General features: G+C 35.5%; 51 protein-coding genes and 3 pseudogenes (2 of these 54 cut by a window edge). 24 read left to right on the forward strand and 30 right to left on the reverse strand.

Annotation, left to right across the window (positions count from 1 at the left end):
* Positions 1-44, forward strand: the 3' end of a protein-coding gene (locus tag H6G44_RS02275) for a serine/threonine-protein kinase (RefSeq protein WP_190386779.1). It extends 2,062 nt beyond the left edge of the window; the window shows 44 of its 2,106 coding nt (coding positions 2,063-2,106); the start codon falls outside the window, past its left edge; its stop codon occupies positions 42-44.
* Between the two features lie 289 nt (positions 45-333).
* Here the strand turns inward: H6G44_RS02275 and H6G44_RS02280 are convergent, their stop codons facing one another.
* The 8 genes and pseudogenes from H6G44_RS02280 to H6G44_RS02315 form a co-directional block, all read right to left on the reverse strand.
* Positions 334-807, reverse strand: a complete 474-nt coding sequence (locus H6G44_RS02280) for a type II toxin-antitoxin system YhaV family toxin (RefSeq protein WP_190386780.1) — start codon at positions 805-807, stop codon at positions 334-336.
* Positions 804-1,121, reverse strand: coding sequence for a type II toxin-antitoxin system PrlF family antitoxin (locus tag H6G44_RS02285; protein ID WP_242034453.1), 318 nt, complete (start codon positions 1,119-1,121; stop codon positions 804-806). Before H6G44_RS02285 ends, H6G44_RS02280 begins: the two co-directional genes overlap by 4 nt.
* A 139-nt stretch (positions 1,122-1,260) precedes the next feature.
* Positions 1,261-1,389 (reverse strand): hypothetical protein, encoded by a 129-nt coding sequence (locus H6G44_RS20470; protein WP_276513826.1) that lies wholly within the window; start codon positions 1,387-1,389, stop codon positions 1,261-1,263.
* A gap of 334 nt (positions 1,390-1,723) precedes the next feature.
* Positions 1,724-1,975 carry a hypothetical protein gene (locus H6G44_RS02295; RefSeq protein WP_190386781.1) on the reverse strand — a complete coding sequence of 84 codons (252 nt, stop codon included), beginning with the start codon at positions 1,973-1,975 and terminating at the stop codon, positions 1,724-1,726.
* Between the two features lie 469 nt (positions 1,976-2,444).
* Positions 2,445-5,021: a leucine--tRNA ligase gene (gene leuS, locus H6G44_RS02300; protein ID WP_190386782.1), complete on the reverse strand. Its 2,577-nt coding sequence runs from the start codon at positions 5,019-5,021 to the stop codon at positions 2,445-2,447.
* A 203-nt stretch (positions 5,022-5,224) separates the two neighbouring features.
* Positions 5,225-5,506: pseudogene (locus tag H6G44_RS02305) on the reverse strand (DUF4351 domain-containing protein); the annotation flags it as partial.
* 7 nt (positions 5,507-5,513) lie between these two features.
* Entirely contained in the window at positions 5,514-6,608 is a 1,095-nt protein-coding gene (locus H6G44_RS02310; RefSeq protein ID WP_190386783.1) for a hypothetical protein, read from the reverse strand.
* A gap of 136 nt (positions 6,609-6,744) precedes the next feature.
* Positions 6,745-7,875: a TRAP transporter substrate-binding protein gene (locus H6G44_RS02315; RefSeq protein ID WP_190386784.1), complete on the reverse strand. Its 1,131-nt coding sequence runs from the start codon at positions 7,873-7,875 to the stop codon at positions 6,745-6,747.
* A gap of 166 nt (positions 7,876-8,041) precedes the next feature.
* On the opposite strand from H6G44_RS02315, the gene H6G44_RS02320 reads away from it, so the two are divergent.
* Genes H6G44_RS02320 through H6G44_RS02330 form a run of 3 tightly spaced genes read left to right on the forward strand, consistent with a single transcriptional unit; the run spans position 8,042 to position 10,867 of the window.
* Entirely contained in the window at positions 8,042-8,848 is an 807-nt protein-coding gene (locus H6G44_RS02320; RefSeq protein WP_190386785.1) for a Uma2 family endonuclease, read from the forward strand.
* Between the two features lie 43 nt (positions 8,849-8,891).
* A complete protein-coding gene (locus H6G44_RS02325; protein ID WP_190386786.1) occupies positions 8,892-9,515 on the forward strand; it encodes a TRAP transporter small permease subunit in 624 nt (207 codons plus the stop codon).
* Between the two features lie 8 nt (positions 9,516-9,523).
* Complete coding sequence (locus H6G44_RS02330) at positions 9,524-10,867, forward strand: TRAP transporter large permease (RefSeq protein ID WP_190386787.1); 1,344 nt, start codon at positions 9,524-9,526, stop codon at positions 10,865-10,867.
* 189 nt (positions 10,868-11,056) lie between these two features.
* On the opposite strand, the gene H6G44_RS02335 is transcribed toward H6G44_RS02330, so the two are convergent.
* Positions 11,057-11,473, reverse strand: coding sequence for a putative toxin-antitoxin system toxin component, PIN family (locus tag H6G44_RS02335; protein ID WP_039199251.1), 417 nt, complete (start codon positions 11,471-11,473; stop codon positions 11,057-11,059).
* Positions 11,466-11,684 carry a hypothetical protein gene (locus H6G44_RS02340; protein WP_190386788.1) on the reverse strand — a complete coding sequence of 73 codons (219 nt, stop codon included), beginning with the start codon at positions 11,682-11,684 and terminating at the stop codon, positions 11,466-11,468. The genes H6G44_RS02335 and H6G44_RS02340 overlap by 8 nt, the downstream gene beginning before the upstream one ends.
* A gap of 325 nt (positions 11,685-12,009) precedes the next feature.
* On the opposite strand from H6G44_RS02340, the gene H6G44_RS02345 reads away from it, so the two are divergent.
* Together H6G44_RS02345 and aspS are read left to right on the forward strand one after the other, a co-directional pair.
* Positions 12,010-12,357 (forward strand): pentapeptide repeat-containing protein, encoded by a 348-nt coding sequence (locus H6G44_RS02345; protein WP_190386789.1) that lies wholly within the window; start codon positions 12,010-12,012, stop codon positions 12,355-12,357.
* 261 nt (positions 12,358-12,618) lie between these two features.
* Positions 12,619-14,406, forward strand: coding sequence for an aspartate--tRNA ligase (gene aspS, locus H6G44_RS02350; protein ID WP_190386790.1), 1,788 nt, complete (start codon positions 12,619-12,621; stop codon positions 14,404-14,406).
* 113 nt (positions 14,407-14,519) lie between these two features.
* Here the strand turns inward: aspS and H6G44_RS20475 are convergent, their stop codons facing one another.
* Both H6G44_RS20475 and H6G44_RS02355 read right to left on the reverse strand, forming a co-directional pair.
* A complete protein-coding gene (locus tag H6G44_RS20475) occupies positions 14,520-14,645 on the reverse strand; it encodes a hypothetical protein (protein ID WP_276513827.1) in 126 nt (41 codons plus the stop codon).
* Positions 14,646-14,819: 174 nt separating this feature from the next.
* A complete protein-coding gene (locus tag H6G44_RS02355) occupies positions 14,820-17,009 on the reverse strand; it encodes a calcium-binding protein (protein ID WP_190595355.1) in 2,190 nt (729 codons plus the stop codon).
* Between the two features lie 329 nt (positions 17,010-17,338).
* Here H6G44_RS02355 and H6G44_RS02360 point away from each other — a divergent pair.
* The 9 genes and pseudogenes from H6G44_RS02360 to H6G44_RS02395 form a co-directional block, all read left to right on the forward strand.
* Positions 17,339-17,509 (forward strand): annotated as a pseudogene (locus H6G44_RS02360) (amino acid--tRNA ligase-related protein); the annotation flags it as partial.
* Positions 17,510-17,970: 461 nt separating this feature from the next.
* Positions 17,971-18,171, forward strand: a pseudogene (locus H6G44_RS20595) (winged helix-turn-helix domain-containing protein); the annotation flags it as partial.
* A gap of 33 nt (positions 18,172-18,204) precedes the next feature.
* Complete coding sequence (locus H6G44_RS20600; RefSeq protein ID WP_338078960.1) at positions 18,205-18,822, forward strand: restriction endonuclease; 618 nt, start codon at positions 18,205-18,207, stop codon at positions 18,820-18,822.
* 25 nt (positions 18,823-18,847) lie between these two features.
* Positions 18,848-20,020 carry a DNA cytosine methyltransferase gene (locus H6G44_RS02370; RefSeq protein ID WP_190385575.1) on the forward strand — a complete coding sequence of 391 codons (1,173 nt, stop codon included), beginning with the start codon at positions 18,848-18,850 and terminating at the stop codon, positions 20,018-20,020.
* A gap of 7 nt (positions 20,021-20,027) precedes the next feature.
* Complete coding sequence (locus H6G44_RS02375) at positions 20,028-20,687, forward strand: restriction endonuclease (RefSeq protein WP_190385574.1); 660 nt, start codon at positions 20,028-20,030, stop codon at positions 20,685-20,687.
* 261 nt (positions 20,688-20,948) lie between these two features.
* Complete coding sequence (gene mnmG, locus H6G44_RS02380; protein WP_190385573.1) at positions 20,949-22,859, forward strand: tRNA uridine-5-carboxymethylaminomethyl(34) synthesis enzyme MnmG; 1,911 nt, start codon at positions 20,949-20,951, stop codon at positions 22,857-22,859.
* Between the two features lie 240 nt (positions 22,860-23,099).
* Complete coding sequence (locus H6G44_RS02385) at positions 23,100-24,326, forward strand: hypothetical protein (RefSeq protein ID WP_190385572.1); 1,227 nt, start codon at positions 23,100-23,102, stop codon at positions 24,324-24,326.
* A 55-nt stretch (positions 24,327-24,381) separates the two neighbouring features.
* A complete protein-coding gene (locus tag H6G44_RS02390; protein ID WP_190385571.1) occupies positions 24,382-26,052 on the forward strand; it encodes an alpha/beta hydrolase in 1,671 nt (556 codons plus the stop codon).
* Between the two features lie 429 nt (positions 26,053-26,481).
* Complete coding sequence (locus H6G44_RS02395; RefSeq protein ID WP_190385570.1) at positions 26,482-27,129, forward strand: DUF2281 domain-containing protein; 648 nt, start codon at positions 26,482-26,484, stop codon at positions 27,127-27,129.
* A 93-nt stretch (positions 27,130-27,222) separates the two neighbouring features.
* Here H6G44_RS02395 and H6G44_RS02400 read toward each other — a convergent pair whose 3' ends face one another.
* From H6G44_RS02400 to H6G44_RS02420, 5 genes are all read right to left on the reverse strand, one after another.
* Positions 27,223-28,230 carry a GUN4 domain-containing protein gene (locus H6G44_RS02400; protein WP_190385569.1) on the reverse strand — a complete coding sequence of 336 codons (1,008 nt, stop codon included), beginning with the start codon at positions 28,228-28,230 and terminating at the stop codon, positions 27,223-27,225.
* A gap of 135 nt (positions 28,231-28,365) precedes the next feature.
* A complete protein-coding gene (gene murD / locus H6G44_RS02405) occupies positions 28,366-29,730 on the reverse strand; it encodes a UDP-N-acetylmuramoyl-L-alanine--D-glutamate ligase (protein ID WP_190385568.1) in 1,365 nt (454 codons plus the stop codon).
* Positions 29,731-29,810: 80 nt separating this feature from the next.
* Positions 29,811-31,961, reverse strand: a complete 2,151-nt coding sequence (gene glyS, locus H6G44_RS02410) for a glycine--tRNA ligase subunit beta (protein WP_190385567.1) — start codon at positions 31,959-31,961, stop codon at positions 29,811-29,813.
* A 188-nt stretch (positions 31,962-32,149) separates the two neighbouring features.
* Positions 32,150-32,848, reverse strand: coding sequence for an MAE_28990/MAE_18760 family HEPN-like nuclease (locus H6G44_RS02415; protein WP_242031655.1), 699 nt, complete (start codon positions 32,846-32,848; stop codon positions 32,150-32,152).
* Positions 32,849-32,854: 6 nt separating this feature from the next.
* Positions 32,855-33,952 (reverse strand): DUF262 domain-containing protein, encoded by a 1,098-nt coding sequence (locus H6G44_RS02420; protein WP_190385566.1) that lies wholly within the window; start codon positions 33,950-33,952, stop codon positions 32,855-32,857.
* Between the two features lie 305 nt (positions 33,953-34,257).
* Here H6G44_RS02420 and H6G44_RS02425 point away from each other — a divergent pair, with 305 nt between their 5' ends.
* The 6 genes from H6G44_RS02425 (at position 34,258) to nth (ending at position 44,485) form a co-directional block, all read left to right on the forward strand.
* A complete protein-coding gene (locus tag H6G44_RS02425) occupies positions 34,258-37,458 on the forward strand; it encodes a hypothetical protein (RefSeq protein ID WP_190385565.1) in 3,201 nt (1,066 codons plus the stop codon).
* A gap of 55 nt (positions 37,459-37,513) precedes the next feature.
* Positions 37,514-41,365 (forward strand): helicase, encoded by a 3,852-nt coding sequence (locus H6G44_RS02430; protein WP_190385564.1) that lies wholly within the window; start codon positions 37,514-37,516, stop codon positions 41,363-41,365.
* Positions 41,366-41,456: 91 nt separating this feature from the next.
* Positions 41,457-42,104: a Uma2 family endonuclease gene (locus H6G44_RS02435; RefSeq protein WP_190385563.1), complete on the forward strand. Its 648-nt coding sequence runs from the start codon at positions 41,457-41,459 to the stop codon at positions 42,102-42,104.
* Between the two features lie 55 nt (positions 42,105-42,159).
* Entirely contained in the window at positions 42,160-42,531 is a 372-nt protein-coding gene (locus H6G44_RS02440; RefSeq protein ID WP_199291725.1) for a calcium-binding protein, read from the forward strand.
* Between the two features lie 86 nt (positions 42,532-42,617).
* Positions 42,618-43,718, forward strand: a complete 1,101-nt coding sequence (gene rseP / locus H6G44_RS02445) for an RIP metalloprotease RseP (RefSeq protein ID WP_190385562.1) — start codon at positions 42,618-42,620, stop codon at positions 43,716-43,718.
* 107 nt (positions 43,719-43,825) lie between these two features.
* Positions 43,826-44,485 (forward strand): endonuclease III, encoded by a 660-nt coding sequence (gene nth, locus H6G44_RS02450; RefSeq protein ID WP_190385561.1) that lies wholly within the window; start codon positions 43,826-43,828, stop codon positions 44,483-44,485.
* Between the two features lie 46 nt (positions 44,486-44,531).
* On the opposite strand, the gene H6G44_RS02455 is transcribed toward nth, so the two are convergent.
* The 11 genes from H6G44_RS02455 to serS all read right to left on the reverse strand — a co-directional run bounded on the left by H6G44_RS02455 (position 44,532) and on the right by serS (position 53,049).
* Entirely contained in the window at positions 44,532-44,978 is a 447-nt protein-coding gene (locus tag H6G44_RS02455; protein WP_190385560.1) for a DUF29 domain-containing protein, read from the reverse strand.
* Positions 44,979-45,197: 219 nt separating this feature from the next.
* The gene (gene vapC / locus H6G44_RS02460) at positions 45,198-45,599 is read right to left on the reverse strand and encodes a type II toxin-antitoxin system tRNA(fMet)-specific endonuclease VapC (protein WP_190385559.1); all 402 of its coding nucleotides are present in this window, start codon (positions 45,597-45,599) and stop codon (positions 45,198-45,200) included.
* Positions 45,600-45,827, reverse strand: a complete 228-nt coding sequence (locus tag H6G44_RS02465; protein WP_190385558.1) for an antitoxin — start codon at positions 45,825-45,827, stop codon at positions 45,600-45,602. It abuts the gene before it with no gap.
* A gap of 22 nt (positions 45,828-45,849) precedes the next feature.
* The gene (locus tag H6G44_RS02470; RefSeq protein ID WP_190385557.1) at positions 45,850-46,233 is read right to left on the reverse strand and encodes a type II toxin-antitoxin system VapC family toxin; all 384 of its coding nucleotides are present in this window, start codon (positions 46,231-46,233) and stop codon (positions 45,850-45,852) included.
* Positions 46,226-46,468 (reverse strand): hypothetical protein, encoded by a 243-nt coding sequence (locus H6G44_RS02475; RefSeq protein WP_028083300.1) that lies wholly within the window; start codon positions 46,466-46,468, stop codon positions 46,226-46,228. The genes H6G44_RS02470 and H6G44_RS02475 overlap by 8 nt, the downstream gene beginning before the upstream one ends.
* Before the next feature lie 357 nt (positions 46,469-46,825).
* Entirely contained in the window at positions 46,826-46,993 is a 168-nt protein-coding gene (locus H6G44_RS02480; protein WP_168651017.1) for a hypothetical protein, read from the reverse strand.
* A 3-nt stretch (positions 46,994-46,996) separates the two neighbouring features.
* Positions 46,997-47,470 (reverse strand): type II toxin-antitoxin system VapC family toxin, encoded by a 474-nt coding sequence (locus tag H6G44_RS02485; protein ID WP_137906929.1) that lies wholly within the window; start codon positions 47,468-47,470, stop codon positions 46,997-46,999.
* A 319-nt stretch (positions 47,471-47,789) separates the two neighbouring features.
* Positions 47,790-49,352, reverse strand: a complete 1,563-nt coding sequence (locus H6G44_RS02490) for a DUF262 domain-containing protein (protein WP_190385556.1) — start codon at positions 49,350-49,352, stop codon at positions 47,790-47,792.
* On the reverse strand, positions 49,349-50,407 hold the full coding sequence (locus H6G44_RS02495) for a hypothetical protein (protein ID WP_190385555.1): 1,059 nt from the start codon (positions 50,405-50,407) through the stop codon (positions 49,349-49,351). The genes H6G44_RS02490 and H6G44_RS02495 overlap by 4 nt, the downstream gene beginning before the upstream one ends.
* Positions 50,408-50,432: 25 nt before the next feature.
* Positions 50,433-51,665 (reverse strand): DUF3696 domain-containing protein, encoded by a 1,233-nt coding sequence (locus tag H6G44_RS02500; RefSeq protein WP_190385554.1) that lies wholly within the window; start codon positions 51,663-51,665, stop codon positions 50,433-50,435.
* Positions 51,666-51,768: 103 nt separating this feature from the next.
* A complete protein-coding gene (serS, locus tag H6G44_RS02505; RefSeq protein WP_190385553.1) occupies positions 51,769-53,049 on the reverse strand; it encodes a serine--tRNA ligase in 1,281 nt (426 codons plus the stop codon).
* 342 nt (positions 53,050-53,391) lie between these two features.
* On the opposite strand from serS, the gene H6G44_RS02510 reads away from it, so the two are divergent.
* Positions 53,392-53,973 carry a Uma2 family endonuclease gene (locus H6G44_RS02510; RefSeq protein ID WP_375379339.1) on the forward strand — a complete coding sequence of 194 codons (582 nt, stop codon included), beginning with the start codon at positions 53,392-53,394 and terminating at the stop codon, positions 53,971-53,973.
* Between the two features lie 27 nt (positions 53,974-54,000).
* Here the strand turns inward: H6G44_RS02510 and H6G44_RS02515 are convergent, their stop codons facing one another.
* On the reverse strand, positions 54,001-54,570 hold the full coding sequence (locus H6G44_RS02515; protein ID WP_190385551.1) for a DUF3611 family protein: 570 nt from the start codon (positions 54,568-54,570) through the stop codon (positions 54,001-54,003).
* 110 nt (positions 54,571-54,680) lie between these two features.
* Here H6G44_RS02515 and H6G44_RS02520 point away from each other — a divergent pair, with 110 nt between their 5' ends.
* On the forward strand, positions 54,681-55,214 hold the full coding sequence (locus tag H6G44_RS02520; RefSeq protein WP_190385550.1) for a cofactor assembly of complex C subunit B: 534 nt from the start codon (positions 54,681-54,683) through the stop codon (positions 55,212-55,214).
* Positions 55,215-55,671: 457 nt separating this feature from the next.
* Here the strand turns inward: H6G44_RS02520 and H6G44_RS02525 are convergent, their stop codons facing one another.
* Positions 55,672-56,004 carry a DUF3155 domain-containing protein gene (locus tag H6G44_RS02525; RefSeq protein ID WP_190385549.1) on the reverse strand — a complete coding sequence of 111 codons (333 nt, stop codon included), beginning with the start codon at positions 56,002-56,004 and terminating at the stop codon, positions 55,672-55,674.
* A 353-nt stretch (positions 56,005-56,357) separates the two neighbouring features.
* Here H6G44_RS02525 and H6G44_RS02530 point away from each other — a divergent pair, with 353 nt between their 5' ends.
* Positions 56,358-57,671 carry the 5' portion of a GAF domain-containing sensor histidine kinase gene (locus H6G44_RS02530; protein ID WP_190385548.1) on the forward strand. 54 nt of this gene lie beyond the right edge of the window, so only the first 1,314 of its 1,368 coding nucleotides appear in the window; the start codon lies at positions 56,358-56,360; its stop codon lies beyond the right edge, outside the window.

The raw sequence follows: 57,671 nt of genomic DNA on the forward strand, positions 1-57,671 counted from the left end.
ATTTTAGTAGTGAAAGTCTTATATATAAATCTAAAGTTCAATAGTTTGTGGGATTATGGATATTACTGGAACGATTTACAGCAGTACGAGAAGAATTTGTATTTTTGCGAAGCTTCACTTTCATTAATTGAACCGAGTTTTATTGATATCCAATGATTTATATACATACTTCCGATAGTACCAGATTTTTATAAAAAAGTCACTTATAAAATTGTTTTGGTTGACGTATGTTACCCAACATTAACCAACAATAATACATAAGTTGGGTTGCATTTCATTTAACCCAACCTACAAACTAAAAATATAAATAATATTGTTAATTCAAGTTATAAATTAGCCGTTATCAAAATCTTCTGAAACAGATTCTAGATTGTCTGAAGCCTTTAAAAGATCATCCCAACTATCTGGAGGATTACCACTTGCAAGCATTTTAGTAAAAATGTTGTATGGATCTGTTTTTGCTCCCTCTTTCCGAAGGGAATTTTCATCATTTATCCAAGAATAAATAATAACTTTTTCCGTACTGCTATAACGAAAAAATAAGCGAAATCTTCTATTAAATTTAGCTCGAAACCAATGCTTTTTATCTGTTCCTAATGTTTTACCTTGCCTAAATTCTGGTGCGATCGGATCTTCAGGTATACGTTTATAAATAAACTCATTAATATTGTTGAGGAACTTTGTAGCTGGGTGCTGCTGATATTCTTCAGGATTTTTTTCTTTAAGTTCCTCAACCTGAATAATCAATTTGTTATATTTTTCACCAAAGGCAGGATGAATTTTTAATGTCCACCCATTAACATTCATACAAATATGAAATCCTCTGGAAACTCTTCATCAAGATCAATTTCCATACCTTCAGTAAGTAATGAGACACGACGATAAGTATCTTCTGTAAGTGGTTCAATAGTGCTAGGATTTTTCTGGATATCTCTAGCAATGAAATCTAAGAACGCCTTTACAAAAGAATGCTTTTCCATATTTGGAGACAATATTCTATTCATTCCTAGTGTTTCTCCCTTTTTATGATAAACAACTATGTACTTTCTGGAACGTTTTACCGCAGTACGATAAGAATTTGCATTGTTGCGAAGCTTCACTTTCATTAATTGAACGGACAATGATTTATATACTCACTCCTTATAGTACCAGATTTTTCTAAAAAAGTCACTTATAAAATTGTAGGCTGGGTTGACGAGAGGAAACCAAACATCAACTAACAATAATAAATGTGTTGGTTTGCATTTCATTTAACCTAACCTACAAACTTTTACCACCACCATTTTGACTACCAAGGGGAAAAATACGCGGAGTAAATTCCTTCTCAAAACTAATATCTACATTTTTTAAAGCCCGAAAATCAGGTACTTGGATTCTTTGTATGTGCATAAATAAATATAGTGTTTTAACTTTACGAGTGGATTATACCTATAATACTCTATTCTCAGTCTAAAATTACTTATCTTCTTCTTTCTTCCTTCGTGTCCTTCGTGTCTTCGTGGTTTAATCACTCCGTAGGTTGGGTTGACGTATGTTATCCAACATCAACCTACAATAAATGTGTTAGGTTGGGTTAAATGAAACCCAACCTACAAACTCAATCAATTATTTTAAAAATCCTCCTTCAATAATATTTCTTTTTATAATCTTCTTTTTCACTAAGTTTAAAAATTCCCTTGTTTGTGCTTTTGGGTATTTATGTTTGCAGTCTGTTACCAATAGTTCAATACTTTTGTTGTTGTTGCTGTAATAACAAATCTGCTTGCTGTTGTTGTAATAGCAAATCTGCTTGCTGTTGTTGTTGTTGCTGTTGTTGTTGCTGTAATAACAAATCTGCTTGCTGTTGTTGTTGTTGCTGTTGTTGTTGTTGTAATAACAAATCTGCTTGCTGTTGCTGCTGCTGTTGTTGTAATAACAAATCTGCTTGCTGTTGTTGTTGTTGCTGTTGTTGTTGCTGTAATATGTTGTTGTTCATACCCTGAGATACAAAAATCATGAACCACATAAACCCTAGAGATAAGTACAAGAAAAAAGTTCCATCTTCCATTGAATTTAACTGAAATCTTCTAATAAGAAATTATAACACTGACTAATCCTTTCTCGGTATACATTTATAGCAAAGTCAGTTAACTTTTTCTCCTAGTAATACTCTAATTCTGTAATATACAGCACTTTTCACAATAGTTAAGTACAAAAATCTACGACATAATTATTACATCAAGCTGGAAAATAGGATATAACCTGTACAGATAGACGTGCAAAATGCTGTATTTCTGTAACAAGCGAATTACCAATTGTTTGTATATTTTCCATTTTTAAACTCTACTTCATGATATTGTTGATACCTTTTATACGTAAGTTGGGTTGACGCAAGGAAACCCAACATCAACCAACAATAATACATAAGTTGGGTTGCATTTCATTTAACCCAACCTACAAACCAATTAACCCAAAACGAAATTCACCAACTTACCAGGAACAACAATCACCTTTTTAACTTCCTTCCCTTCCAGATAACGCTGTGCCACCTCCGACTCCCGCGCATACTTCTCCAACTCCGCTTTATCAGCTTTTGCAGGAACTTGAATAGAACCGCGAGTTTTACCCATAATTTGAATTACCAAAGTAATTTCATCAACTATCAAAGCCCCAGGATCAAAAATTGGCCAAGGTTGGGTATGGACAGAATTTTTATTCCCCAATAATTGCCATAATTCATCACCAATATGGGGGGCAAAAGGTGCTAACATAATCACCAAAGTTTGAATACCTTCCGCATAAATTGACGAATTATTGCAATCAGCATCAGTCAACGCATTACTTAACTTCATCAATTCCGAAATTGCAGTATTAAATTGATAATCATCCTGCACATCTTCGGTAATTGCTTGAATAGCAATATGAATGAAGCGACGTAAATCTTTTTCGGCTTTTGTCAGTTGTCCGTTGTCATTTGTCAGTTGTTTTTTACTTGTAGCGTAATCTGTAACCAACCGCCAAACGCGATTTAAAAAGCGGAATTGTCCCTCAACATCTGCCTCATCCCATTCTAAATCTTTTTCAGGAGGTGCTTTAAATAAAATGAACATTCGCGCCGTATCTATGCCATATTTATTAATCACATCTTCCGGCGCAACACCATTTCCTTTTGATTTGGACATGGTAGCATATAGCTTTTGTAAAGGTTCGCCAGTTTGCGGATCTACAGGATTATTAACATCAACCAAATGAGAAGGAATCCATTTATCTTTACCACCTTTTTTCGGGTTCATGTAAGTTAAACCCTGTACCATTCCCTGAGTTAATAACTTTTGAAATGGTTCATCAAAATTAAATAACCCTCTATCTCTTAATACTTTTGTGAAGAAACGCGAATACAATAAATGTAAAATTGCGTGTTCAATTCCTCCTACATATTGATCTACAGGCATCCAATCATTTACTTTAGCAGAATCAAAAATCTTTTCTTCATTTTTGGCATCAGAATAACGCAAGAAATACCAAGAAGAATCAATAAAAGTATCCATTGTATCGGTTTCCCGTTTCGCAGGAGTACCGCAACTTGGACAAGGCACATTTACCCAACTTTCTAATTGTGCTAAAGGTGAACCACCACGGCCACTTAATTCAATATCTTCTGGTAATTGTACAGGTAAATCTTTTTCTGGTACAGGCACAATTCCACATTCAGGACAGTGAATAACAGGGATAGGTGCGCCCCAATAACGTTGTCGAGAAATCAACCAATCTCTGAGGCGATATTGTATTCTTAATTTACCGAAATTGTGTTTTTCGGCAAATTCAATAATGGCTTTTTTTGCATCTATAGAATTTATCCCATTAAAGTCACCAGAATTAACTAAAATTCCCGCTTCTGTATATGCTGATTTTAAAGTTTCCTCTGCACCAACTTCGGGAACAATTACCACTTTAATAGCTAAATTTTGTTCTTTAGCAAACTTGAAATCCCGGACATCATGGGCTGGTACACCCATTACCGCACCTGTACCATATTCATAGAGTACATAATCTGCAATCCAAATCGGTACTTCTTCCCCAGTAAAGGGGTTAATAACTTGACCACCAGTGGGAATACCCCGTTTAGGTTTGTCTTCCGCAGTCCGTTCTAACTCGCTTTGGTTGCTGACTTCCTTAATAAAGGCTGCTACTGCTGCTTTTTGGTCTGAAGTTGTCACCACTTGAGTTAAGGGGTGTTCTGGGGCTAAAACGACGTAACTCACGCCATAAACAGTGTCGGGACGGGTGGTATAAACAGCGATTTTTTCATCTAAGCCGACAATCGGAAATTCTAAATAAGCACCGGTGGATTTTCCTATCCAGTTGGCTTGCATTAATTTAACTCGTTCTGGCCAACCTGTGAGTTTATCTAAATCATTTAATAATTCTTCTGCGTAGTCGGTAATTTTGAAAAACCATTGACGCAATAATTTACGTTCTACTATTGCTCCACTACGCCAAGAACGTCCTTCATTATCAACTTGTTCATTTGCTAATACAGTTTGATCAATAGGGTCCCAATTCACTGCAGCTTCTCTTTGATAAGCTAAACCAGCTTGTAAAAATTGTAAAAATATCCATTGTGTCCATCTGTAATAATCAGGAGAACAGGTAGCAACTTCACATTCCCAATCTAAGGATAAACCCAGACGTTGTAATTGTTGCCGCATTTGGGCAATATTTTGATATGTCCATTTTGCAGGAGGTACACCTCTATCAATGGCGGCGTTTTCTGCGGGTAGTCCGAAAGCATCCCAGCCCATTGGATGTAATACTCGATACCCTTGCATCCGTTTGAGGCGAGCAATTACGTCTGTAATTGTGTAATTACGAACGTGACCCATGTGTAAGCTACCGGAGGGGTAGGGGAACATAGAAAGCGCGTAGAATTTGGGCTTGTTTTGGTCTTGAGGGGTTTTATCTAAGCCAAGTTCTAACCATGTTTTTTGCCATTTTTCCTCAATTGCGGCTGGTTGGTATGATGTTTTTTGGGGGGACTCCACAGCTAAAACTCCTAATGCTTTTATCTAGTTTCGCTATTGTGGCATAATTGTAGATATTAGACATATAGGGGTTATTGGTTGAGTGAGATACAAGAACCCCACCCCCAACCCCAACCCCGCTCTTCGAGAGGTGGCTATGATGTAACTTATTAAAGTGGATACCGCTATATTGTTGATAGTAGAGAAAAATTAGTAAGTTGAAGCTAATTAATTGAATTATGTTCTAGCCAAGTTTCTAAATCTGTAACTGAAGTAAAATCTAGCAAAGCTTCTCCTAATTCTTCAAGTTTTTCAATAGATAATTCCTGGATTTTTTGAATTAATAATGAATCAATTTCCCCAACTCGGCGATTTAAGAGACGGATAATTAGACGTTGTTCTCCTTCTTGTTTGGCTAGTTCTCTGTCTTGTTGGTAAAGTGGTGCTAATCGCATAATCAACTCCTGATCTTCTGTTTGTGAACTTTGATTGATTTTTAAATTGTTTAAATTTTTACTGCACAACTTCCTGAATATCAACTCCTTTAACAAAGGTTGGTATTTCAGGAGAAATCGGTGCTTCCTGAGCAATTTTACAAGCTAAAGACATCATATTCCCAACAGAGTGCAAACAATATTCAAGCGCATCTGGAGCGGAGTTATCATCTTGTTTAGAAGCTTCAATCCACTGAGATACAGTTTGAAACGGGGAGCCTTTCGAGCGAACTTGCTTTACTGAGAGTGGATTAGACGGAATTGGGAAATAGATTGAGGGCAGATTTCCTAAGCTGTTATCAGGCAAAAACCGTCTGAAAACAAACTCTCTTCGTGTTGCTTGTCCTAATGGTACATAATGAACAACTAAGTCTCGATAAGCAGATAATTTAGCTAACCAACCGCCATCGCTTTCATTAGTTATTTCACATAGCTCAGAGGCTAGGGAGTTATCTGTAATATTGACTTTAAGTATCTGTTTTCTCAAAGAATTCATTAATCGAATTCTATCGTTTGTGTTGAGAGAGCTTTTGAGTACAAAGTTTGCAACAAACTCTGCCAAATAATCCCGGAGAGTACATAACTCTCGAAGAAGATCATGAGTTTCTAAATAAATGGAAAATGAATTTAACGTTTCAATTTTGCCAGGAGAAAACTGTTGCTGTTCGCATAAAGACCAAAGTTCAACATTATAAGCTTCTGATAATTGCCGAAGTCTTAAGTTACAAGCTCTTACCTCAAAAGCAATTCGGCTACAAATATCCATTAATTCCATCTTTTCTGCTTTAAAAGCAGCGTAAGCTAACCGACTCCAATTTCTTTCTGCATGAAGACAGGAATTGTTGTTTGCCTGATCTGCATGGAAGGGATGCCACATGGGTGGATAGTATCCCTTTATTTGCTGAGATGTTTCATAGTAATCAATCCCAACTATCTTGAATCCTAATGAAATCAAATTCAACGGTAAATCATGATAGCGATCTATAGAAAATGTTGGCATAGGATCATTGCTACCAAGAGGAATAATGACTTCAGATCCCGTTTTATTAATAGCTTTCAGTCCACCTACTAGATGGACTATGCGAGTAACATTATGCCATTTTCCTTCAGTCATGAATTACCTCCTGCAAGGTCTATGTTGAAGATTTTTACTACCATCGTAGCTTCTCATTAACAAACGAAATTATACACTTTCGTTTAAAAAAAAAAGGCAGAGAATTTTTTGATTTGGAAGTCTATTAAACAAACTCTCAATTCCCTGCTTTCAGCTTTCCATAAGCATAACGGGTTAAACTGCCTTCATTGAGATTATTCCAAGCATACATCCTATCTCTAAAGGGTTTCCACTGTTCATAAACGGCTTTAAAATCAGCATCTTTAGTCGCAAATTCATCATATAAAGCAAAAGAAGCTTTTTCCGCTGCTTCCAAAATTTCCTGACTATAAGCACGCACTTGAGTGCCTGTTTTTAATAGTTTTTCCAATGCTTCACCATTACGCGCATCATAACGAGCTAACATTGTTGTATTCGACTGATATGCAGCCGTTTCTAAAGCGGCTTGGTATTGAGGTGGCAGCTTTTTCCATTCGTCTAAATTAACTTGTACTTCTAAAGTTGGACCTGGTTCCCACCAACCCGGATAATAGTAAAATTTAGCGACTTTATTTAAACCCAATTTTTCATCGTCATAAGGTCCTACCCACTCAGCCGCGTCAATAGCCCCTGTTTGTAACCCTTGAAAGATTTCTCCACCGGGAAGGGTTTGTACTGTCACCCCTAATTTAGCCATAACTTGCCCCCCCAACCCGGGAATCCGCATTTTTAAGCCTTTGAGGTCATTAAGTGTTTTCACTTCACTGCGAAACCATCCTCCCATCTGTGTACCCGTATTTCCCGCAGGAAATTGAATAACGTTGAATTTACTTGCGTAAATTTCCTGAAGTTTCGCTAAACCACCACCTTCATATAACCAAGCATTTTGTTGTTGGGCATTGAGTCCAAATGGTACTGATGTACCAAAAGCTAGGGCAGGACTTTTACCGATATAGTAATAAGCAGCAGTATGTCCTGCTTGTACCGCACCTTGAGAAACCACATTGAGAACTTCTAAACCCGGTGCTATTTCTCCGGCCGCGCGGGCTTCGATAATGAACTTACCGTTAGTTAAAACTTTGACACGCTCTGCTAATACCTGCGCTCCGCCAAAAATAGTATCTAAGGATGTTGGCCAACTGGTGGCCATTTGCCATTTAATTGTCGGCAGGTTACTGGTATCGGTTTTACCTTGATTTTGAGCTTTTTGACAACCACCAACGATGGCGATTCCTGTAGCAGCGATCGCACTTTGAGATAATCTGTTAACAATAGTCCGACGTTTCATAAAAGTTAATACTATGACTAACTGCAATACTTTACTACACTACCATAATGATGTAACATTTGAAGAATTCCTGTAAAATTTATTATTGCTGATGATTTGATCAATTTCTAATCATTTCAGATTAGTATAAAAGTATTAAGTAATTTCTAACTAATATTTAACGGCTATGTTAGAAACTGTTTTGGCTTTATCCAGCGTTCAACTGCCACCCACCCAGGCAGAACTTCCTTGTGATGATGGTATCCCCATGGAAACACAAAGGCATAAATTCCAAATGGATATTTTAATTGATACGATTCAGCCTTGGTTAGAGCAAAGGACTGATGGATATGTAGGGGGCAATATGTTTGTCTATTACAGTTTAGCACAATTAAAAAATCAAGATTTTCGAAGTCCAGATTTTTTTGCTGTTTTGGGTGTACCAAAAACAGAACGATTGTCTTGGGTAGTTTGGGAAGAGGGCAAACCCCCAGATGTAGTAATTGAATTACTTTCAGAAACTACAGCTAGTAATGATAAAAATGCGAAAAAATTAATTTATCAAAATCAGATGCGGGTTTCTGAATATTTTTGGTATGACCCTTTTAATCCAGATGATTTTGCAGGTTTCGATCTCAATAGTGGTACATATCAACAGATTGCTCTAAATGAGAAAAATCAACTGATAAGTAAGGTCTTAAATTTGTCTTTAGTGCGTTGGGAAGGTAATTATAGAGGTGTTGATGCCACTTGGTTACGCTGGGCAACTTTCGATGGTGAGTTATTTCCCACTTCTCAGGAAATGGTAGGAATTGCACAACAAAAAGTAGCTGAAGTCAAACAAATTGCAGAACAGGAAAAACAACGGGCAGAACAAGCTGAATTGCAATTAAGACAAGTTGCCATTAATTTATTACAGAATAAAATGCCTGTAGAACAAGTGGTACAGTTAACAAATTTAGATATTTTGGAGGTGGAAAAATTGATTAATTAATAATTAAAAATCTCTCAATACTTGTCCTTAATTTATATATTGTATGCGTCAAACCAGAAGATTTTCCTTAATTAGTAAACTGTTGAAAATTTCGCAATTTATTGACAATTGTGCTGATAAATTGGGATGGTTATCCAATTGGTTAGTTTTACTGACAATTGGAGTCGGTTTTTTTAATGTTCTCGCCCGTTATATGGGAAGATTCATTGGTATACAATTGTCTTCTAATGCCTTATTAGAACTGCAATGGTATTTATTTTCCCTCACTTTTTTGTCGGGATTTGTTTATATTTTACGTCATGGAGAAAATGTACGAGTTGATTTTTTCTATGCCAATTTTAGTGAAAAAAAACGGGCATTAGTTGATTTTTTCGGGACAATTTTATTTTTAATTCCCTTTTGTTTAATTGGCATTTTGGTATTATTTAATCCTGTTTTACAATCCTGGGGAAGATTAAGTGATGGTAGTTGGGGGACTTGGGAAATATCCTCTGACGCTAATGGTTTACCCCGTGCCCCAATTAAAACAATGGTTCCCATAGCCTTATTACTGCTACTAATACAAAGTATTTCTCAAGCAATTAAATACCTAGCAGTCATTTTAGGCTATCAACAAGTAGCGGAACAAATTCGTTTAGAAACTTCAGAAAATATCAATATTGAATAGGAGAAAATATGGGTTTTGAATGGTTAGGAATTTTAATGTTTGTCGGCTTTTTCTTTATTCTCATGAGTGGCTATCCAGTCGCTTTTTCCTTTGCCGGCACTGCTATTGTTTTTGGATTTATTGGTACACTCGTTGGGGCTTTTAATCCCGCTCGTCTTCTGCTTTTACCTAATAGTTGGTTCGGCACAATGTCGAACTTTACCTTACTTGCAATTCCCTTTTTTGTCTTTCTGGGTGCAGTTTTAGAAAAGTCAGGTTTAGCTGAAGAATTATTAGAAACAATTGGTATTCTTTTCAGTCGTGTTAGGGGAGGATTGGCTTTAGCAGTGGTTTTAGTGGGAACAGTTTTAGCAGCTACAACTGGAGTCGTAGCCGCTACAGTAATTGTGATGGGAATGTTATCATTACCGCTAATGCTACGTTATGGCTATGATAAAAAATTAGCTTCAGGAGTTATTATTGCTTCCGGTACTTTAGCCCAGTTAATTCCTCCCAGTTTAGTTTTAGTGATTCTGAGTGATCAAATTGGTGTTTCCGTTGGAGATTTATTTTTAGGGGCATTAATTCCCGGATTAATGTTATCTGGTGCTTATATTCTCTATATTTTAGGACTAGGTTTTTTTCAACCGGAAAAAGTTCCCCTTATCCCTGATGATGTCGTAATTCCTGAAGGTAATGAATTAATTAAAAAAGTTTTTAAAGCTGTTGTTCCGCCGATTATTTTAATTTTTGCAGTGTTAGGTAGTATTTTCTTTGGTATTGCCACACCCACAGAAGCGGGGGCTGTAGGTGCTGTTGGGGCTTCTATTCTCGCAGCTTTTAATAAACGTCTCACACCACAATTAATTCGTGATGCTGCCCATTCTACCGCGGTGATTACAGCTTTAGTGGTGATGATTTTATTCTGTTCTTCGATGTTTAGTTTGGTATTTGATGCTTTAGGTGGCAAAACTTTTATAACTAATTTATTAGTAGGTTTACCTGGAGGATATTGGGGGTTTTTAATTGTTAGTAATATCGTGATTTTTATTTTAGGATCTTTTCTAGAATTTATTGAAATTTGCTTTATTGCTTTGCCTTTATTAGTACCAGCAGCCCAAGCTTTAAATATTGATATGGTGTGGTTTGGTGTGGTAATGGCAGTGAATTTACAAACGGCGTTTATTTCTCCACCAGTGGGATTTTCTTTGTTTTATTTACAAAGTGTTGCCCCTAAAGAAGTGAGTACATTAGATATTCATAAAAGTGCGATTCCTTTTATGGTTTTACAGTTTATTGTGTTGTTAATTGTGATTATTTTCCCGCAAACAGTCCGCTGGTTAATTGATATTTCCGCAACCACTGGGGTTTAAGGCATTTTTGGGCGGTTGGAGACCCCGTCTACACGGGCAAAACCTGCCTACGCAGGTTAAAAGATTTCTTTCTTATCATAAGCTATTACGCAGCTAAATTTGATAACCATAATTTACTTGAGCTTTGTGGTGCGGGCATCTTGCCCGCTAGAATTATACAAACTAAATTCACAACAGCTTATTTTATTATCAAACTGAGAAAATTTCTAAAAATTGCGTGGCGGTAATAATATCAACTCCTTGAAAGGGATGAAGTTCTAATAAATCTTTATCTCCTGTAATAATATGAGTTGCATTACCATTAATAGCAACCTCAAGAAATTTATCATCTTTTGGATCTCTACACTCCTTAATCATCTTAACTATTTCAGTTTCTTCTGATTCAAGTTTGAATTTAGCTAAGAATTGAGTACGAATACTCACAGAAATATATTTATCGAATTTTGACCGATTAAGGATTTCTTGTAGTTCTTGAAAAGTCGCATCTGAAAATAAAATTATTCCTAAACTTCTGGCTTTTTTGAATGCCACATCTGGAATAGATGACTTAATCAAAACGGCACTAACTAAAATGTTTGTATCAACAACAAAACGTAATTCATCCATTCTCAAGAATCTCATTTAAAATTTCTGGAGTTAATCCCCTATTTTTCCCTTGTTCTTGCATTTCTTGGATAATGTCATCTAGAGATTTATCTTGAATAATTAATTTGAGCAAATCGTTCACAATAGTCTGAATTTTTTGCTGTTTTTGCGGTTCTGCTGCTTGATAGGCTTTGGCAACTTCTGCATCAACTTTAATGGCAATTGTTTCCATATTTTGATAGAAAAAGTAAATTACATTTGTTTGATTATAGCATTTAACAGATAAAAGATCAGGTGGGGTTTTCTCATTCAGCTAGATCTAAACTACATTACTGCCTTCCCGTTGGCAGATTAGATTTGTAGGGGTTTAGCAGTTAAACGGGCGGTTAGAAACCGCGTCTATACAGGCAAAATCTGCCTATCCAGGTTAAAAATCCCATTAACAAAGTTTAACCAAACCATCAAAAAAGCCCCTTGTCAAAATACATCATGTATAATATAGTTTATCTGTACTGTATATTCTCTATACAGAATTACAAACATCCAAGGGGTAAATCATGGCAAGTTACATTAAGTCTAAAGTCCAACAGTCTCTAAGTTTTCTGCTGGTGCTGGTTATAGCATTTTCAGTATTCAGTGGGGTTCTCTTCCTCAATCCTAGTCCTTCCTATGCGTATAGTCGGAATTTAGGCTCTGTGGATTATAGCGGGAGGAATTTAAGCAGGCAGGATTTCAGCGATGCGAATTTAAGCGGGGCGTATTTAAGCGGAGCGAGGTTAAGCGGAGCGAGGTTAAGCGGAGCAGATTTAAGCGGGGCGAGGTTAAGCGGGGCGATCGCCGATAGTGAGACTATATTTCCTGACGGTTTTGATCCAGTGGACGCAGGAGTAGAATTCCGCGACTAATAAATTTTATTACCCAGACATCAAAAAAACTTCGCCTTTTCTAAGATAGGGTGGGGTTTTCTGATTCAGCCATATTCACACTACATACATTACTTGCTGCTGGAAGATTATCTAACGATTGGCTGTTTCCAACCCCCAAAGCTAAAATAACCAGTTGCTGATTTTTCTTCCACTAAAACTACTACAATGACTGTTGATGCTAGATAATGGGAAAGCCTTGACATTTACCCAACCTAGCCCGGAACCAAAGAACTAACAACTATGCGAACTCACTATTGCGGCGAACTCCGAAAAGAACATATTGGTGAAACTGTTACCTTTTACGGATGGGTAGACCGTCGCCGCGATCACGGTGGTGTGATATTCTTAGACTTGCGCGATCGCTCTGGTATTGTCCAAATCGTCAGCGACCCCCAGCGCACCCCAGACTCCTATGAACAGGCTAACGCACTCAGAAATGAATATGTTGTAGCTATCACCGGTAGAGTTACCCAACGTCCTCCAGAATCCCTAAATCCCCGACTTCCTACTGGCGAAGTAGAAATCTATGCGGATAAAATAGAACTACTCAACGCCGTCCGCAAACAGTTACCTTTCCAAGTTTCCACCGCAGACACGGAAACAGTACGGGAAGATTTACGATTAAAATATCGTTATTTGGACTTACGACGGGAACGTATGGCGCAAAATATGCAATTGCGTCATCAGGTCATTAAAGCCATGCGGCGCTATCTGGAAGACCTAGAAGGTTTTATTGAGGTGGAAACCCCTATTCTCACCCGTTCCACCCCCGAAGGAGCGCGAGATTACATTCTTCCCAGTCGGGTGAATGAGGGTGAATGGTTCGCTTTACCGCAATCTCCCCAACTTTTCAAACAATTATTGATGGTATCGGGAATGGATAGATACTATCAAATTGCGCGATGTTTCCGCGATGAAGATCTACGGGCTGATAGACAACCGGAGTTTACTCAATTAGACATGGAAATGAGTTTCATGTCTGAAGATGAAATTATCGAACTTAACGAAAAGTTAGTTTGTCATATTTTCAAAACCGTTAAAGGAATTGATTTACCTCGTCCTTTTCCTCGTCTTCCTTACGCGGAAGCTATGAACCGTTACGGAAGTGATAAACCAGATACCCGCTACGGTTTAGAATTAGTTGATGTTTCTGACGTTTTAAAAGATTCCGGTTTTAAAGTTTTTCGAGAAGCCATTTCTAACGGTGGTATCGTTAAAATTCTCCCCATTCCTAACGGTAACGATGCAATTTCTAATGTTCGCATTAAACCAGGTGGAGATATTTTCCGAGAAGCCGCAGAAGCTGGTGCGAAAGGATTAGCTTATATTCGCGTCCGAGAAAATGGTGAAATTGATACTATTGGCGCAATTAAAGATAATTTAACACCGGAACAAAAGCAGGAAATATTAACAAGAACGGGTGCAAAAGCCGGACATTTGTTATTATTTGCGGCTGCTGATACAACCACTGTGAATAAAACCTTAGATAGAATTCGTCAATTTGTGGCAAGGGAATTTAAGTTAATTGCCAAAGACAAAATTAACTTGCTCTGGATTACCGAATTTCCCATGTTTGAATGGAACGCAGATGAAAAACGTTTAGAAGCATTACACCACCCATTTACAGCCCCTCATCCTGAAGATATCAGTGATTTAAAAACCGCCCGCGCTCAAGCTTATGATTTAGTTTTAAATGGGTTTGAAGTTGGTGGTGGAAGTTTGCGAATTTATCAGCGAGAAGTTCAAGAACAGGTGTTTTCAGCTATTGGTTTATCAACAGAAGAAGCACAAAGTAAATTTGGCTTTTTATTAGAAGCTTTTGAATATGGAACTCCTCCCCATGGTGGTATTGCTTACGGTGTAGATCGTTTGGTAATGTTGTTATCGGGAGAGGAATCAATTCGTGATGTGATTGCTTTTCCTAAGACTCAACAAGCGCGTTGTTTGTTAACAGATGCTCCTGGAAATGTGGACGCAAAACAATTGAAAGAGTTGCACGTTGCTTCGACTTTTAAACCCAAGGTTTAAGGTTTGATTATTCCCTCTGCTTTTTTGCAGGGGGTTTAATTTTGGAAAGAACGTTTCGCGCAAAGGTACAAAGGAGCAAAGACGCAAAGTAAGAAATTAGAAAGTTACATTTATTAATTTTGCGTAAGAGTTCCTACTAAGATTTGCATCAATATTTCTAAATCAGTAGGAACTCGATATAACATTAAATCCTGGGTTATTAGTTGATTTTTCCGTTGAAAACTGCTAAATTGGGTCATCTCCTTCAACCCATTGATCTAATGCAATATGTGGTTTTGGCGTTGCTGATTAAGAGTATGATTTTGTTTCACGCAGAGGCGCAGAGGCGCAAAGAGTAAGAGGTTCATTTTTTTGATTTTCCAATTTCATACCTCAATTCAGCAACGCCGTGGTTTTTTCACCTAAAAATCACTTTAAGCGGAAACAAATGACCCAATATCTGGACCTAGAATTGTTATGTCACTACCAATAAATTTACCAGTGTGGTTGACTGTTACAATACCGAGTAAATCCAGGTCATGAGCACCATTTCCCCTTTTACCGTCGGCTCCTTGATCACTATAAACTCCCAGTCTGATTTGACCATCTATACCATTAGTAATGTTAATACTACTAATGTCTCCAGAAATTTTTCCATTACCATCAATAACTTTCACAGCTACAGTATGGCCGATAATTGTGATCTTATCTCCTTCTCCGCCATTACCACTAAAGTCCATAATCGTATCATTGCCAATACCCTCAACCCAGTGATCATGATAGTTGTTATTTTCCCCAGCCACACCCATCCAATCAACGATACCGCCGGTTTGAAGGTGTTGCTTGTAAATACTTTCCTTAGCATTGATCAATAGTTTAAACTCAAAGGTATCTGACCCAGTATCACCGATGAGTGTATCATTTGCTTTGAGACCATCGGGATTAAAAAATTGTGCATCGAAGACAAGATCGGATATAGTTGCACCAACAGCAACAGATTGTTTTGGTATATTAGAGTCACTCAAGCTGGTAATCAGATCATCGCCGCTACCACCCATCATCGTGTCACTTCCCAAGGCTGATTCTAGTGTATCATTACCTTGACCTCCGTTCAACTTATCAGAGCCAGCAGCAGAAGTATTAATAGTTGCGTACTTCAAGTAACCATTACTATCAAAGTCTGTAGCCAAAAGGGGCGTATCACCATAGAGTGCGTCATTTCCAGCCAGCCCTAAAATCCTATCCTGACCCCGTCCACCTACGATTGTGTTATTTCCTGAAGTACCGAGAATTTCCCCACCGACGACACCACTAAATGACCCAATATCTGGGGTTTGAACCGCTACATCGTTAGCGATATTGAAATGGCCATCATGGTTGACTGTCACAATACCGAGTACATCCAAATCATGAGCGCCAGTTCCTCTTTTACCGTCAGCCCCTTGATCACTATAAAGTCCCAGTTTTACCTGAGTTGCTGTGCTTGAAAGAACTTTGTAGGTGACAGTATGACCGATAATGTTGATCTTATCTCCTTGGCCGCCAGTACCACTAAAATCCATAATCGTATCACTACCAATACCGTCAACCCAGTGGTCGTGATAGTTGTTATTTTCTCCAGCTACACCCATCCAATCAATTGTACCGTCAGATTGAATGTGTTTTTCGTAAATATCAACTCCTGCATTAATCAACAGTTTAAACTCGAAGGTATCTGAACCCGCACCACCAATAAGTATATCGTTTGCTTGCAGACCATCAGGATTAAAATATGCTGGGTCAAAAACAAGGTCAGCTATTGTCGCACCAATAGGAACATTATTTTTATTTTCAGCCGGTATGTTAGAATCACTAATGCTGGTGATGATATCATTCCCGTTTTCACCGGATAAAGTGTCACTTCCTAAGGAAGCTGTAATTACATCATTACCGTTACCCCCTTTCAAGAAGTCGTTACCATAACTATTCACAGTTGCCTTGAAAAGGTAACCAGCACTATCAAAGTGTTCATCTAAAAGTGTATCATCACCAAAGATTGAGTCATCTCCCGTACCACCGTCTATGATATCATTGCCATTGCCACCTACGATGGCATCATTGCCACCTACGATGGCATTATTGCCGTTATCTCCATAGATCTTGTCATCTCCATCCTGTCCGTTGATGAAGTCATTACCTTCCCCACCGCTAATAGTATCATTGCCACTATTGGCTTGAATGTCTCCACTACCACCAAAGAGTGCATCATTTCCCGCACCACCTAGAATGGAGTCATTCCCACTTTCTCCCTCAATGTAGTCATTACCTTCCCCACCGTCTATGATATCATTGCCATTGCCACCTAAGATGGCATCATTGCCGTTATCTCCATAGAGCTTGTCATCTCCATCCTGTCCGTTGATGAAGTCATCACCTTCCCCACCGCGAATAGTATCATTACCACTACCACCCAAGAGTGCATCATTTCCCGCACCACCTAGAATGGAGTCATTCCCACTTTCTCCCTCAATGTAGTCATTACCTTCCCCACCGTCTATGATATCATTGCCATTGCCACCTAAGATGATATCATTGCCTGGCGTACCTACGATCCCATCATCATTTATCGTACCGTTAATTATCATTTGCTTTTCTCCTGGTTTTTTGAACTTTTTTGCTCGGAATTATGAGTATTTTTATTCCAGGCGGTAATCCCGTCTATTTATTGATACTCTAGTGGAAACACGGTTATCATAACACGAACTCAAGTCAATATTCAGTATATGAGTTACTATTAACAAAACTTAAAGTTTTTCAGCACTACTGCCGTACAAAATATATTCAAAGAGAGTGTATCTGTTTAGTTGAGACTTATAGGTGCTTAAAAACAACTAGTTAACTAGGCACTAAAACTACTGCAATGAATGTTAATGGTAGATGATGGGAAAGCCTTGACATTTAACCAACCTAGCCCGAAAGTTTTAAATATCGAACTCCTTTTCATGGTGATATTGCTTACGGTGTAGATCAGTTGGTAATGTTGTTATCTGGAGAAGAATCAATTCGTGATGTGATTGCTTTTCCCAAGACTCAACAAGCTCGTTGTTTGTTAACAGATACTCCTGGAAATGTAGACGCAAAATAATTGAAAGAGTTGCACGTTGCTTCGACTTTTAAACCCAAGGTTTAAGGTTTGATTATTCCCTCTGCTTTTTGTAGGGGGTTTAATTTTGGAAAGAAAGTTTCGCGCAAAGGTACAAAGGAGCAAAGACGCAAAGGAAGAAGTTAGAAAGTTACATTTATTAATTTTGGGTAAGAGTTCCTACTAAAATTTGCATCAATATTTCTAAATCAGTAGGAACTCGATATAACATTAAATCCTGGGTTATTAGTTGATTTTCCCGTTGAAAACTGCCAAATTGCCAAATATCTCCAGTGGTTACAGCACCATCTAATATCTATTTGATGCGGTGATGTAAAAATATTGGCAAAAAACACAAGAGTATGGTATAAAAGTTAATATCTTGATTTTTTGATTTGTGAAAAATGACTATTCCTGACTTTCAAGCTATTATGCTTCCTTTATTGTAATATGCAAGTGATGGTAAAGAACATTCTTTAAGAGACGCTATTACATATCTAGCTGATGTTTTTAATTTAAGTGATGAGGAAAAAAAGGGTTTATTGCCTAGTGGACAACAAACAGTTTTTGATAATCGTGTAGGATGGGCTAGAACTCATTTAAAAAAAGCTGTTTTATTGGAATATCCTAAAAGAGGATTTTTTCAAATTACAGAACGGGGAAGGGATTTATTAACTCAAAATCCTACAAAAATCAATATTAAGTTTCTTAATCAGTTTCCAGAGCATATAGAGTTTCTAAATTCTAAAAAAGATAATGATAAATCAGAACCGGAAATTATAGAAACATCAGAAACTACACCCCAGGAATCTATAGAATTTGGATATCAGAAAATTAGAAAAGAATTAGAGTTAGAGTTACTTAACCGTGTGAAAAGTTGTTCACCTGATTTTTTTGAAAGATTAGTGGTAGATTTACTCGTAAAAATGGGCTATGGTGGCTCAAGACGTGATGCAGGGAGAGCGATCGGTAAAAGTGGAGATGGGGGAATTGATGGTATAATTAAAGAAGATAAATTAGGCTTAGATATTGTTTATGTTCAAGCTAAAAGATGGGATAATACTGTTGTTGGTAGACCAGAAATTCAAAAGTTTGTCGGGGCTTTACATGGACAAAGAGCAAGAAAAGGTGTTTTTATCACTACTTCCAGATTTTCCCAAGAAGCGAGAGAATATGTATCTATTATAGATAGTAAAATTGTGTTAATAGATGGAGAAGAATTAGCTCAGTTGATGATTGATAATCATGTGGGTGTTTCCACAGTCTCTATTTACGAAATTAAAAAGATAGATTCCGATTATTTTACAGATGAGTAATTATTAAATAGTAGACAATTAATATATGAAAACAGAGAATTTAAAAGCGGTAGAATTATTTGCTGGTATCGGTGGTTTTCGCTTGGGTATGGCAAATGCTAATATTGAAACTATATGGGCTAATGATATCAATGAATTGAGTTGTCAAGTTTATGAAAGTAATTTTGGGAAAGATTCTCTAGTTTTAGGTGATATTAATAAAATCCCGATATCAGATATACCCAATCATCATATACTAACCGCTGGTTTCCCTTGTCAACCATTTAGCCCTGCTGGTAAAAAATTGGGTGTGAGAGATTGTGTGAGAGGGACTTTATTTGAGCGTATTGTAGAAATAATAGATAAAAAACAACCGAAATATTTTTTCTTAGAAAATGTCAAAAGACTTTTAACAATGGAAAATGGCTATCATTTTCGAGTGATTTTAAATGCACTGTCAGAATTAGATTATTTTATAGAATGGAGAATTATTAGTCCTATTAGCTTTGGTATTCCTCAAAATAGAGACAGGATTTTTATTTTTGGGACTAAGTTAAATTCAGTGAATATCAATTCTCAACTTTTACAAAATACATCAGTTTTCTTAACTCAACCAGATTTAACTGATTTAGAAAATATAGAAGAGTTACTAGAAAAAGATATGATGCCTATAGATGCAAATAAAGGTAAGAATTACAATTGGGGAATTGCTTATAAAAATAAAATGTTAACTTTGAATCTTCCTAATTTACCGGATATCAAGCCTAGACAAAAATTAAAAGATATTTTACAAGATGATTCAATAGTAGATCCTCAATTCGATTTTACATCTGATACCTTAGAACGAATTAAAAAAAGTAAAGCTGTACATCGTTATTGTCATGGTGTAGAATTGTTATATAATCAAGATGGAGGTGCAAGATTAGGTTATACAATATTTGGAATTAATGGAATTGCATCAACATTAACTGCTTCTACATCAAGACATTATGAACGTTATCAAATAGGTGATAAATTTCGGCGTTTAACTAATATTGAATATGCTAGATTGATGGGTTTTCCTGATGATTGGTGTCGGATTGCTAGAATTTATGATCAATATGCTTTATTTGGTAATGCAATTGTTCCTGCTTGTGTAGAATGGGTATGTCAAAGAATTGGTAAAAGCAATATTGAATTTACTAAATCTTCTTGGCAACAATTAACTTTGACTATTTAATTTAAAAATGGAATTACTAACACTAGAATCTTTAAAAACGGCAGCACGTAATTTTTGCTCAAAATTAAGTGTAACACAAATTCATAATTTGTACGGAGTTACAGATGGTAAAGCAGTGGGAACTTATGTTGAGTCTACTTTTAATCAATATTTGTCCTCAAGATATGAATATACCCTTGGTAGTGCTGCGTTAGGTATAGATTTTCCGGGACTAGAAGTAGATTTAAAAGTAACATCTATTAAACAGCCTCAGTCTTCCTGTCCATTTAGAAATGCAAGTCAAAAAGTCTATGGTTTAAGATATAACTTATTAATATTTGCATACGAAAAAATTGATGATCATAGTTCTCTAACTGCCAATTTAAAATGTCAGAATGTCGTTTTTGTAACTAAAGAAAGAACTGGAGACTATCAAACTACCTATGGAATTAAAGAAATTATCCGCCGCAATGGCAATAAAGATGATGTGATAGCTTTTTTAGAAGAACGTAATTTTCCTTTAGATGAAATTGGACGCGAGGCACTAGCAGAACGAATTTTACAATCACCCCCAGAAATAGGCTACCTAACAATTTCTAACGCCTTACAATGGCGGTTACAATATAGCAGAGTTATCCAAATTTCTACAGCAGGAACAACAACAGGAATAGAAAATTTATTAGTATAAAAATCTGAATAAAGATAGTTACTCCCTTCCTAACATAAGATTACCTATCTTCCCTCTTTCTTCGTGGTCTTCGTTTCTTCGTGGTTTATTTAACCTATATTTTTCTGGTAGAAACGGACTAAGAATTAACTTATTTTTAAGTATAGTGCGATCGCCAAGCGCTGCTGTAAGCAGATCGCCAATCACCAACAAATTAAAAATAATGTATAATAGAGGATTTATATCATAATTCCTAACTAACTTAATTTTGTAACTAAGACTATGCACAATTTCACTGAATTTCCAGACGCTTATGATGTAATTGTCGTCGGTGCAGGTCACGCAGGTTGTGAAGCAGCACTGGCTACTGCTCGCCTCGGTTGTCGAACTCTGCTATTGACCCTAAACTTAGATAAAATCGCTTGGCAACCCTGTAACCCCGCAGTCGGTGGACCAGCTAAATCCCAATTAACCCATGAAATAGACGCGTTAGGGGGGGAAATTGGCAAAATGGCAGACCGGACATACTTACAAAAACGCGTCCTCAACTCTTCACGAGGTCCTGCGGTATGGGCATTACGGGCGCAAACTGATAAAAGAGAATATGCGGCGATAATGAAGGGAATTGTCGAAAATGAAGAGAATTTGACAATTAGAGAAGGGATGGTGACGGATTTAATCTTAAATGATCATAATGAAGTTATTGGTTTAGAAACTTATTTTGGCGTATCTTTTCACTGTAAAGCGGTAATTCTCACTACGGGGACGTTTTTAGGTGGGAAAATTTGGGTGGGAAATAAATCCATGGCCGCAGGCCGCGCGGGGGAGTTTGCAGCGGAAGGGTTAACACAAACTTTGAACCGCTTAGGATTTGAAACTGGTAGACTGAAAACCGGGACACCAGCACGGGTTGATAAACGTTCTGTTGATTACAGTAAAATGGAAATTCAACCCGGAGATGACGCTGTGCGGTGGTTCAGTTTTGACCCCCAAGTATGGGTAGAACGGGAACAAATGCCTTGTCACATGACTCGGACAACTAAAGAAACTCATCGTTTAATTAAGGAAAATTTACATCTGTCCCCGGTGTATGGTGGTTGGGTAGAAGCAAAAGGACCTCGCTATTGTCCGAGTATTGAAGATAAAATTGTTCGCTTTGCTGATAAAGAAAGTCACCAAATCTTTATTGAGCCGGAAGGAAGGGATATTCCTGAATTGTATATTCAAGGTTTTTCTACCGGTTTACCCGAAACTTTACAAATTTTAATGTTGCGGAGTTTGACAGGTTTGGAAAACTGTGTAATGTTACGTCCTGCTTATGCTGTAGAGTATGATTACTTACCTGCAACCCAGTGTTTTCCCACATTGATGACTAAGAAAATCCCGGGATTATTTTGTGCGGGACAGGTAAACGGGACTACAGGTTATGAAGAAGCCGCTGCTCAAGGGATAGTAGCGGGAATCAATGCAGCGCGGTTTGTACGGGGTGAAGAAATGATTATTTTTCCCCGTGAACAAAGTTATATTGGTACATTAATTGACGACCTGTGTACGAAGGATTTACGAGAACCTTATCGAATGCTTACTAGTCGCTCAGAGTATCGGTTATTACTGCGTTCTGACAATGCTGATCTGCGTATGACACCTCTGGGACGGGAAATAGGTTTAATTGACGATCTGCGCTGGGACTTGTATACTCAAAAACAAGCACAAATTACGGCGGAGAAAGAACGCCTACATTGTACTAGAATAAAGGAAAATGAACCGGTGGGGCAAGCGATCGCTAATGATACCCAACAAGCAATTAAAGGTTCTATTACTCTTGCTGATTTACTGCGTCGTTCTGGTATCCATTACATTGATTTAGAACGTCACGAACTCCATAACCCCAACCTCAAACAAGCGGAAAAAGAAGGAGCAGAAATTGATATTAAGTACGCGGGTTATTTAGCAAGACAGCAACACCAAATTGACCAAGTTGCCCGTCAAGCAAATCGCCAGCTACCTAGTGATTTAAACTACTCAACTATTGAAACTCTCTCTAAAGAATCTAGAGAAAAGCTGAACAAAGTTAAGCCCCTCACTATTGGACAAGCTGCGAGAATTGGGGGAGTTAACCCAGCCGATATCAATGCCCTGCTGATATATTTAGAAATAGCTAAAAACAAGGCTGCTCCAGCGATTTCTCAGTAAGTGCCTCAAGTAGAGGTCAATAGTTGGTTATTTGCTAACTTTTTTCCCAACTCTGTCTATAAACTTTTCTAACTAAATATTACCAAAATTTCCAGAACAGATTAAAATTTAGTACCATCAGCTAATCAAATTCTGGACTCTGACAAGAAAAATCGACTGTTTAATTAGAAAAGGTAGTTTATTTCCACAGCAGTAGCGGTATTGTTTTTCATTATTTTTTAGCTACAATCGAAAAAGCCTATGTTACCCAAATCCAGCACTGATTTACTTGTTTCAGAAGCATCTGATAGCACCAGCATGACCGTAGATTTTGTCACTAATGAGCCTTGGTCCATAGAAAGCTATGCTGAAGGCTTAATGGATGAACTTTTTACGGATATTGACAACATTCTTGATGGTCGAAACCAGCGGAATTATTCTAGAGACAGGAAGGAATCCGTACCTGTGCAAACCATGACATTTAAAATACCAGATGTGGTTTTGTCATCAACAGTTAATATCCCATTACAGTCCGCTTTACCTATTAAAAATATCCAAGCCGGGACACTGGTAGTTAATCCTTCTTCTATGAGGGCAATTAATACTGATAGTCAAAGCCAACCCAATATTTTAGGTAAACTAATATTCATGGGATTAGGGTTAACTACGGCTACATTAGGGATGGTCTACTTGACGGATTCTGGGTTATTAACTACAATAATTAGCCAATTAACTTCCCAAAGTTTATCAAATCCCCAAATACCATCATCTGTGGCGGTGAAAGCAGATTCACAGTTAGATTTAGTAAATTATATGTTGGGGGCTTTAAATGTAATAGAACAGCGGGAAACGAGCAATGATAAAATAACTATTAAACCTGGATTTCCTAATGGTGATTTTAACCAAATAACTACTGGAACTTTACCTGTACCTGTAGCAGCGAACAATGTACCACCTGTGACTAATCGCCCAAGTTCCCCTAATGTAGTTGAGCGTATATATATTCCAGTTTATCAGTCACCAGCACCTAAATATCAAATACCAACTGTTCCCGCAGTACCAATACCAAAAACATTACCTTCACCTTCATCTTTAGCAGTTAATAATCCTCTTATTAATGTTAAAAAACCAGCAATTAAATCTATAGAAAAACCAAGCCAGGTTAAGCCTAGTTCAGTCGCAGTTAATACTCAACCGCTGAAAGTCGCACCATCAAAATTGCCAACTATTGCACCTGTACCAGCCAAAGAGCCTACTAATATGGTACAACAGGATTCTGTGCCTATCTATTCCGCACAATTAGATGGATTATTGGAGTTAGGGAATAAATCTGTGGCTTTGTTTAAAGTCGATGGTATCAGTCGCCGGATTAGTCTAGGTGAAAATATTGGTTATACGGGTTGGGTATTAGTAGAAGTCAGTAACGGTGAAGCTAGGATTCGTCGTAATGGTGAGGTACGATCTATTTATACAGGACAAAAGCTTTAATTCTATTTTTAACTGAAAATCAGGTAGAATCTCCTAAGTTGAGTTGCAATCAAAGATGTTCACACAAAAAAGCTGGAAGAATTTTAAGGTATTTGCAGGTGTATTTTGTGCTGTTGCTCTGACACCGTTTTTTGTGGTTAACTCCTCTGCACAGGCCGCAGATACCGTTGTGATTCGCTATGGACCCTTGGAGGAATCTGTATCCTTAAAAGAGTTAAAAAAGTCTACAGAAACTGGGGAATTACCGGCTAGTTTGGGAACTTATACCCAGAAAATGACTGAAGAACAGCGTCGCTTTTTGGTGGAGGGGCTAAAAATCCAAATTCCCATAAATGTTATTACTTTAGATAGATTAATCAGTACCCAAATTGGGACATCAATCCTAAGTGATGTCTCTACAGCTATTACCCGTCCAGATCAAGCGGGATTACAAGCTATGAGGGGTGGATTAATTTTAGGTGCTAATTCTCCACAGGGCTTATCTATACTGAGTTTTATCGAGGCCTATCCCAGTAAACGGTTAGTAATTAATTTACCTCAAGCTATAACTGTAGCGAGGAGTTTAAATGGTGCATTTATCCGCACTCAGCGGTTTATGTTTGGTCTTTCTCCCCAAGTTGACCCCAAAGATATCAAAGTTGCGTCTTCTCTAGATCCTACTCAAGCAGGAAGCGAGCAGGTACAGACGCTCAAGTTAAGTCTTAATGACGAAAAGCGTCAACGACAAATTCCCCTAGATGTTTATTTTTCTAGTTCTGCGAGTACAAATAAACCTGTAATTGTGTTTTCTCATAGTCGGGGTTCAGTGAAGACTGATTTGCGCTATTTAGCTGAACATTTGGCTTCTCATGGTTATATCGTTGCAGCTTTAGAACATCCTGGTAGTAATAAAACTAGTTTTAAAGCAGTTAATCAAAATAAAAAACAACTGGTTACACCTCAAGAATTTTTAGACCGTCCGCGTGATGTCAGTTTTATTTTAGATGAATTGGAAAAACTTAACCAAACTGGGAATAGTCCCTTTCCCTTACAAGGAAAACTAGCAACTAATAATGTGATGATTGTAGGTCATTCTTTTGGTGGAGGAACGGCTTTAGCATTAGCGGGAGGTGAATTACAAATCGAAAACCTGAAACAACGTTGTCAACAAAATTTATCTACAGCTAACCTGGGAGAACGAGTCCAGTGTGCTGGTCAAATATTACCAGAAAAGACTTATCAATTGAGAGATGCTAGAATTAAACAAGCGATCGCTCTTAATCCTACCACTTCTTTAATGTTTGGAGAAACTGGGTTAACAAAAGTACAAATTCCCACATTAATTCTCTCCAGTTCCGCAGATAAAATCACCCCTGCATTAACTGAACAAGTTATGGGTTTTGCAAAAATTCCCTCTCCAAAATGGTTAGTGGGTGTGGTTGGTGCTTCTCATTTGAGTGTCATAGATCCTAGCGTAATTTTAGATCAAAAAGAACAATCCAATACAGCTATTTTGAATCAAGAAGTAACAGGAGAAAAAGCTGAAGACGTGCGGAAATTTCTCAAAGGTGTTACCCTAGCAATGGCAGCACAGTTAACGCCTGAAGCTAGTCAATATGCTCCTTTTTTGACTTCCGACTATGCTCAAATTTCTTCAACTCGGCTCTTTCCATTTCGGATAGTGCGAGAACTTTCTCCTGAGATGATACAAGAAGCACAAGGTCCAGGTATGACAGCCGATAAATAATAGGTTGAAGGACGAGCAAATAAATAAAAAGGCTTGGAGGGTAAACCAAGCCCCAACTTCACTCAGGGTAAAATATATAATCTATTCTATAGAATATATATATTTTAAAAATCCTTCTCAAGAGAGAAATTTGAAAATCTTATAAATGAAAGTGATCGCACTCTCTACTCTACATCCAAAAGGCGTTAGTAAAGTAGGTTGGGTTGACGCAAGGAAACCCAACATTTACTATTGTCTGATAGCGAAGCGTGGCGTTAGCCATATCAGGATTAACAGGATTTAAGGATTAACAGGATTATTTATTGATAATTTGTTCATTTTAAGTACATAAATATTAATATTTTAATATACTTCGTTTTTTGAAATAGCTAAAACTCAACCACAATAATATGTAGTAAAATATATAAGTAAACAGTCAGAAAGAAAAAAATGAGCATTGAACAAATTATCATAGATAAGGTAAAAATGTTACCTCCTAACAAACAACAAGAAGTATTGGATTTTGTAGAATTTTTATTAGTAAAACATCAAAAATCAATGAGTGAAAAAGGCAAGTTTATTGATTTTTATCTCCCGTATAGCCAAGATGGTAATCATATTTCTGCAAAAAGCCAAGCGGAAAAAATTTTGCAGGAAGCGGATACTTTGCTGAAAAAAGGTTCTTTTGGTGTTGCTATCATATATTCTGCCAATTATGACCAGACTAAAACTATTAGAAAAACCTACGCAGAAGGTAAATATAAAACAGGAACTTCAGGAGCAAATCAGGCTAATGTGATGACTCAGATGGAAAGTCTGTTAGATACTCCAAACTATCAACATTTACAAAGTAAAATTCGCATAGCTCCCATTACTACTATGACCTATTCAGACTATGATGAAAAAGATCATATAACAGTGGTAAAGGATGATTTAGGTCAGATTCAAGAAATGCTGGAAAATGGATGGGATATACTGGGATGGCAAAATCAGACTACTAAGAAATACGCTGTGGGTGGCGGTATTGCCAACTTATCTCCCGATATTTCAGATGGAATTCAATCTACTTTGCTTTCCCTATCCTCTCAATATAAATAAAATAAACTTGTGGGACAGAATGATTCATTTAGGCGCACTTGATGAAGACTGTCCTACAATTATCACAATTATCAGGAAACTTGCCAACTGTATTTAAAGATTACATTCTTCACATCGAGAAAAAAGACGGATGTAAGTTTCTATAGCGCCTTGTGGACTAGTTGCAATGCCCCAACGCACAATAGCAGGAAGATGACCAATAGGAGCTTTGATCGTAAAATTTAAAACGGAAGTACCTGTATTCCATTTTATTTTGTCCATAAAATTTTCTAAACATTGTGACATTTGCTCTTCATTTCCATTTTTTTGAAAACCAAGTTTTCTTAAAATATTTAACTGAACCCTGTAACCAAAACGCCCCTTACTGTATTTAACCCAAAGATTATTAATAGTATGTAGATGTGAGCATGGTATGTTAACGATTTCCTCTATATTTAACGACCATGCAGGATTTGGACTAATCTCATAACCGCATAAAGATTTCAAAATTTCAAATGTTTCTAGGTCAGCTTCCCGCCATTTCTTGGTCGCTAATAAATTTTCTAATTTGTTGTAGGTTACATAATTTTTCAATTCAAATAAATGAGATACATGATTACCACTATGAGACTGTAGAGTGGCGATATGAATTAAATCTGTATAACCTATAGGTTCTCCTGTCCGAAACCAGCAAAATGTCCTTTTTTTATAGATATCATCTTTTTCTTTTTGAGAGTCAATCAGCATCCATAAACAGGGTTTATCCTTTTGCATTTGTACAGCAAGAATTTGAGCATCAATGGGGAGATCAAGGTCAAATTCACCACTATCAGGTAATTCACATTTTTTAATAGTTTTTAAATTTTGTGTAATTTTTTTTGGCTTGTCATAAAAAACGTATTCATCTGGAACATAGGAAAATTTTAGTAATGACCAAAGTTCGATAGGGTCTAAATCTTCATTAATTGGATTATCTGTCTTAGCAAATGCAACTATAGGACAATCACCGTCTGTACCGATTTGAATAATTTTTTCCCCCGTGTTTCTAGTTCCTAACTCTAAGAAATTATTTGGACTAAAAAATACGCTATCTGGCCATTCATCTCTATTGATTATCGGCATCTTATCTCTCCAATGCTTCTTCTACCAATAAATCCTATTAAATCAGTTAGAACAACCACAATAAAAACGAGCTACAGCCCTGTTATTACAAGATTGACACTATCTGCAATTACCCGGATTTGATGTAATTATACCCTATGGAAGTAGATATTTTTGACACAATTGCCGAAAGTCTTCACCCCGCATTTCAAAGTTGGGATATTGGTCAAAACTAGCGCAAGCTGGAGATAGTAATACTACTGAAGCTTGATATTTTTTGGCTAATTCCGCAGATAAGGATACGGCGTTTTCCATTGTTTCAACTATGTGATAATTACTATATCCCACCTCTTGCAGACGTTTAGAAAATGCTGGTGCTGCATTACCTATAAGTAAGACGGCGGCGGCTTTGGCTTGAATTTGTGCCAACCAGGCGGTATCATCTCCCGCTTTAGCTTCTCCACCAGCGATTAAAATGGCGGGACTTTGCACAGATGCTAAACCGACTTCGGCCGCGTCATAATTAGTGGCTTTACTATCATTAATAAAATCAATGCCTTGCCAATTGCAGATATGCTCTAAACGATGGGGAACGCCAGGAAATTCACGGACAGCCTGAGAAATGGCGGTAATATCTATACCTGCTAATCTAGCGGCGGCTACGGACATGAGGAGATTTTGCTGGTTATGTTCCCCTACCATTCGCAATGCAGATACCTCTACAATGGCTTGGGGTGTGGCGGTGATTTTTTCCATTACCCAGCCATTTTCTATATAAAAGCCTTTTTCACCTATTAGGAATTCTTTACCTTTAACGCTTGTCCAATAGGCATTTGGCCAATGATTTAATCCTAATTTGCTCAAATAAACATCATCACCATTAAATATTTGGATTTGGGAATTATGTAATAATTTGGCTTTGATATTATAGTAATTTTCTAATGTTTTGTGTCGGGCTAAATGATCTGGTGTGAAGGTTGTCCAAATGCCAATTCGAGGCGCTAAAGTAACGGAAGATTCAATTTGATAACTACTAAGTTCGCCAATTATCCAATCTGGTTTCTTCGGAGATAAAGCCACTTCACAAGCAGCATAACCAATATTACCACAGGCGGGGGCCTTTAATCCTGCGGTTTGGAAAATAGCGGCTGTTAAGGCTGTGGTAGTGGTTTTACCATTTGTACCAGTGATTCCTACCCAGGGGATATCTTGTAAATGTCGCCAAGCTAGTTCCATTTCGCCAATAGTTTCTATGCCCAATTCTCGCGCTTTGGCTAGAATAGGAATATCCCAAGGAACTCCGGGACTGACAATTATTAACTTGGATATATCAGAATTGGTAAATTCTGGCGTGTTTCCTAATTTGACGGTAATGTGTTCGCTGGCGAGTTGTTGTTGTTGTTCGAGGAGGGTTGGGGAGGTGCTACTATCGCAAAGTTCTACCTCCCAGCCTTCCTGTTTCAACAATCTTGCCGCAGCAACACCGGATTTTCCGAATCCAATAATTAACGCTTCTGGCATTGACTGTATATCATCCCTGGTTAAGCCTCACTATATTAGCGTTAATTGGCAGCAATTACACAACTTTTTGTTGCTTTTGACTACAAATTTTTGACTATCGCGCCAAAGTCAGCCAATAGACGGGCGTTATTTCGCAATAATCCTAGCAAATTTAGGCGATTTTGCTTAATATCGGGATTTTCGTCCATGACTAAAACGCTGTCTTCACCATCAAAAAATGTACCCACGGTAGGAGCGATTTTTGTCAGTGCGGTTACTAACAGTTGATAATCCCGGTTTTGCTGTGCTGCTTGGGTTTGGGGAACTAGTTCCAGCAAAGCGTTATAAAATGCAAATTCGGATTTTTTCTGGAATAGTTCGGGTTTAATTAAAGTTTGTGGTTCTAGGGTTTGGAAGTCTAGATTTCCTTGTGCTGCGAGACGGGTGGAACGGTTGACAGTTTCGTAGATTTTATCTAATGTACCATCTTTGCGGATTTTTTGTAAATAGAGAGAGCGATCGCGGACATCTAATAAATCCGTTAATGCACGTTCTGTATATTCAGGATCATTTTCTCCCAAAACTGCATTTACTAAATCGTAATCTATCTGTTTTTCATCTTGTAATAAGGTGCGAATTCGTTGCAGGAAAAATTCTTGCAAGGTTTTAATTAAGGATTTGGCATCTTTGTTAAAAGCTGCTGCAAAATCTGCGGTAATTTCTGCTAATAAGGCTGATAAATTAATTGGTAAATTTGCCAACCATGTAATATTAATTATGGCGTTAGCAGCGCGACGTAAAGCAAAAGGATCTGATGAACCGGAGGGAATTAAACCTAAACCAAAGATACTAGTTAATGTATCTAATCTATCAGCTAAACCGACAATTTGACCTGTGAGAGTTTGGGGGAAAATATCATCAGCATTTCTGGGTAAATAATGCTCAAAAATCGCTTTTGCAACTTCTGGATTTTCGCCATTTGCTAAAGCGTATTTTTCGCCCATAATTCCCTGTAATTCTGGAAATTCATAGACCATTTGCGTAACTAAATCGGCTTTACAAAGTAATGCGGCTCTTTGTATATTATGGGTTTGAGCAGGATTTAATTGTAATTGAGTAGTAATTTTTTCGGCATTTTTAACTATTCTTTCTATTTTCGCATAAACTGAACCTAAATCTTCTTGAAAGGTGACTTTTTCTAATTGGGGTAAATAGCTTTCTAAAGGTTTAGATAAATCAGCTTCATAGAAAAATCTACCGTCTGCTAAACGCGCCCGAATTACTCTCGCATTCCCCACAGCAATAATATCAGATTTGGCAGGATCTCCGTTACTAATAGTGATAAAATTGGGCAATAATTCCTGACATTCTGCATTTTTGAAAACGGGAAAATACCGCTGGTGACTTACCATAACTTCGGTAATTACTTCTTTTGGTAACTTGAGAAATTCCTCTTCAAATTTACCAATAACTGCGGTGGGATATTCCACTAAATTGACAACTTCTGCTAGTAAATCGGGGTAAATTGGGGTGTACCCGCCTAATTTTTCGGCGGCGGCTTTGACTTGATTTGTAATTATTTCCCCTCGGTTTTCTGGGGGTACATTTACATAACCAGAAGACAAAGTTTTTACATATTCTGTAGCGTGGGAAATACTGACGGGTTCGGGGTGTAATACTCTATGAGTGCGAGATAGGCGGTTACTTTTGACAACTTTTGCCCCATTTTCTAATTGTAATGGTAAAATCTCCTCATCTAACAATGTGACTAACCACCGAATTGGCCGGGAAAATCGTCCGTCACCATGTCCCCACCGCATTAACCGCTTTCCTTCTAAATTCCAGACCCATTGGGGGACAAGTTCGGTTAAAATATCCGCAATGGGACGACCGGGAATTTGTTTGTTCACAAAGACGAAATCCCCTTTGTCTGTGGGACGAATTTCTAAAGCGGAAATATCTACACCTTGTTTAGTCGCAAAACCAATGGCGGCTTTAGTGGGTTGTCCATCTTTAAAAGCTGCTTGTGCGGGTGGTCCTTTGATTTCCTCTTCCCTGTCTGCTTGTTGGGAGGGTAAACCGGTAATGAGAACCGCTAACCGTCGGGGTGTTCCATAGACTTCAACCGCAGCGTTGGGGAGATTATGAGTTTTGAGACTTTCGGGAATGCGCGATTTCCATTGTACAATAGCATCACTCAAAAAACCTGCGGGTAATTCTTCTGTACCGACCTCTAATAAAAATGCTGGCATAAGATACTGTTTTTAACTTGACGGGGCTAAATATTAGTCAATTTCAATATTGTATGCCAGTTCCGACCCTTGGGGAAACTTTAAAACGGCAGTGGGTTGTTTTAAAATAGTGTCTTATTACCCTAGTTTTAGATATCAAAATTTGTAATAATAGAACCTTTTACAAGATTTTGTCCGTTTTGTCAAATTTATCTATTGTCTGAATGTAAATACTCTTGGTTCTCTAAATAATTTTCAATGTTTATCAATATCTGTCTAAGATACTCTACTACTTCGTCTTTAATCTGTAAAATATCTTCAATTGTTACCTCTTTACCAACGTCAGCAAATGATTTATTTCCATGAGCTAAATCATTCCTATTTTCCATAACAGCATCTAAATTTTCACCATGCTTTGTTTTAGCATGGTCAGTATCGTAAGAAAATCCATATTCCCTTGCTGTTTTTGTAATTTGCTCTCTATTAACATTACCTGAAAATAATTTTCTCCTATTAAACCCCTCTTTAATAATATCAGTAGAAATCTCCGTTATTCTAGAATGAACATTATCAAGAGATCGATTCTTAAAATTATAAAGCACTATCTTCTTGACTTCGATTCTAAGAGAATCAAAACAAACTCTCCTGCTCTTTAGCTCCTCAAAAATAGCCTCTATAGCATTCCGCATAGTTGATTCAACCAAATTATAGAGAAGTAAATACCCATTAGCTTTGAGAGTTTTTTCTAGTTCAGAATCAATAGGCTTAATCCTATGTTCTCCATTATTTTCTAATACTGCTAATTTAGTATTTTCTGTACTTAATTGCTCCAGGAAATTGAAGTATTTATTCACCTCTTCAACACGGGTATTGAAGTCTAAAATGACCGTTTGCATAGTAATTTGCATAGTTAATTATTTCAAAAGTTGATCACGAACATATTCAATACGAGCAATTACTTTAGGCTTGGAATTACTTGCATCTGAAGTTGTGTATTTTTTAAACTCTTCTGAATCTAACCATTTTATTGATTTGGGTACTAAATCACTTTTCTCTCTCAAAGCAAGTGCAACACCTACAGAAATAGTTTCAAATCTAATTCTTGGTGTTCTGACATGACCTGTTCCCTTGGTAAATCCATTTGGTAGATATTCTTCAACAAAATCTAACATTCTATAAAATTCATTTTTCATTTCCTCTTTGTCTATTTCATTGTTATTATGTTTTTTTAGATATTCATCCAGAAACAGATCAACTCGTTGACCAAAATTCTGATAATTATTTAGATATGCAAAAAAACGTAATATAAATTCCTCTCGTTCTTGTTTAAGTTTAACAGCATCTGATAATGGACAGAGTTGATTAAATTTAGGATATTCAGCTAATTCTTCAAGAATATCAACAAATGGACCAGAAGATATTCCTCTACGTATCTCCATGTCGTTCCGTGGTACACCACCTGTGTTTATGCGTTCAAATAGATCTCTTCGTGTTTCTTCATCAGCTTTATCGGTCAAAACAATTATGCGAAGAGTAGCTCGATTGAACTGTCTTTGTCTTGCAGGGTGTAAGTCTTTGAATTTGAAATTATTAAGCTGCCTTAATTTTTCTAATCCAGACAGTCTCAGTTCATTATTAATAAATCTGTGTAAAGTACGAATACGTTGAGCACCATCAACAATTTCTAATCGAGCTAAATCATCAATATAATCATCTTTCGGTCGCAAATCAGCAACAAAAATATATGGACTTGGCAAACCCAGGATAATAGATTCAATAAACTTTGACTGTCGAGCTTCTTCCCAAATCATCTGTCGTTGATAGTCTGGTATATATAACTCGTTGGTATCATCCTCTAATCCTTCTGCATATTTCTTAACAAGCACTTCCACTGGATATTGTTTGGTGTCATAGTCAACTGCTTTCTGTTTTTCCCGAATTTCCATTTCTGCGGCTTCTCTTTGCTCATAAGTAATTTCTGGTTCTGGTGGTATATTTTTGGCTTTTGCCATCTGGCTCTCCAGCTTGAATATAATGGTTTTATGATCATAATATCACAATTGTAAAATTAGATGGTATGCGATCGCGCAAGTAGTTCGCTCCCAACTACTCAACCAGTGGTATAATTAACATCTAATCCTAAATACATCATTTACTCATAAGTAAACTTACATCAGTGAATTATTTACTTTTATATCCTTGTTATTGACAAGTAGTGTATAATCAAGTAGCTTAAGGGAAAGATTCCATTTGTTCAAAATATACAACTTGAACAGGTGAAGCAGTTAAAAAACTGGTGTAAAGGAACAAACAAATTATGTCTCCAGAAAACAATGGTGGCGCTAAAATTGAGGCACGTTCACCAAAACCTTGTATTGATTTAGTTACCCTTGTCGAGTTGCTGACTAAAGCAATTCCTCCTAAAAACAATAGTGGAACTACTGATAAACTACACCCTGATTATAGACCAGCATTTGCTTTTGATGCTGACAAAAATCGTCTCAGGATATGTACGTCAGCAGTTATGAGAAGATTCTTTGGAAATAAGGATTTTAAAACGGCTTTTGATCCTGAAGGTGGGGGTTTTGTTCAAGATTTACCAACTTCCGGTTATGGTTTGAGGATGCGAGTTGGTGGTACGTTAAAAGAAGATAATAGAGACAGATTACCTAAAGCTTTAGATCAATTAATTCTAGCTATTGATGCAGCATTACCACCAGAAACTCAATTATCAGCTTTGTTGTTAAGTGAACCAGAGAAACGGCTTCAGGAATTAGCACAAAAAACTCAGAAATTACCACAAAAAACTCAGAAATTACCACAAGAAACTGGTGCTTTTTTCCAAAATAAAGTTCATAATGCGACTCTTGTTCCTATAGCATTTCCTAATCAAGATAATCAGAATAATCCTGAAAATAAACCCATAGCTAAAGTAATTTCTGCATCAGAAACAATAGATGCTAATAATTACTTTAAACGGATGTCAAGTGCAGTTAAAGAACATTTAGAAAATCAGGGATTAGAAGCAGATGATATTGAAATATCTCTTGATGCTTTGGAAGCAGAAAACACTAGATTAGAAAGTCAGTTAAATCGGTTTTTAACATTCCTAGATGATGAAGCATTAGCGCGGGTAAGATTATTAATTACCTTGCGGATTATGGAAGCAATTTCCAAATTTAGCCCGAATAAACACGAACTTCTTAGAAGATATGTTCAGCGGGTTAAGACTTTTTATGATGCTGCAAAAGAACATATTTTTGAGGTTGATTTATCGGCTAATTTTGGTATTGGTGGTCAGTTTAACTTATCAGAATCTTTGCAAACAGCAAATTTATATTTCTGTCTACCAGTTTGGCCAGAATCTGAAGCTCAAATCTTTGAAGATAAGACAATAAATCAAGAAAAAACTAGCTTTGGAGTTGTGCGAGAAGTTAGTTATCATTTTCGGATTAATGGAAAAAACCCAACAGCAGGTAAATTTGCTTTTGAAGCAAGACTTGATACAATTGAGAAAGAATTAGAACTAGATAATGAAGATTCATTTTTTGATCCAATAGCAGTTACTCGCTCTTTATCTCAGTTGATATTTTTAGCAGTTGTTGTTCCCTCTGAAATAATGGAATCTGCAACTGTGAGAAATTTCTCAAGTTCAGTACAGCAACTTCTCAAAGATCTAAAAAATGGTGGTAAGAATGCTGTTAAACAACTTATAGTTAAGTTGCAAAAATGTGCTAAGACAATGAAAACGATTGCTTCAAGTTTAATTGATGTTATTAATACCAAAAGTGAAAAAATAATTTCTCAAGTTCAAAGTGAATCTTCTCAACAATTTATCTGTGTAAAACGTGATATTTTTGAATGGTCACGGTTAACAACAGGAGCATCTCAAAATTTACTTGTTGGTTCGGAAAATCCTGGAAGAGAAACGGTGGCATGGTTTAAAAATATTGAAGTTTGTGATACTCCAGAAACACCAGGACTTTTATTTTCTGTCAAGGTCAATACTCAACTTTCTGAACATAACTTAGTCACCAAAGGTAATCCATATTCAATTCAAGTACAAAGAATTTTACCAAAACATCTTTTACAGATTATTTGGTGTCCTTTTTCTTTTTCTCAAGAAAACGATAAATGGACGTACAAAGCTTCAGAAGATGCGCCAAAAGCACAGGGATGGTCATTACCAGCAGCAATTGTTTTAGAGTATGATGCGAGTGATTTAACTCCAAAAGAAAAAGGGAAAGGAAGTGAAGAAAATAAACAATATCATGCTGCGGGTATTGCGGCTTTTGAAGTATTAGTTTATTGTTGTTTATGGCATATTATTAACAAATTAAAACAAGAAGTCAATGATGATTTTACAACTTTAATGTTGAGGTTGCAAGAACAAGGAAAAGAAAGTGATGATAAAGATGGTGATTCTTATGTTTATGCAGCCGCGCAAACTTTAGAAGCGATATTAGCAGAAGATACTAATATTAGAATGCAGGGAATTGTTCTTAAAAACCTAGATAAAGAAAACAAAAATATCCAATATGTAAAAAAGAATATTTTTAATGCTTTATTGAGTGCATTTCCTATCGTTACCAGTACACCAAAACCGCCAACAGTTCCGAAAATTGGTTTAATTTCCTATTCGACTCGTCCCTGTGATGAGTCTATAAATACAGATGAAAAAAGTTATCTTTTTCTGACTCAAAGTTATATTGCTACTGCGGTAAATCAGCCATTTTCCGGTTATCATATCAAAGCAGAAAGGACACAATCTGATATTGTTGATACTCCTGAAAACCTCCGAAAACAAAGATTAGTTCAAGAAGAAATTCGTTATCTTGAAAATCAAGGATGTGAGCATATTATTTTACTTTCTCATGCTTATGGTAGCCGAAGATTTAACCGTGTTGCAGATTACAATGCTGGATTAACACCAAAAGAGTTTTTAGAAGATATTTCTCAGACTTTTCCTGATTTAACTATTTACACCTTATTACGTGATGTTTTCCCCGCAACGAGACTTTATAAACGGGAAAAAAATCAAGCTGGATTTGAGATTTTACAAGCAGGAGATTATACTAATTTCTTGAGTTCCGTAGAAAAAATATCAACTCGTCGACTAATTCCAGTTTATACTTTTGCAACGCTATATTCAATTCCAGGAGAACAGCGGCCACAATCGGGGTTTTGTGTATATTTCCTAATGTCAGATCAGCGTGTGAGTGATTTCAATTGGAGTGAACGCGCACGTCAAAATTTAACTGTTCCTGAACCAAATACATCTAATATTCATCCTTGTTTAATTTCTGTGTTGCGTGGTTTGCATTTTATTGAAGCCGAAAAAGGAGTACAAAACGGACAATTTCTCCCGGTTTTAGATCCCTTTCCTTGGATATCTCCTAAAACCGTGGAAGCTGCGGGAGATGTGCGAATTTTACATAGTCGTCGCGGTGGTAAAGTATATCTGAGTTATCCAGCTTTACTAACTCATGTTTCTCAAGTTCTTCACCGCAGAAAATAATCCAGATAACCGATTTATTGTATCATATTTGTTATTAATCAAGGAAGTTAAACAAATGCAAATATCATTTTTAGATCAAGCATCTTTGTGGGGACAAGTATTTGAAATTGCTGTAAAACGAGGTGTTTTACAAAAATTGATTCATGAAAAACTACTTATTAATAATCATCCTATTGTCCAACATTGGCAAAATTTTAAAAATGCTGATATTAAAAATCAATTAATCAAGAGTCTGAAATTAACAAAAGATGAAAATTCCCAAGCATGGGTAGAAAGTATGGTACGTCATTTGTTAGTTTTAGGTTATGGGTTAGGTTGGACAACTATGCGGGAATGTCTCAAGAAAACTCCAATTTCTAAATTAAAATTAGAAGCTATTTGGTGTCCATTAGTCTTTCCAGGAGAAGTACAAAAACCTGATATAGAACCGGAAAAAACTGCTCAAGAATTTAAACAGGCTTTTAACTTAACCGGAAATCCAGATTTAGGATTAGTTGAAAAGGGAAAACCAGCAAGAGCCGATTTTTTGTTATGGTTATCACCTGATGAAAATTCAACTACTAAAAAACGTGATCATTTTATTTTCTGTTTTGAATTTTCTTATAATGTACCCAGTAAATTAGCCGATTTTAGCCATGAAAATGCTCATAGAGAAGAAGTGAGTCGTTATGCTCGTTATATTGATTCCAGAGGAGTTTTTTCTAGGGTTTGCGCGGAGGTAGAAGGTGAGGAATTTTCTATTTCTGAAAAAATTAAAAATCATTTATTACCTTTTAGTGGTTCTGATAAACCTTTGTACAAACTTTGTCAAGCATCCTCTTATACTGAACGATTGATTCACTTATTAAAAACCAAAGGAAAATTAGAAGGTGCTTGTATTGCTCGCGCAATAGCTATAACATCAAATGGATGTGAAAGTATCGCTGCTAATTTTAATGATCAACCAGATACTAGAATTGAATTAATGAAATCTTTAGGTGAAGCATATCGCAAGTTTTCTAAACCAGAAGATAATATACCTGATTATCTTAATAAAGAAATTCTTGCTGTATTTAAGAGATTAGTACAATCACTTCCTGGTGATTTTAGTAAACAAGCAAAGCAACTTATTCCTGAACCTAATTTAGAAACAAATATTAGCTATAGATTTGAGGAAAATATAGAGGAATTTTACAATTCTAATCAAGAAGTTTCTAGAGAAAATATAATTTTAGCAGTTGAAGAAACAGAAGCTTTACATAAATTTTTTAATGGTAATCCTCAAGATCATTTTATCAAAGAACTTCCACAAACAGAAAAAATTCAATTAAGAAAAGTTCATGAATCAGCAGTTATAGCAAGTTTAAAATCTGCTCAAACCGGAAAAATTAATGTTATTGCTTTAGAAGGAAATCCCGGAATTGGTAAAACTACTGCGGTGGTGAAGTTTCTTGAAAAACAATCTGAAGGTTTTATGTTTTTATATATCAGTCCACGAGTTGTCATTAATCGAGATGTGACTGATAAACTAGCTAAAAACAACGGAAATTATAGCGGTATTGCGACTCTAACAACAAATGCAAATTTGATTAATTTAGCTCCTAAATGGTACAAAGAAAATTATAATTCAAAACGTTTTATTAATAGTGCTGTAGTTTTTGATGGGGTTGAAAATCTCAATCTTCCTGATGGTAAAACCATCTTTATTAGCCCTGCACAAGAACATGAAATTGATGCTAAAATTGTATCTGCTACTAAAGCTAAAAATGCTCTTAACGAACGAGATTATAAAATAGAATCAATCCATCGTCCAGGAGTTTTAAAAACCCTTGCAACTTCCGCTAGAAAATTACTAGAACTTAACCCCAAAATCAATCAATTAGTCATCACTGCTGCTACTCAAGGTTATCGTTCTCTTGATAATAAAACCACAATTAATGCTCTGGAAGAGTTATTTAAAAGTAAAGCTGATAGCAAACCAGGAATAAGAGAACGTTCGGACTTTTCTCAGCGTATTCCTACTATTATTGTCATGGTTGATGAGGTAACAGGTGATGGTGCAGGAGCGTTATTTGTGCATAAGTTAGAAGAATGGTTACATAAACAATTTATTGAATATTTTCAGGGAAAATCACCCTTTAAAGTTATCTTAATTATGGCTGATGCTTCTTTGAGTAATGAAGTAATTTTAAATAATTATCTAAGTCATAATAAAGCTCCTGATAAAGTTTTATTAAGTAAAAGTAGAGGTAATGAACCTTTTAGAATGACAGGAACTAATGTGAAAGTTGGACTTAGAAAATATCCAACTGTACATATTATGACTAATAGTTATCCAGCTTCTCAACTTACAATCGAATATAGTATGCAATTAGCAAAAGTTACACCTGGATTAGCAAAAGATGGTAGAAAACAAACTATTCGGCAAGCAATTCGAGGAACATTAGATGCAGAAAATTTAAATAATGCTTATAAAGAAATTGCAAATGGGTTAAAAAAAGGAGCAGAACAATTGATTTTCTTTGCTCAAGATAAAGCATTTCTCAGACAATTAAGAAGTAGGTTAATAGAAGGAAAAGATGCTCTTTGTAAAAGTCAAGATATAGCAATTTTAGATCACAGTATACTTCCTCATGAACGATTAGAATTAGTCAAAGAAAATACACGAGATAAAAAACGAGTTTTCTTAATGACTTCTTCCGGTGCTAGAGGTGTTTCTTTTCCGAAAACTGACTGGATAATTGCCACAATTCCCCGATTTAATATTGAATCTGCTTTAATGGAAGTTGCACAACTTATTTATCGTGGTAGAGGAATGTACACAGATTCAGAAACAGGATTACAAGTTTCTGGAGATAATAAAAATAGACGTTTGGTAATGTTGATTAATGATTGTATTATTAAAGATGATATTGAAGATAATACTGAGGATAAAAAAAGAGATTTTACTAGACGTTGGTTACGTCAATCTAGTGATTTATTAACCTTATTAATGATGTTACGTTCTACCATTTACACCCGCATTAAAGGTGATGCTGGCTTGAAAAAACAAAAGATTGCATTTGTTCCAGTTGGTTCTATTGGAGATGAAGAATTATTGCATTTAATGTCTGATGATCTGCAGAGTTTTTTACAAGAAGCACGAGTTTTTATTTATGATGATCACTCGGATGATCATAAAGGTACAGTGAAAAAAACTCAGCAGTTAATAAAAGAAATATTTGCTAATTTTAAATTAGAAGGTCGTGCACCAGATAGAAATACTAGATCTTATACTGAGTATCACACTTTAGAAGCATTTGTCCAAGTGGTTTCTAAAAATTCTAGTCAGTTATTACCATCTTTAGAAAATACAGATTTAATCATTCCTGAAAATTTAACTTGTATTGGTACTTTCTGGATAGAAGATTGGGGAAAAAGAAAAATAGGGGAAACATTCACTTTTGAAGGATGGCGTAAAAATACTGGCAGAAAAATTGATGAACTTTTAAGCAAACTCTGGGTTATTTGTAATGAAAAATCTGATTTTCCTCCTAAAATTAAACGTCCAGCGCGAGAACTATATATAATTTTAAAGCAAGAAAAAGAAGCATTAACTCAAGAATATTCAACATTGCAAAATTTACAAACAGAAAATATTATTGTGAGTATTCCTTTAGACTATCCCCATTTTTGGCACAAACAAGAACTAGATACTCCAAAACAGAGACTAGAAGACCCAGAATCATGGCAGAAATCTCTAGGAAAAACTTTAACACCACAAGGTTTAGTAATGCCTGTAATAGCTAAATATGATGGTATTCCTTGGGTTGCTGTAGCAGGTAGAAAAGTTTTTGATCAATTGGAAACTACTTTTAGCGATCGCTATTTTATGATATCTAGTGAATTAAATTTACTCAATACTATTTTATTAGAAGATAATCTATAATCATCAGATATCCGCTACATATCTAGCGGGCAAGATGCCCGCACCACAAGAGTTTCATGATATACTAATAAAAAATACGAGGTGAATTCTCATGCTAAGCATCGCACCAGTTCACTCCCACCGCGCTATACTCGCTAATATTTCTTGGCACACTTTTGAAACCATTTTAACAGAAATGGGCAATCATCGCGCTACCCGTCTAGCCTACAACCAGGGAACACTAGAAATTATGACTCCTTTAATGCCTCATGAACATAATAAAAGACTGATAGAAAAGCTCATTGATAATTTAGCAGAGGAACTTAATCTTAATATTAAAAGTACCGGTTCAGTGACCTGTAAACGTCAAGATTTAGCCAAAGGTGTAGAACCAGATTCTAGTTTTTACATCCAAAATGAACCGATAATGCGAAATAAACAAACTCTAGATTTGACTCAAGATCCTCCACCAGATTTAATTATAGAAGTTGATTATACCAGCGCTTCCCTGGATAGATTACCGATTTATTTGGCCTTAGGTGTTCCCGAAGTTTGGCGTTATGATCATCCAGTAATGCAGATTTATCAACTCAGTCATGGTGTTTATATTCCCTGTGACGTTTCTCCAACTTTTGCCAATTTACCCCTAAATACAGAAATTCCCCGTTTTCTCGCTCAAAGCCTGGAAATTGGCGAAATTCCGATGATTCGCGCCTTTCGGACTTGGTTAGAAATATCCACAGAAATAAAATTGACATAAATTGTAAATTATGAGATAATAAGCGGCGTTTAATTAAAATATCAATATTCTGGCTATGACAATTGATGAAATTCGAGAAACCCGCATTAACACAGAAATTCTTGCAGATGCAGAAGATAAAGAAGAACGGGCAATGGGTTGGTATTATTATCTTGATGACTGCCTAAATGTTCCCTTTATGGGCAAATGGAAGAAGAAAAACCGGAAAACAGGGGTAATAGAGGAAAAACCTGTAGAAGTGTTGGGAATGTCAGGAGAAGATGATTGTCTAAAAGATATGTATGTAGATGTAGCTTATTTAACTGGAAAAGAAGATGATATTCATTCTGCCAAGTTATCAGAAATTGAAACGACAGATGCAGACGAAGAAACTCAAGAAGCATTAGCAGATTGGCAATATTGGCTATCGAGAGGATATAAATTCTAGAAAACCAACATAGTAAATTCAGTCCCTCAGACCATTTCCAAACTACAATAAAAATATATATCCGAATATTTTGATTAATTTGCTCTATGTCAGTTTTAGCAGCGATCGCAGTCTTGGCTATTTTGATCTTAGTACACGAGTTAGGACATTTCATAGCCGCCCGTTCTCAAGGCATTTATGCTAACCGCTTCTCCTTGGGTTTTGGTCCGATTCTTTTAAAATACCAAGGATCAGAAACAGAATACACTATCCGCGCCTTCCCCTTGGGTGGCTTTGTCGGCTTTCCCGATGATGATCCAGATAGCGAAATTCCCCCCAATGACCCGAATTTGCTGCGTAATCGCCCAGTTTTAGACCGCGCCATTGTCATTAGTGCCGGTGTCATCGCCAATTTAATTTTCGCTTATTTAATGTTGGCTTTACAATTGGGAATTGTTGGTATACCTCAAGAATTTCAGTATCAACCAGGTGTACTTGTCAAGCCTGTAAATGAACAATCTGTTGCTTACCAAGCAGGTATTCGTGAAGGAGATATCATTCTAGCTATAAATGGCCAAGAAGTTCCTTTAGGTAAGGATGCAACAACATTATTGACAAAGGAAATCCAAACCCATCCTAATCAAGAAATTGACCTGAAAATTCAACACGAAACCCAACAAACTAACCTAAAACTCACACCTAAACCCGGTGCTGATGGTAAAGGTATCGTAGGAGTTGAATTAGTCCCAAATGGTAAAGCAATTTATCGCCGTCCCCAAAATATTATCGAGATTCTCAAAGTTGCAGCTAATCGCTTTGAAGAGTTAGTTGTCGGTACATTTCAAGGTTTTGGACAGTTAATTACTAATTTTGGAAAAACTGTAGGACAAGTTTCAGGACCCGTGAAAATTGTCCAAATTGGCGCACAATTAGCTGCTAGTGATAGCACTAATTTATTTTCTTTTGCGGCTATTATTAGTATTAACTTGGCAATTATTAATATTTTGCCTCTTCCCGCTTTAGATGGTGGACAATTAGCCTTTTTACTAATTGAAGGATTATTTGGTAAACCTTTACCTAATAAGATTCAAGAAGGTGTGATGCAAACTGGTTTAGTATTACTTTTAGGATTAGGTATTTTCCTAATTGTCAAAGAAACAAGCCAATTAACATCTCAGCTAGAATGGGTACAGAAATTGTTACAGTAAATTACTTGCCAAAAAACATCAGTTGTCAATGAGGAAATAGAGAAACAAATTCAAAAAACTATTGACAATTGACAACTGACAACTGACCATTAATAAGAGAAAATTGATTGACCCCTAAATCATTAACTAAAAAACAACGAGCTTTAGCAATTCTTTCCCGTATCCAGGAGCTTTATCCAGATGCAACTTGCTCTTTAGATTATGCGACTCCTGTACAATTATTAGTAGCAACTATTCTTTCCGCTCAATGTACAGATGAAAGGGTAAATAAAGTAACACCAGGATTATTTAAGCGATTTCCTGATGCGGAAAGTTTAGCAAATGCAGATTTAACAGAATTAGAAGAATTGGTGCGTTCGACGGGTTTTTATCGCAATAAAGCCAAAAATATTCAAGGTGCTTGTCGAATGATTGTTCAGGATTTTAATGCTGTTGTTCCCAACAAAATGGAAGAGTTATTAAAACTTCCAGGAGTAGCCCGGAAAACTGCAAATGTAGTTTTAGCCCATGCTTATGGTATCAATGCTGGAGTGACTGTAGATACTCACGTGAAGCGATTAAGTCAGCGTTTGGGGTTGACGAAAAATACTGAACCTGTGGGAATTGAGAAAGATTTAATGAAGTTATTACCTCAACCAGATTGGGAGAATTGGTCAATTAGATTAATTTATCATGGTCGCGCTGTGTGTAAAGCTCGTTCTCCTGGTTGTGATATTTGTAAGTTGGCTGATTTGTGCGATATGAATTTGTCTCCTGCAAAGTCGTAAAGAGTAATTTAATGATTATTAAACTCTTCATACTTTAGGTTAATTTTCAAATATTTTCATCCTCCCAAAGTGTATAGATTTCTTCAAAAACTTCATCCCAACTTAAAGCAATAATTTCTGGTTTTTTACCCATTTCATCTCTAGCATCCTGTTTCGCAGATGCAAAACATTTATCCCAAATTGACTCTAAAAACTCTTGATTGAGACTTGGCATTTCCTCCTGACTATCGGTAATTTCTCGTCTTGCTGACCGAATAGAAATGACCCAACTAGGACTACGTTTTTCAGGTTGACATTTCCATTTAATTATATGTAGCATTAATCGAGTTAATTGACTACTCACCGCCCTTTTTTCTGATCGTCCCATTGACTCTACTAAATTCTCTAAAATTTGATCAACTTCTGTCATTTTTCCCTCTTGTAGTAATTGCTTTGCCTTTACCACAGCTAAGTATGGCGATTGAAATACCAACTCATTCCATGCTAGTGTCATGATTTATTACCTCTCTAATATCAAGTAAACACTTCACTCATTTAAACTTTCTTCTTGCGGAAAAAATAAGGAATAATTAGAGGATTTCGCTTCTCAATAGTCTCAGGACTTACGCAAAATATTCCTCAAACTCTTATCCTCAATTGTAGCTAAAAATTGTCTGATACGCTATCAGACAGTTAAATATTAATAGAAAACGGTGCATTACATTTCATTAACTTACTCTGCCCAATTTTCTAATAATAGATTAGGAATGCGAGAAAATTCGCGGATATTGTTAGTAACGAGAGTAATATCTAAGCTCATTGAATGAGCAGCAATTAACATATCCATGGGTCCAATAACAAGCCCTTTACTTTCTAAATCACTTCTCATATATCCATAAATTACTGCTGCATCTTGACTAAATTCAATAATTTCTAAAGGAAGTAAAAACTGCATAAGGGCATTTTTATTTTTCTCTTGTTGCTGACTTTTATAAACACCATATTCTAATTCAGCAACGGTAATGGAAGAAATGCCAATATCAGAAATTGACAAAGTTTGAAATCGTGCTATAACTTTTTCTGGTTTTTGCTTAATCAGATAAATACAGATGTTGGTATGGAGAAGATATTGCATTTAAAACTCCTCTCTTTTATCAATAGGAAGTTGATCTCTAGTCATCATAAAATCATCGGAAAATTGATTTAAACTATCAATTAAAGTTTGCCAAGGATTATCTTTACTAATAAGAATAATGGCATTACCAATTTTTTTGATATAAACTTCTGTACCTGTCATTTTAAAATCTGGGGGTAATATCACTGTTTGATGAATACCATCACTGGTAAGTTTAGCTGTATTCATGATTATTTCCTCTCATTAATGCCTAACGCACTACTCTAACTTCAACTCCCACATTAATACTACCCCATAACCGATCAGTTGTTAGAACAGGTTGATTGAGAAAAATAGCTAATGCTAAACAAGCTCTATCACCAAATGAAAGTCCGATTGATTTAGTATTTGGGCGCAACATTCCCGCTTTTAATGCTTGTTCTTTATTAAAATCAATAACTTCAAGATTGAGATTAGAAAGAATCTGTCTAATATCTTCTTCCGGGACTCCTGCATCTGCTAATTTTGCTATAACTTCAGATAAATTCACCGTACTAATGGCAGCTTTACCGATAAATCTTAAAACTTCTTCGCTACCAGTTTCTTGATTGAGTAAAGCTAAAATAGCAGAAGCATCTACAACAACTTCACTCATTTAAACTTTCCTCTCTTCGTTCCTGAATTAATTCTTCAGACAGTTTTCTACTAGCAGGAATATATTTTCTAAAAATAGCCTGAGCATTTTTCACAGAAGTTTGAACATGATGAGTAATTGGGCTATCTTCTAATACAAGAACAGCATTATATTCTCCCATTGGTATATCTACAGGAGAATTGACTAATAATTTACCATCATTTGTTATAGTTACTTTTATGTCTAGTGTTTTCATAGTTAACTCAATTAGTGAATGATCATGTTAATTATACCAAATTTTTCTGAATCAGGATGTCCAGGATTTGAGGATGTACAGGATATTTTTTTAATATTCATCTACATTTTCAGAAATTGCATTTTGTCAGAATCAGGATTTCCAGGATTTGAGGATGTATAGGATGTTTTTTTAATATTCATCTGCATTTTCAGAAATTGCGCTAATTCAAATATCCCAGAATATCAATATCAAATATTATCCTGTTAATCCTTTAATCCTGGTTATCCTGATATGGCTAACGCCACGCTTCGCTATCAGACAGTTAAATATTAATAAAAAACGGTGCATTACATTTCATTAACGCACCCTAAAAAATCAGCGTGATTTTACCACTGTCTTCAAGGGAAGAGAAATAATTTTTCTGCCACTTGTTGCTTGTTTTTTTCTTAAATCAGCACAAATAGCTGCTAAATCATAATTAAATGACTTAGCTTGTTCATCTCTGATTTTCCGAATTTCTGCCAAAACTTCATCATTCAACATAAATTATTCTCCTAACATTTCATAAGGTGTACATATTGTTGGTAGTTCATATCCTAAACTATCAGCAATCTGTGAGAGTTTTTTCTGAATATAGGGGTTAGCAATGTGTTTACAATTCCATGTTAACAGATAATCTAAACCATAGACGGTAGCTGTAGCAATGTGAACAGTATCATAAGCAGCAGTGGGTGGTAAATTACTTTGTTTTTGAAATTCCTGTGCTAAGTTTTGGACTGGTTCTGTGATATCAAGTAGAGGAAAGTTATTTAAAACTTCTATTCTTTTATTCACCATTTCTGGATCACCTTTTGCTGCTTCTTGCAATACCAGTTGAGAAATGTAAATAGTAAAAGAATTTCTCTGAGTATCCCACCAATCTCTTGTTATTTCCGCATTAGCAGCAACAATTAGATTTTTACTAGGTCTTGCTGTTAAATAACCAATAATACTTGTTTCTATGTATATTGTTTTGGTCATATTATTAAAGTGTGATTACTTTGCTAAATTTACTATACAGTATCTTGTTAATCTTTTTTGTCAGAATCAGGATGTCCAGGATTTGAGGATGTACAGGATGGTTTTTTAATATTCATCTATATTTTCAACAGTTGCACTAATTTTAATATTCTGTGAATATCAATATCAAATATTATCCTGTTAATGCTTTAATCCTGGGTATCCTGATATGGCTAACGCCACGCTACGCTATCAGACAGTTAAATTTTAATAAAAAACGGTGCGTTACATTTCATTAACGCACCCTACAATATAATCAATATAAAATAGTATGATAATTTTACTCTATATATTTAATAATTTCCATAGTTTCGACAAACTCACGTTCTTTAGATTTTAAATACTCATTTCTTTTGTCAATAAAACCATCATCTATTTTACCTTGGTTATATAAACTAACCATTTCTTTTGTTATGAAATGCTTTTCTAAAATATCACTATTAGAATTAATAAAGTTATTTAATATTTTATTATCAGTTGATTGATCAAATTCAGAGGATAATCTCAAAATTATATTACCCGGAGTTCTATCTCTTTTAGAAGAAATAAAAATTTCCTTTATTCCTTCCATATCTTGAGGTTCATTATCACCAAGAATTGATTTTAAATAAAATAATTGTAATGCTTTTGGTCTAACTCCTGTAAAGTTTAATTTACTTGGATACTTGGCTGTAGTAAATTCTATATCATCCTTTATCTGATAAATACCATTAGGATGTTTTCCTTGTGCAAAGTCACAAAAAACTTGATAAGCATTTCTTTGTTGACTTAAAGAATATATTGTAAAATAATTAGAATAGGTAGTTATCCAAAACCATTTTTTTAAAAATTGCAATTCTACAACAGTAGGATCTGGATTTAATCTAAAATATTCAGATATAAAAATTAATTGAGCAGGATAAGGTAGTAAACGAATGTCTATTACAAATAGTTTTTTATATAAAAACTTTACTGTTTTTTCAATATGTATGTAAGCAGCTTGTGTAAAATATTCTAAATTATCCTTTAATAAGTCTTCTCTATTAACATCATAATAGAATGTTCCTCTAGCATTATAAATACATTTTAAAATCATATCTCTTTTCAAATCTTCAAAATTATAACTATTTAAAGTGTTGAGAAATTCAGTAATTGAATCTATTAGCTTAAATTTCATTTCAACATAGCTTCTTGCTGATAATATATAGTCTTCAGAAATTTCTGTTCCTGTTGAGTTTAGTCTTGCAAAAATTTCTACAGCACTTTTGATATCACCTCCTTTTATTTCTACATAAGGTAATCTATATTTGTGCAGAATATCATGTAAATTTCTTACATTATCAATATATTCATTTTTTTCAATTTCTGTAATGTTTTCTTTATCTAATTGGCGAATAAAATCAAATAATTCACGATTGTCATAAACTTTATAAAGAGGTATTGAAAAAATATTATCTTTTCTCGTTTGTTTGCTGAAATTATTTTCTTTAATATCAAAGAAAATTAAAAATTCTTTTAATTTAATATGATTTATTTCTTCAGGAAAGTTTTTAGGATTCATCAATACTCCAAATAATGTAGATATTCTTTGAAACCCATCTAATACATATTTAATATCACTATTTGATTTTTTGATGATGTATGGACCTATTTCATTTTTAGTTTTGTAATCTTTAGTTTTCCAAAATAATAAACTACCTATGGGATAACCTTTTAAAATACTATCAAATAATTCCAGTATTTGAGAGGTTTTCCAAACAAATTCTCTTTGAAATACAGGAATTTGATAACCTCCATTAGCTATCTCTTCTAATAAATCTTCAAGATATATAGTATCAGGTTTTACACTTATTTTATCGTTCATATTATTTTCGCTATTTTTAGTAAAATTTGTTCAAGTTCAGAAATTTCCTCTATTGTTCCATCAGGTAATTCAATTCTCACTTTGTGATGTTCGCATCTTTGTTCAAGTTGATAGTAAGAAAAATTACCAAGAAACATTTTTGGAAATTCCTCTTTGATATCTATTTGACCTATATTGTCCTTATTATAGTCTATAAAATCTAAATCACTTTCACTTTTACTAAGTAAATCATTTTTCTGTGTTTGAGTAATTAATGGAGCTTTTTCAAACAATATATCTAAAGGAATATAATTTTCGATTTTTCTCTTGTATAGAATATGCCATATAATTAGATCATTAGGTTCATATTCATAGTCAGTAGATGTAATAATATCTGCGTCTTTTTTCTTTTTAAAATATCTAATTTCTTTTATATGAGGTGTTTGAAAACCATTTTTAATGTTTTTATCACTATCAAAAATAGCCATTAGTTTATATTGATAAATATTATGATAACGTTTTTTATTTATCCATTGTTCTGTGATTTTAATAAAATGAGTAACACCACCAGCATGAGCAGATTCTATCCTTTCCTCACTAATTGCTTTATTTAATAATTGATAAATAGGTTTTCTTTTAATGGTTTTCATGGAAGCATTACTATATTTTTGACAGATACCCCTAATAAAATCCCAATCATTAATACCGTTTTCCACAATTATTTGAGAACGCTCTGTTAGAATTTTATAAGCATCCCTGGGATTTATTTCTCCTGGATTAATTCCAATATGTAAATGAGTCAAATAATTTCTGTGTAATCCAGTAATATTATTTGAATCATATATTTTCTCATAAATATAAATTTTAAAATTTTCCTGTTCATTACCTAATAATTTAGCAATTTTATTTTGATAAAAAATATATTTATTATCCTGATCAAAAAAAATACTTTCAATACTTCCAATATCTATAAAATGATTATTATTAGTTAATAATTCAACTAATATTTTAGCTAAATAAGATTGAATTTCTGAATTTTGATCCTGAAAAATTGCGGGGTTAAAATATATGATCATATTGCTATCCTGGTTATAGTTACTGTTACTGTTCTTGTTCTTTTCTTCTCAGTGCTTTTTGCATTTCTAATATCTCTTTCATACCTTCATTAAAAACCCCCTCTGGCCAATCACTTAAAACCCCTTTTTCATCAACAGTTATTTCTCGTAATTCTTTACCTTTCAATTCAGCATCTTCTATCCAGTAAATTATTAAATCATCTTTAGTAAAACCAAAATCATTTTCAACTATTAATTTACGCAACCGCAAGATAATATTCTCAGAATGAGTTTCAATAATAAAAGTCTGATTATTTTCTTTTGCTGACTTTGCAAATAATTCAGCTAAATCACCATGTGCAGCAGGATGTAAATGTAATTCTGGTTGTTCTAAAACAATTATTGAATCAGGTCTATCAGCAACATTAGCACGAACAACTAAAGGTAATGCTTGATTCATTCCTTGTCCCACATCCATAATATTTACTTCAGTATCATTTTTAGAAAGTAAAATTTGAATAAGAGGTTTTTTACTTGTATCATTTACTATCAATTCCCAACCGTCAAAATATTCCTTGTACCATTTTTTTACATTTTCATGCAATTTATCATCTTCTTTTAATTTACTTATTCCCAGCATTGCATAAGCATTTTCACCTGTAACACCTGTATCTCGAAATTCTTTTTGACCAGTTAAATAGAAATATCTTTCTGGCAAAATTCTAAATGGACCAATATAATCAACCTCAATTTTCTGTATTTGAAATTCCTTAGACAAATCTTGATTGGTATCTTTGTATGTAAACTTAGTAGGAATAAATCCTTTAAATTTACATTGATACTCTATTTGAGTATTTTTATCATAATATTTGTTATCTCTTAATTCAATCTCAATTTCTTTTATATCATCTTTATATTTCCATTCATAAATTTCTAATTCATAGCTATCCTTTTTACCATATTTAGTATATTTTTCTCTTATAGAAACTTCTATCACTACATTATTTTCATAATAAATCTGAAAATTTAAAAAACTACCTGATTTATTTCCAAAAAATAAATTCTTAAACTCTTCACCTAATTCTACTCCTTTATTGTTTAGTAAAATCGGTTCATTAATATCTCCATTAAGGGAATTTTCCAGCAAAGTAAACAGTTTAGCAATAGAACTTTTACCAGAACTATTTTTACCTATCAAAATAGTAATAGGTTTTAATTGCATTGTTTGCTCTTCATAAAATGCTTTGTAGTTTTTAAATGAAATAGATTTGACTTTCATAATGTTTAAAGCTGTATTACTCTGTATTCACTGAAATATTTGATTTGGAATAATTATACTATTTTTTTATTCCAAATCCGAAAAAATTTGCTTTTAACCTAAACTACAAAACCTCCCGACCCAAATAAACCTGCAACACCTCCGGTACTTTAATCGTCCCGTCTGGTTGCTGATAATTCTCCAAAATGGCCGCCATAGTCCTACCCACAGCTAAACCAGAACCATTTAAAGTATGTACAAATTGCGTCCCTTTCTTCCCCCCTTCCTTAAACCGAATATCCGCCCTTCTGGCTTGAAAATCAACACAATTAGAACAACTAGAAATCTCTCGATATTTCCCAGAAGATGGCAACCATACCTCTAAATCATAAGTTTTTGTGGACGAAAAACCTAAATCAGCAGTACATAAATTAATCACTCGATAAGGCAATTTTAAAGCCTGTAAAATACTCTCAGCATTTCCTAATAACTTCTCTAATTCCTCAAAAGAATCTTCCGGTTTTACTAACTTCACCAACTCCACTTTATTGAATTGATGTAACCGAATTAAACCCCGCATATCCCGTCCATAACTTCCCGCTTCCCGCCGAAAACATGGCGTATATGCTGTATGATAAATTGGTAATTCTTCTGCGTTAATAATGTCCCCCCGATACAAATTAGTAACCGGTACTTCCGCAGTAGGAATTAACCATAAATCATCCTCTGCACATTTAAAACTCTCTTCCGCAAACTTCGGTAATTGTCCTGTACCTGTTAAAGAATCTGTATTTACTAACAATGGTGGACTAACTTCTATATAGCCATTTTCAATATGTTTAGAAAGCATAAATTGAATTAACGCTCTTTCTAAAGCCGCACCCGCACCCATAAGACTCACAAACCGACTTTGGGCAATTTTTACCGCTCTTTCAAAGTTCAAAATCCCTAACTTTTCCCCAATTTCCCAATGTGGTATAATATGCGGATTTTCGGGTTTATATTCATCTCCCCATATTCTCACCTCTTGGTTATCATCTTCACTTTTACCAATGGGTGTAAAATCACTGGGTAAATTCGGGAGTTTTAACAATAATTCGTGAATTTGGGCTTTTAACTCTTTTTCCTGGGGTTCTAACTCATTTAATGTAGTCTTAATGGCGTTTCCTTCATCCTTTAAGGCTTGTATTTCTGGATTTTGAGGACTAATACCAGATTTTACCTTTTGACCCACTAATTTGCCAATTTCATTACTCCGGGCTTGCAATTCATTGCGTTTGACTTCCAGTTCCCGTTGTTCTTGACTCAAATCTAATATAGGCTGAATCTCGTATTTACCACTACGAGTATTCAACTTCTCTTGTATCAATTGGGGGTTTTCTCTAATTTGTTTAATATCCAGCATTTTTCGTTAATTGTTTGTTGTCGGTTGTTAATTGTACGGGTTTAGCAACGCTTATCAGTGTCAATTTAACTGAAAATTAACCCAAACATTTCTATTTTGTATCTTTTCCCAAAACCTAAAAATTGTTAAAATTGTAGGTTGGGTAGAACGCAGTGAAACCCAACACATTAACCCCAGGGTTAAATTGATAAAATGTTGAGTTTTGTGTCTCAAGTCAATATTACCTCAAACTGATGCTATCTTAATAATTATAAGAAGTATCAAGATACGCGACTTCTTCAATAAGTTAAGATATATTTATCTATTCCCTATTCCTCAACTTTAAGGAGATGATCAGCAATGATGACATCTGAAGCGGTTGTTTTAAATATCAAAAATGTAGAGTTAAGTGATGATCAATTTTATCAACTATGTCAAATTAACGAAGATTGGAAACTTGAACAAACTGCTAAAGGAGAATTAATAATTATGCCTCCAGTTGGTGCAATTAGTGGTAATAGAGAATCAGAGTTTAATGCAGATGTTGTGATTTGGAATCGTCAAACTAAGCTAGGAAAAGTATTTAGTTCTTCCACTGTTTTTACCCTACCTAATGGTGGTAAACGTTCTCCTGACGTAGCTTGGATAGTTAATGAACGTTGGGAATCTTTAAACATTCAAGAAAAAGAGAAATTTGCGAAAATTTGTCCTGATTTTATCATAGAATTGCGATCGCGTACCGATTCTTTGAGTCGATTACAGGAGAAAATGCAGGAATATCTTGATAGTGGGTTAGGTTTAGGTTGGTTAATTGATCCTCAAAATCAACAAGTAGAAATTTATCGTCAAAATCAAACTGTAGAAATAGTATCATTACCAACAACTTTATCTGGAGAAGATATTTTACCAGGATTTATTTTAGAACTACCTGTTTTCAAAGATTAGGATACCACAACCATTATCAATTATAAATTACTTAGTAATCCTATTCATTAACCATAGAGATGATAACAAACCCGCAAAATGCGCTGATACAGTATTAGTATTTGCCTGGACTATAAGCATATCTAAACCGCTAATAATCCGAGTCGGGTCAAATAATTGCGTAGTTACCGCTTGAGGAGATATAGACCTAGCGACCAATGTACCAACAATTGCTTGCGCTCCTAACAGAGTCACTAATATTCCCGCTAAATTCACCCATAGCCCTAAACGTAATACTTGCACGGTTTCCACCTTACGAGGACGATTAGTAGAATTAGGTGATTCTAATTGCTTACCAATTCTGGTGTAGCGATAAGCTAAGTAAATACCAGCACCCAACAGGATTATACCACAAATGGCTAAAAATACACCAAAGCCCGTTCCTGGATTATTACTAGGACTACCTGCTTTTTGGCTAAAAATGCCAAATAATAAGACAATTATCCCAGATATCACACCCAATACCAACTGAATCCAAAAACTAATCCAACCTGCTAGACGAAATTGTTGGGCTATAGCCCGAATATTAGATGATAATGTTTCGGAGTTTTGTGACATATAAAAATTAAAAATTAAAAGTTAAAAACAAACTTGAGTTTGTTCTCTGATTCCAGAATAATTGATAATGGTTTAAGTAAGAGTGAAAATTTGAGCAGTAAAAATTAATTATGAATTCTACCGTCTCTCAATCTACTTTCCTGTTAACTTTTCTGTTATCAGTTGGTTTATTCTTCTTTATACGGGCTTCAACCAAAGACCGCATAGAAATGATGCGTTTAACTTCAGAACAGGATGAAAATACATTAATGACTTCATTAAAAGATTATTTTCGCACCCGTGCTTATCAAGTATTAGCAGTAGACCCTGGCAAAAATCAAGTCACTTTTGAAGGATTTGTCAGACCTAGCCTGTTTTTAGCTGTATTTTTGACCATATTAGCAGCAGTGGGTTTAGGTTGTCTATCCTTGGTTTTATCAATGCTTGTTCCTGACCTTGGACAATTTCTTCCTCTAGTTATGCTATTTTCACCTTTAAGTGGTATATTATACTGGAAAAAATCTGGGAGAATGGAGAAAGTGTCACTCAAGATGGAAAACATCCCAAGTGGACACAACTCCTCAAGTATAATCACTGTAACTGCCCATAGAGATGAACTTGCTGAGTTACAAAGGGCATTACAGCTAAGGACGCTTGATAATTGATTGATAGGGATAAAAATCGGCAATATAAACTGCCATAGATTTCAAACTTTTGAGTAAATCAGTCCTAGGGAGGAATGGAAAATTTTGTTTGTGTTATTAATCTTCCTGATAGCTGGGGTGTTATCAAGAAAAATCTAAATTGGTGGACAGAGCTTGATAGTATTCCAAATTAGTGAGAGCATAAATAAATTCGTCCCTCCTTCTTTCTTGGATGACATTAGCTCTGTACACTATTCTCCTCTGTATAAGCCGACAAAAAACTAACTCATCTAAGCATTTGCAAGTTTATGAGGAATTAATTATGGCATAACTTGAGAGAACTTGTCTAAACCCCTACTGGCAAATTTAACAACAAAATTGAAAAAAGTGGAACTTTTCAATAAACTGATTAAAATTACCAGTTAATTATTCACAAAGTCAGAAGTCACACTTACAGGATATGATGGTAATTTATTGCCTAATTACTGGGAATAGCAACAGCAACAGTAGCAGCAGGTTCTTGCACTGTTGTTGAGTCCAAAGTTCTCAGACTAGGGAATAAAAAATGATTCTCTTCTACGTATTGAGCACCGAACAGACCCTTTTCCGCCCAGAAATAACGGTCTGTTGTGTGTTCATTACGTTTTACGAGTAACAGCGCGGGTGGCATAATACCTTCAGCTTGAATAAATTTTCTTGCTGCTGTCACAGGTTTATCTTCGCCACTTTCGATGCTGTACTGAGGAATATGTTCAAGTATGCGCCGTCCTTCCTGTCTGCGACGGCTCTTCCGCTTACGTCTCCTTGCCAACCTATTGTCCTCCTATTTCCAGCTATAGACTGTAGTTACTACTACAAAATCCGTCGTCATTATATAGGTTCTATCTCAGAAAATCAAGAGTTTTTAATGTTTTGATACAACTCAGGAAAAAACAATTAAAAGTTAAGAATTAAAAATCCAAAACCTGCTCACTTTTAAGCTATTACTACAAATTATCCGTTACCAGACTAAACTAGATAACTAGAAGTCTTGATCATGATATGCACTTATGTGAGGTGCAAAACTTGCGTTAACAACTATACAGTGCTTTTCACTCTTGGTTTCTGACTGTTTTATTACACCCTCCCTCCTTCATTCATTCTACTTTTTAGATTCCTGAAATCATGCTAATGTCTGTAAGTTCTGATTTTCTTGCTCTATGTCGAGAGCAAATAGCCCTGCTCACCCAAGGAATGGGAGCATCTTTTAGTGTGGTTTATTTAACACAGGAGCTAGGAGAAAAGCCTACGGGTGAGGCGCGGTTAATTCCTGTTATCGTGTATCCAGAAAAGATTGTTTTACAACCAGTTGATGAATATGGTAAGCCAGAGGAGAGCTATCCAGTCAAGCTTGCTAATCTTTTAGCGTTACCAAATCAACAAAGAAGGTTATTAAAACCAACTTCAGAATCTTCTCATCGATCCCCAAAATCGGCAACTAGAGGTAAACAAAATTTACATAATGGACAAGATGAATATTTACTCAATCATCACCAAATTGTTTTACCTCTGATTTATGATGGTATGATGGTGGGCTTGTTGGTGACTGCTAGGGAAGACAGACCATGGAATTCGGGGGAGGAGGAGGAAATTGAACCCATAGCTAAAACTTTGGCTATTGCTTGTATTTTAGACCAGCGCCGAGCTTGGTTACAACACCAACTCCAGCAGGAACAAATTTTGCAAGAGAAACAACGGGATTTATTAGATAATCTTTTACATCAATTTCGTAACCCTTTGACTGCTATCCGCACCTTTGGTAAGTTGCTATTTAAGCGAATGCGGCCTGTTGACCCTAATCGTGAGATGGCAACTAGTATAATCCGGGAAAGCGATCGCTTGCAAGAGTTTTTACAAAAATTTGATCAGGTGATTGATTTAAGTCTGGAAGATTTAGAACCCCTTGCTCTGCCAGAATCAAAGGTAATTATTAATGCTAATGTGCAAAAAGAGGCTAAATCTGTTTTATTATTGCCTGGAACCGGTGAACTATTAACTGATTGTTTTGTTGCAGATTTATTAGCACCTTTATTAATATCTGCTCAAGCTATTGCTCAAGAACGAAATTTACAATTAATTACGGAAATTCCTCATGATTTAGGTTTAGTTAGGGTAAATGAGAAAGCTTTGCAAGAAGTTTTGAGTAATATTATTGATAATGCTTTAAAATATACTCCTGCTGGTGGAAAAGTTTTACTGGAATGTGGGCAAGAAAAACCAGGTTTTCAAGGTATTATTATTAGTGATACTGGTCCTGGTATTCCTCTAGAAGATTTAGAACATTTGGGAGAAAGACATTATCGAGGTGTCCAGGCAAAAACAGAAATTCCTGGTACTGGTTTAGGAATGGCTATTGCTAAACAGTTAATGGCGGAAATGCAGGGGAATATTGAGGTTTTTAGTCCCGCAATTAAGTCAATTATTACATTATCTGATACT

The sequence above is a fragment of the Aphanizomenon flos-aquae FACHB-1287 genome (assembly GCF_014698755.1).
GTDB lineage: Bacteria > Cyanobacteriota > Cyanobacteriia > Cyanobacteriales > Nostocaceae > Dolichospermum > Dolichospermum flosaquae.

Excerpts from the sequence above, each read along its gene's own strand:
- H6G44_RS02435 (WP_190385563.1), top strand. The coding sequence starts at position 41,457 with ATGCTAAGCATCGCACCAGTTCACTCCCACCGCGCTATACTCGCTAAT.
- H6G44_RS02440 (WP_199291725.1), top strand. The coding sequence starts at position 42,160 with ATGACAATTGATGAAATTCGAGAAACCCGCATTAACACAGAAATTCTT.
- H6G44_RS02315 (WP_190386784.1), bottom strand. The coding sequence starts at position 7,875 with ATGAAACGTCGGACTATTGTTAACAGATTATCTCAAAGTGCGATCGCT.
- H6G44_RS02425 (WP_190385565.1), top strand. The coding sequence starts at position 34,258 with ATGTCTCCAGAAAACAATGGTGGCGCTAAAATTGAGGCACGTTCACCA.
- aspS (WP_190386790.1), top strand. The coding sequence starts at position 12,619 with ATGCGAACTCACTATTGCGGCGAACTCCGAAAAGAACATATTGGTGAA.
- mnmG (WP_190385573.1), top strand. The coding sequence starts at position 20,949 with ATGCACAATTTCACTGAATTTCCAGACGCTTATGATGTAATTGTCGTC.
- H6G44_RS02475 (WP_028083300.1), bottom strand. The coding sequence starts at position 46,468 with ATGAAAACACTAGACATAAAAGTAACTATAACAAATGATGGTAAATTA.
- H6G44_RS02310 (WP_190386783.1), bottom strand. The coding sequence starts at position 6,608 with ATGACTGAAGGAAAATGGCATAATGTTACTCGCATAGTCCATCTAGTA.
- H6G44_RS02385 (WP_190385572.1), top strand. The coding sequence starts at position 23,100 with ATGTTACCCAAATCCAGCACTGATTTACTTGTTTCAGAAGCATCTGAT.
- H6G44_RS02465 (WP_190385558.1), bottom strand. The coding sequence starts at position 45,827 with ATGAATACAGCTAAACTTACCAGTGATGGTATTCATCAAACAGTGATA.
- H6G44_RS02390 (WP_190385571.1), top strand. The coding sequence starts at position 24,382 with ATGTTCACACAAAAAAGCTGGAAGAATTTTAAGGTATTTGCAGGTGTA.
- H6G44_RS02470 (WP_190385557.1), bottom strand. The coding sequence starts at position 46,233 with ATGAGTGAAGTTGTTGTAGATGCTTCTGCTATTTTAGCTTTACTCAAT.
- H6G44_RS02510 (WP_375379339.1), top strand. The coding sequence starts at position 53,392 with ATGACATCTGAAGCGGTTGTTTTAAATATCAAAAATGTAGAGTTAAGT.
- H6G44_RS02370 (WP_190385575.1), top strand. The coding sequence starts at position 18,848 with ATGAAAACAGAGAATTTAAAAGCGGTAGAATTATTTGCTGGTATCGGT.
- H6G44_RS02480 (WP_168651017.1), bottom strand. The coding sequence starts at position 46,993 with ATGTTGAATGATGAAGTTTTGGCAGAAATTCGGAAAATCAGAGATGAA.
- H6G44_RS02295 (WP_190386781.1), bottom strand. The coding sequence starts at position 1,975 with ATGAACAACAACATATTACAGCAACAACAACAGCAACAACAACAACAG.
- H6G44_RS02415 (WP_242031655.1), bottom strand. The coding sequence starts at position 32,848 with ATGCAAATTACTATGCAAACGGTCATTTTAGACTTCAATACCCGTGTT.
- H6G44_RS02485 (WP_137906929.1), bottom strand. The coding sequence starts at position 47,470 with ATGACCAAAACAATATACATAGAAACAAGTATTATTGGTTATTTAACA.
- H6G44_RS02430 (WP_190385564.1), top strand. The coding sequence starts at position 37,514 with ATGCAAATATCATTTTTAGATCAAGCATCTTTGTGGGGACAAGTATTT.
- H6G44_RS02355 (WP_190595355.1), bottom strand. The coding sequence starts at position 17,009 with ATGATAATTAACGGTACGATAAATGATGATGGGATCGTAGGTACGCCA.
- rseP (WP_190385562.1), top strand. The coding sequence starts at position 42,618 with ATGTCAGTTTTAGCAGCGATCGCAGTCTTGGCTATTTTGATCTTAGTA.
- H6G44_RS02520 (WP_190385550.1), top strand. The coding sequence starts at position 54,681 with ATGAATTCTACCGTCTCTCAATCTACTTTCCTGTTAACTTTTCTGTTA.
- serS (WP_190385553.1), bottom strand. The coding sequence starts at position 53,049 with ATGCTGGATATTAAACAAATTAGAGAAAACCCCCAATTGATACAAGAG.
- H6G44_RS02455 (WP_190385560.1), bottom strand. The coding sequence starts at position 44,978 with ATGACACTAGCATGGAATGAGTTGGTATTTCAATCGCCATACTTAGCT.
- H6G44_RS02500 (WP_190385554.1), bottom strand. The coding sequence starts at position 51,665 with ATGAAAGTCAAATCTATTTCATTTAAAAACTACAAAGCATTTTATGAA.
- H6G44_RS02375 (WP_190385574.1), top strand. The coding sequence starts at position 20,028 with ATGGAATTACTAACACTAGAATCTTTAAAAACGGCAGCACGTAATTTT.
- H6G44_RS20470 (WP_276513826.1), bottom strand. The coding sequence starts at position 1,389 with ATGCACATACAAAGAATCCAAGTACCTGATTTTCGGGCTTTAAAAAAT.
- H6G44_RS02335 (WP_039199251.1), bottom strand. The coding sequence starts at position 11,473 with ATGGATGAATTACGTTTTGTTGTTGATACAAACATTTTAGTTAGTGCC.
- H6G44_RS02280 (WP_190386780.1), bottom strand. The coding sequence starts at position 807 with ATGAATGTTAATGGGTGGACATTAAAAATTCATCCTGCCTTTGGTGAA.
- H6G44_RS02395 (WP_190385570.1), top strand. The coding sequence starts at position 26,482 with ATGAGCATTGAACAAATTATCATAGATAAGGTAAAAATGTTACCTCCT.
- glyS (WP_190385567.1), bottom strand. The coding sequence starts at position 31,961 with ATGCCAGCATTTTTATTAGAGGTCGGTACAGAAGAATTACCCGCAGGT.
- H6G44_RS20475 (WP_276513827.1), bottom strand. The coding sequence starts at position 14,645 with ATGACCCAATTTAGCAGTTTTCAACGGAAAAATCAACTAATAACCCAG.
- H6G44_RS02345 (WP_190386789.1), top strand. The coding sequence starts at position 12,010 with ATGGCAAGTTACATTAAGTCTAAAGTCCAACAGTCTCTAAGTTTTCTG.
- murD (WP_190385568.1), bottom strand. The coding sequence starts at position 29,730 with ATGCCAGAAGCGTTAATTATTGGATTCGGAAAATCCGGTGTTGCTGCG.
- vapC (WP_190385559.1), bottom strand. The coding sequence starts at position 45,599 with ATGCAATATCTTCTCCATACCAACATCTGTATTTATCTGATTAAGCAA.
- H6G44_RS02400 (WP_190385569.1), bottom strand. The coding sequence starts at position 28,230 with ATGCCGATAATCAATAGAGATGAATGGCCAGATAGCGTATTTTTTAGT.
- H6G44_RS02325 (WP_190386786.1), top strand. The coding sequence starts at position 8,892 with ATGCGTCAAACCAGAAGATTTTCCTTAATTAGTAAACTGTTGAAAATT.
- H6G44_RS02320 (WP_190386785.1), top strand. The coding sequence starts at position 8,042 with ATGTTAGAAACTGTTTTGGCTTTATCCAGCGTTCAACTGCCACCCACC.
- H6G44_RS02420 (WP_190385566.1), bottom strand. The coding sequence starts at position 33,952 with ATGGCAAAAGCCAAAAATATACCACCAGAACCAGAAATTACTTATGAG.
- H6G44_RS02515 (WP_190385551.1), bottom strand. The coding sequence starts at position 54,570 with ATGTCACAAAACTCCGAAACATTATCATCTAATATTCGGGCTATAGCC.
- H6G44_RS02490 (WP_190385556.1), bottom strand. The coding sequence starts at position 49,352 with ATGAACGATAAAATAAGTGTAAAACCTGATACTATATATCTTGAAGAT.
- H6G44_RS02330 (WP_190386787.1), top strand. The coding sequence starts at position 9,524 with ATGGGTTTTGAATGGTTAGGAATTTTAATGTTTGTCGGCTTTTTCTTT.
- H6G44_RS02495 (WP_190385555.1), bottom strand. The coding sequence starts at position 50,407 with ATGATCATATATTTTAACCCCGCAATTTTTCAGGATCAAAATTCAGAA.
- H6G44_RS02340 (WP_190386788.1), bottom strand. The coding sequence starts at position 11,684 with ATGGAAACAATTGCCATTAAAGTTGATGCAGAAGTTGCCAAAGCCTAT.